Origin of the sequence: Streptomyces monashensis, from assembly GCF_001866665.1 — a bacterium.
In the GTDB taxonomy this organism is placed as follows: domain Bacteria; phylum Actinomycetota; class Actinomycetes; order Streptomycetales; family Streptomycetaceae; genus Streptomyces; species Streptomyces monashensis.
This window is the reverse complement of sequence record NZ_MLYO01000024.1, coordinates 1-56879: the sequence shown is the minus strand read 5'-3', so window position 1 is coordinate 56879 and position 56879 is coordinate 1. Positions and strand designations below refer to the sequence as shown.

General features: G+C 72.5%; 52 protein-coding genes and 1 pseudogene (1 of these 53 running past the window's edge). 13 read left to right on the top strand and 40 right to left on the bottom strand.

Going from position 1 to position 56879, the window contains the following annotated elements; translation table 11 throughout:
• From BIV23_RS13960 to BIV23_RS13920, 9 genes and pseudogenes are all read right to left on the bottom strand, one after another.
• Positions 1–126, bottom strand: partial view of a GMC family oxidoreductase N-terminal domain-containing protein gene (locus BIV23_RS13960; protein WP_071381134.1) — the start only. Its footprint begins 1653 nt before the window's first position; 126 of the gene's 1779 nt are visible here — the first part of the coding sequence; its start codon is at positions 124–126; the stop codon falls past the left edge of the window.
• 37 nt (positions 127–163) lie between these two features.
• On the bottom strand, positions 164–1777 hold the full coding sequence (locus tag BIV23_RS13955) for a succinic semialdehyde dehydrogenase (RefSeq protein ID WP_071381133.1): 1614 nt from the start codon (positions 1775–1777) through the stop codon (positions 164–166).
• A 136-nt stretch (positions 1778–1913) separates the two neighbouring features.
• Positions 1914–2936: a serine/threonine-protein kinase gene (locus BIV23_RS13950; protein ID WP_071381132.1), complete on the bottom strand. Its 1023-nt coding sequence runs from the start codon at positions 2934–2936 to the stop codon at positions 1914–1916.
• Between the two features lie 71 nt (positions 2937–3007).
• Positions 3008–3412 (bottom strand): annotated as a pseudogene (locus BIV23_RS13945) (MBL fold metallo-hydrolase); the annotation flags it as partial.
• Between the two features lie 52 nt (positions 3413–3464).
• On the bottom strand, positions 3465–5204 hold the full coding sequence (locus BIV23_RS13940; protein ID WP_071381131.1) for a serine/threonine-protein kinase: 1740 nt from the start codon (positions 5202–5204) through the stop codon (positions 3465–3467).
• A gap of 102 nt (positions 5205–5306) precedes the next feature.
• Positions 5307–7001: a serine/threonine-protein kinase gene (locus tag BIV23_RS13935; protein WP_071381130.1), complete on the bottom strand. Its 1695-nt coding sequence runs from the start codon at positions 6999–7001 to the stop codon at positions 5307–5309.
• A gap of 162 nt (positions 7002–7163) precedes the next feature.
• Positions 7164–9863 (bottom strand): protein kinase, encoded by a 2700-nt coding sequence (locus BIV23_RS13930; protein ID WP_071381354.1) that lies wholly within the window; start codon positions 9861–9863, stop codon positions 7164–7166.
• A 162-nt stretch (positions 9864–10025) separates the two neighbouring features.
• Positions 10026–12113 (bottom strand): serine/threonine-protein kinase, encoded by a 2088-nt coding sequence (locus BIV23_RS13925; protein WP_177239887.1) that lies wholly within the window; start codon positions 12111–12113, stop codon positions 10026–10028.
• Positions 12114–12278: 165 nt separating this feature from the next.
• Complete coding sequence (locus BIV23_RS13920; protein WP_079173141.1) at positions 12279–13985, bottom strand: glycerol-3-phosphate dehydrogenase/oxidase; 1707 nt, start codon at positions 13983–13985, stop codon at positions 12279–12281.
• A gap of 280 nt (positions 13986–14265) precedes the next feature.
• Here BIV23_RS13920 and BIV23_RS13915 point away from each other — a divergent pair, with 280 nt between their 5' ends.
• The 3 genes from BIV23_RS13915 to BIV23_RS13905 all read left to right on the top strand — a co-directional run bounded on the left by BIV23_RS13915 (position 14266) and on the right by BIV23_RS13905 (position 17165).
• Positions 14266–15474, top strand: a complete 1209-nt coding sequence (locus BIV23_RS13915) for a nucleotide sugar dehydrogenase (RefSeq protein WP_071381127.1) — start codon at positions 14266–14268, stop codon at positions 15472–15474.
• A 129-nt stretch (positions 15475–15603) separates the two neighbouring features.
• Entirely contained in the window at positions 15604–16011 is a 408-nt protein-coding gene (locus BIV23_RS13910; protein ID WP_071381126.1) for a YciI family protein, read from the top strand.
• Between the two features lie 8 nt (positions 16012–16019).
• Positions 16020–17165 (top strand): RNA polymerase sigma factor, encoded by a 1146-nt coding sequence (locus tag BIV23_RS13905; RefSeq protein ID WP_071381125.1) that lies wholly within the window; start codon positions 16020–16022, stop codon positions 17163–17165.
• Positions 17166–17223: 58 nt separating this feature from the next.
• Here BIV23_RS13905 and BIV23_RS13900 read toward each other — a convergent pair whose 3' ends face one another.
• From BIV23_RS13900 to BIV23_RS13885, 4 genes are all read right to left on the bottom strand, one after another.
• Positions 17224–18348, bottom strand: coding sequence for a GuaB3 family IMP dehydrogenase-related protein (locus tag BIV23_RS13900; protein ID WP_071381124.1), 1125 nt, complete (start codon positions 18346–18348; stop codon positions 17224–17226).
• 116 nt (positions 18349–18464) lie between these two features.
• The gene (gene guaB, locus BIV23_RS13895; protein ID WP_071381123.1) at positions 18465–19970 is read right to left on the bottom strand and encodes an IMP dehydrogenase; all 1506 of its coding nucleotides are present in this window, start codon (positions 19968–19970) and stop codon (positions 18465–18467) included.
• Positions 19971–20133: 163 nt separating this feature from the next.
• Entirely contained in the window at positions 20134–20721 is a 588-nt protein-coding gene (locus BIV23_RS13890) for a sigma-70 family RNA polymerase sigma factor (protein WP_071370107.1), read from the bottom strand.
• A 664-nt stretch (positions 20722–21385) separates the two neighbouring features.
• Entirely contained in the window at positions 21386–21997 is a 612-nt protein-coding gene (locus tag BIV23_RS13885) for a response regulator transcription factor (RefSeq protein ID WP_003948568.1), read from the bottom strand.
• A gap of 381 nt (positions 21998–22378) precedes the next feature.
• On the opposite strand from BIV23_RS13885, the gene BIV23_RS13880 reads away from it, so the two are divergent.
• A complete protein-coding gene (locus BIV23_RS13880; RefSeq protein ID WP_071381122.1) occupies positions 22379–22708 on the top strand; it encodes a WhiB family transcriptional regulator in 330 nt (109 codons plus the stop codon).
• Between the two features lie 65 nt (positions 22709–22773).
• On the opposite strand, the gene BIV23_RS13875 is transcribed toward BIV23_RS13880, so the two are convergent.
• Positions 22774–23715: a LysR family transcriptional regulator gene (locus BIV23_RS13875; protein ID WP_071381121.1), complete on the bottom strand. Its 942-nt coding sequence runs from the start codon at positions 23713–23715 to the stop codon at positions 22774–22776.
• Between the two features lie 80 nt (positions 23716–23795).
• Between BIV23_RS13875 and BIV23_RS13870 the strand changes: the two genes are divergently transcribed.
• The 3 genes from BIV23_RS13870 to BIV23_RS13860 all read left to right on the top strand — a co-directional run bounded on the left by BIV23_RS13870 (position 23796) and on the right by BIV23_RS13860 (position 26140).
• A complete protein-coding gene (locus BIV23_RS13870; protein WP_071381120.1) occupies positions 23796–24464 on the top strand; it encodes an MOSC domain-containing protein in 669 nt (222 codons plus the stop codon).
• 74 nt (positions 24465–24538) lie between these two features.
• Positions 24539–25312, top strand: coding sequence for an SDR family NAD(P)-dependent oxidoreductase (locus BIV23_RS13865; RefSeq protein ID WP_071381119.1), 774 nt, complete (start codon positions 24539–24541; stop codon positions 25310–25312).
• Between the two features lie 120 nt (positions 25313–25432).
• Positions 25433–26140, top strand: a complete 708-nt coding sequence (locus BIV23_RS13860) for an ester cyclase (protein WP_071381118.1) — start codon at positions 25433–25435, stop codon at positions 26138–26140.
• Between the two features lie 76 nt (positions 26141–26216).
• Here the strand turns inward: BIV23_RS13860 and groL are convergent, their stop codons facing one another.
• From groL to BIV23_RS13840, 4 genes are all read right to left on the bottom strand, one after another.
• Positions 26217–27845, bottom strand: a complete 1629-nt coding sequence (gene groL, locus BIV23_RS13855) for a chaperonin GroEL (RefSeq protein WP_071381117.1) — start codon at positions 27843–27845, stop codon at positions 26217–26219.
• Between the two features lie 118 nt (positions 27846–27963).
• On the bottom strand, positions 27964–28272 hold the full coding sequence (gene groES, locus BIV23_RS13850; RefSeq protein ID WP_057584642.1) for a co-chaperone GroES: 309 nt from the start codon (positions 28270–28272) through the stop codon (positions 27964–27966).
• A gap of 260 nt (positions 28273–28532) precedes the next feature.
• Positions 28533–29426: a polysaccharide deacetylase family protein gene (locus BIV23_RS13845; RefSeq protein WP_425443486.1), complete on the bottom strand. Its 894-nt coding sequence runs from the start codon at positions 29424–29426 to the stop codon at positions 28533–28535.
• A gap of 44 nt (positions 29427–29470) precedes the next feature.
• Positions 29471–30415 (bottom strand): polysaccharide deacetylase family protein, encoded by a 945-nt coding sequence (locus BIV23_RS13840; RefSeq protein WP_071381116.1) that lies wholly within the window; start codon positions 30413–30415, stop codon positions 29471–29473.
• A 91-nt stretch (positions 30416–30506) separates the two neighbouring features.
• Between BIV23_RS13840 and BIV23_RS13835 the strand changes: the two genes are divergently transcribed.
• Positions 30507–31670 carry a THUMP-like domain-containing protein gene (locus tag BIV23_RS13835; RefSeq protein ID WP_071381352.1) on the top strand — a complete coding sequence of 388 codons (1164 nt, stop codon included), beginning with the start codon at positions 30507–30509 and terminating at the stop codon, positions 31668–31670.
• 147 nt (positions 31671–31817) lie between these two features.
• Here BIV23_RS13835 and BIV23_RS13830 read toward each other — a convergent pair whose 3' ends face one another.
• The 4 genes from BIV23_RS13830 to BIV23_RS13815 form a co-directional block, all read right to left on the bottom strand.
• Positions 31818–33116, bottom strand: a complete 1299-nt coding sequence (locus BIV23_RS13830; RefSeq protein ID WP_071381115.1) for an RNA polymerase sigma factor — start codon at positions 33114–33116, stop codon at positions 31818–31820.
• 45 nt (positions 33117–33161) lie between these two features.
• A complete protein-coding gene (locus BIV23_RS13825) occupies positions 33162–33515 on the bottom strand; it encodes a YciI family protein (protein WP_071381114.1) in 354 nt (117 codons plus the stop codon).
• Positions 33516–33614: 99 nt separating this feature from the next.
• Positions 33615–34673, bottom strand: a complete 1059-nt coding sequence (locus BIV23_RS13820) for an LCP family protein (protein ID WP_177239886.1) — start codon at positions 34671–34673, stop codon at positions 33615–33617.
• 126 nt (positions 34674–34799) lie between these two features.
• A complete protein-coding gene (locus BIV23_RS13815) occupies positions 34800–35831 on the bottom strand; it encodes a LacI family DNA-binding transcriptional regulator (RefSeq protein WP_071381113.1) in 1032 nt (343 codons plus the stop codon).
• 387 nt (positions 35832–36218) lie between these two features.
• Here BIV23_RS13815 and BIV23_RS13810 point away from each other — a divergent pair, with 387 nt between their 5' ends.
• Positions 36219–37094, top strand: coding sequence for a COG4705 family protein (locus tag BIV23_RS13810; RefSeq protein WP_071381112.1), 876 nt, complete (start codon positions 36219–36221; stop codon positions 37092–37094).
• Positions 37095–37292: 198 nt separating this feature from the next.
• Here BIV23_RS13810 and BIV23_RS13800 read toward each other — a convergent pair whose 3' ends face one another.
• Genes BIV23_RS13800 through tsaB form a run of 4 tightly spaced genes read right to left on the bottom strand, consistent with a single transcriptional unit; the run spans position 37293 to position 39793 of the window.
• Positions 37293–37550 carry a hypothetical protein gene (locus BIV23_RS13800; RefSeq protein ID WP_071381111.1) on the bottom strand — a complete coding sequence of 86 codons (258 nt, stop codon included), beginning with the start codon at positions 37548–37550 and terminating at the stop codon, positions 37293–37295.
• Entirely contained in the window at positions 37547–38650 is a 1104-nt protein-coding gene (gene tsaD / locus BIV23_RS13795; protein ID WP_071381110.1) for a tRNA (adenosine(37)-N6)-threonylcarbamoyltransferase complex transferase subunit TsaD, read from the bottom strand. Before tsaD ends, BIV23_RS13800 begins: the two co-directional genes overlap by 4 nt.
• Positions 38643–39110, bottom strand: a complete 468-nt coding sequence (gene rimI, locus BIV23_RS13790) for a ribosomal protein S18-alanine N-acetyltransferase (RefSeq protein ID WP_071381350.1) — start codon at positions 39108–39110, stop codon at positions 38643–38645. Before rimI ends, tsaD begins: the two co-directional genes overlap by 8 nt.
• A 26-nt stretch (positions 39111–39136) precedes the next feature.
• Positions 39137–39793, bottom strand: a complete 657-nt coding sequence (gene tsaB, locus BIV23_RS13785; RefSeq protein ID WP_071381109.1) for a tRNA (adenosine(37)-N6)-threonylcarbamoyltransferase complex dimerization subunit type 1 TsaB — start codon at positions 39791–39793, stop codon at positions 39137–39139.
• A gap of 123 nt (positions 39794–39916) precedes the next feature.
• On the opposite strand from tsaB, the gene BIV23_RS13780 reads away from it, so the two are divergent.
• Positions 39917–40471, top strand: a complete 555-nt coding sequence (locus tag BIV23_RS13780) for a hypothetical protein (RefSeq protein WP_071381349.1) — start codon at positions 39917–39919, stop codon at positions 40469–40471.
• Here BIV23_RS13780 and BIV23_RS48535 read toward each other — a convergent pair.
• From BIV23_RS48535 to BIV23_RS13750, 7 genes are all read right to left on the bottom strand, one after another.
• Positions 40468–40674 carry a hypothetical protein gene (locus BIV23_RS48535; RefSeq protein WP_107471156.1) on the bottom strand — a complete coding sequence of 69 codons (207 nt, stop codon included), beginning with the start codon at positions 40672–40674 and terminating at the stop codon, positions 40468–40470. The genes BIV23_RS13780 and BIV23_RS48535 overlap by 4 nt on opposite strands.
• Positions 40675–40809: 135 nt before the next feature.
• Entirely contained in the window at positions 40810–41331 is a 522-nt protein-coding gene (gene tsaE / locus BIV23_RS13775) for a tRNA (adenosine(37)-N6)-threonylcarbamoyltransferase complex ATPase subunit type 1 TsaE (protein WP_079173140.1), read from the bottom strand.
• Positions 41288–42553: an alpha/beta fold hydrolase gene (locus tag BIV23_RS13770; RefSeq protein ID WP_071381107.1), complete on the bottom strand. Its 1266-nt coding sequence runs from the start codon at positions 42551–42553 to the stop codon at positions 41288–41290. Before BIV23_RS13770 ends, tsaE begins: the two co-directional genes overlap by 44 nt.
• Positions 42554–42688: 135 nt before the next feature.
• Complete coding sequence (alr, locus tag BIV23_RS13765; protein ID WP_071381106.1) at positions 42689–43852, bottom strand: alanine racemase; 1164 nt, start codon at positions 43850–43852, stop codon at positions 42689–42691.
• Between the two features lie 36 nt (positions 43853–43888).
• Entirely contained in the window at positions 43889–44803 is a 915-nt protein-coding gene (locus tag BIV23_RS13760; protein WP_071381105.1) for a L,D-transpeptidase family protein, read from the bottom strand.
• A 256-nt stretch (positions 44804–45059) separates the two neighbouring features.
• A complete protein-coding gene (locus tag BIV23_RS13755) occupies positions 45060–46496 on the bottom strand; it encodes an NAD(P)H-hydrate dehydratase (protein ID WP_079173139.1) in 1437 nt (478 codons plus the stop codon).
• Positions 46497–46567: 71 nt separating this feature from the next.
• A complete protein-coding gene (locus BIV23_RS13750) occupies positions 46568–46939 on the bottom strand; it encodes a holo-ACP synthase (RefSeq protein WP_071381104.1) in 372 nt (123 codons plus the stop codon).
• 44 nt (positions 46940–46983) lie between these two features.
• On the opposite strand from BIV23_RS13750, the gene BIV23_RS13745 reads away from it, so the two are divergent.
• Positions 46984–47763, top strand: a complete 780-nt coding sequence (locus BIV23_RS13745) for an SDR family NAD(P)-dependent oxidoreductase (RefSeq protein WP_071381103.1) — start codon at positions 46984–46986, stop codon at positions 47761–47763.
• 4 nt (positions 47764–47767) lie between these two features.
• Here BIV23_RS13745 and glmS read toward each other — a convergent pair whose 3' ends face one another.
• A complete protein-coding gene (gene glmS / locus BIV23_RS13740; protein ID WP_079173138.1) occupies positions 47768–49615 on the bottom strand; it encodes a glutamine--fructose-6-phosphate transaminase (isomerizing) in 1848 nt (615 codons plus the stop codon).
• 167 nt (positions 49616–49782) lie between these two features.
• Here glmS and coaA point away from each other — a divergent pair, with 167 nt between their 5' ends.
• On the top strand, positions 49783–50769 hold the full coding sequence (coaA, locus tag BIV23_RS13735) for a type I pantothenate kinase (protein ID WP_071373336.1): 987 nt from the start codon (positions 49783–49785) through the stop codon (positions 50767–50769).
• Between the two features lie 60 nt (positions 50770–50829).
• On the opposite strand, the gene glmM is transcribed toward coaA, so the two are convergent.
• From glmM to rplM, 3 genes are all read right to left on the bottom strand, one after another.
• Positions 50830–52188: a phosphoglucosamine mutase gene (gene glmM / locus BIV23_RS13730; protein WP_071381101.1), complete on the bottom strand. Its 1359-nt coding sequence runs from the start codon at positions 52186–52188 to the stop codon at positions 50830–50832.
• Between the two features lie 143 nt (positions 52189–52331).
• A complete protein-coding gene (rpsI, locus tag BIV23_RS13725; protein WP_071373338.1) occupies positions 52332–52853 on the bottom strand; it encodes a 30S ribosomal protein S9 in 522 nt (173 codons plus the stop codon).
• 42 nt (positions 52854–52895) lie between these two features.
• On the bottom strand, positions 52896–53339 hold the full coding sequence (rplM, locus tag BIV23_RS13720; RefSeq protein ID WP_010036634.1) for a 50S ribosomal protein L13: 444 nt from the start codon (positions 53337–53339) through the stop codon (positions 52896–52898).
• Between the two features lie 298 nt (positions 53340–53637).
• On the opposite strand from rplM, the gene BIV23_RS13715 reads away from it, so the two are divergent.
• Positions 53638–54510 (top strand): hypothetical protein, encoded by an 873-nt coding sequence (locus BIV23_RS13715; RefSeq protein WP_071381100.1) that lies wholly within the window; start codon positions 53638–53640, stop codon positions 54508–54510.
• 1 nt (position 54511) lies between these two features.
• Here the strand turns inward: BIV23_RS13715 and truA are convergent, their stop codons facing one another.
• From truA to BIV23_RS13700, 3 genes are all read right to left on the bottom strand, one after another.
• The gene (gene truA, locus BIV23_RS13710) at positions 54512–55366 is read right to left on the bottom strand and encodes a tRNA pseudouridine(38-40) synthase TruA (RefSeq protein WP_071381099.1); all 855 of its coding nucleotides are present in this window, start codon (positions 55364–55366) and stop codon (positions 54512–54514) included.
• 76 nt (positions 55367–55442) lie between these two features.
• Entirely contained in the window at positions 55443–55937 is a 495-nt protein-coding gene (gene rplQ / locus BIV23_RS13705) for a 50S ribosomal protein L17 (protein ID WP_071373458.1), read from the bottom strand.
• An 85-nt stretch (positions 55938–56022) separates the two neighbouring features.
• A partial coding sequence (locus BIV23_RS13700; protein ID WP_071381098.1) for a DNA-directed RNA polymerase subunit alpha occupies positions 56023–56879 on the bottom strand: 857 nt, incomplete at its 5' end.

Below are 56879 nucleotides of genomic sequence, written 5' to 3'. Positions count from 1 at the left end.
GTAGCGGCGGCCGGCCTCCAACACGCCTACCCTGTACCCCTTTTCGGTCAGGCGGAGGGCGGACACCGAACCGCCGAATCCGGAGCCGACGATCAGGACGTCGTAGTCGTAGGCGTCGTGCGGCACGTGTGCTCCTTGTTGGGTCGTCAAGGGAAGAGGGGAATTACCTGAACCGGAATGCCTTCATCACCCGAAGACTCGTGCTCATGAAGCGGGCGTAACGCGCGTCGTCCATCCCCAGTGACGGCGCCATCGGCAGCAGCCGCTGCTGGGCCACCGTCTGGGCCTCGGTGTACTTGAGGATGCCCTCCGAGCCGTGCCGGCGGCCGAGGCCGGAGTCCTTCATGCCGCCCATCGGGGACTGGACGCTGCCGTAGGCGGGCGCGTAGCCCTCGTTGACGTTGACCGTGCCGGTGCGCAGGCGGGCGGCGACCTCGCGGCCGCGCCGCGCGCTGGTCGTCCAGACCGACGAGTTCAGGCCGTACGGCGTGGCGTTGGCGCGCTCGACCGCCTCGTCGTCGGAGGAGAAGCGGTAGATCGAGACGACCGGGCCGAAGGTCTCCTCCGCGCAGACGGTCATGGAGTCCTCGACGCCGTCCAGGACGGTGGGCTCGAAGAAGTAGGGGCCTATGTCGGGTCGGGCCCTGCCGCCCGCGAGCACCTTGGCGCCCTTGGCGACGGCCTCCTCGACGTGCCGTTCCACGGTCTTCAGCTGGCGCTCGCCGACCAGCGAGCCCATGTCCGCGCCGTAGGCGAGGGAGTTGCCGAGGCGCATGGCCCGGGTGCGGGCGGCGAAGCGCTCCAGGAAGGCGTCGGCGACCGACTCGTGGACGTACAGCCGCTCGATGGAGATGCAGAGCTGTCCGGCCGAGGAGAAGCAGGCGCGTACGGCGCCGGCGGCGGCCTTCTCGATGTCGGCGTCGTCCAGCACCAGCATGGCGTTCTTGCCGCCGAGTTCGAGGGAGACGCCGACCAGGCGGGCCGCCGCGCCTTGCGCGACCTCGCGCCCTGTGCGGGTGGAGCCGGTGAAGGAGACGTAGTCGGCGTGCCGGACGACCTCGGGGCCGACGACCGGGCCCTCGCCAAGGACGACCTGGAAGACGCCTTCGGGCAGACCCGCCTCGATGAGCAGGTCGCGCGCCCACAGCGCCGTCAGACAGGTCTCCGTGTCCGGCTTCATCACCACCGCGTTGCCGGCCACGAAGGCGGGCAGGGCGTCGCCGACGGACAGCTCCAGGGGGTAGTTCCAGGGGGCGATCTGGCCCACGACCCCGCGCGGGTGGCGCAGTTCGGTGACCTTCGTCAGGGTCGGGATGGCGCCGGTGTGCCGCTTGGGCCGCAGATAGGCGGGGGCCTTGCGGCCGTAGTGGCGGGCCGCGACGGCGACGGCCTGGACCTCCTCGTGCGCGTGCAGCCGGGCCTTGCCGGTCTCCAGCTGGATGAGGTCGAGGACCTCGGCCTGCCGCTGGAGCACCAGGTCGTGGAAGCGCAGCAGCACGGCGGCCCGCTGCCCGACCGGGGTCTTCTCCCACACGGACTGCGCGGCGCGGGCGGCCTCGAAGGCCTTCTCCACGTCCTCGGGGGTGGACTCGGGCAGATCGGCCAGCTTCTCGCCGGTGAACGGGGTGTGGTTGGCCGTCCGGCCGGAGCCGACCACCCCCTTCGTGAGCCGGGCCACCAGTTCCGGGGTGACCACGTCGGCGGCGGTGCGGGCGCCCTCGGGGGCGGGCGCGAGGGGGTTGGTACCGGCGATGTCCGAGGCCTGCGTGTCCGTCATGAGGCGCAGGGTATGCCGGAGGGCAGCCTTTGTGTACCCGGCGGTAACGGGGATTCACGACGTGCTCACATGCTGCCAGTGATCACTGGCAGTGAATGTGCTGATCAGGGCGTTGACGCCCGGCCGAACAGAACGATCATTCGAGTCCGGCTTTTTTCGCCAGGAGCAGGCCGAGGGTGGTCCGCGGGGTGCGGCGACGCGGCCCGACCGGGGCTGCCTGGCCTTGCCGCACGGCCTCCGGTTCCCGTGCGGCCGCCGGCGGCACGGGCTCCGGTACGGGGGTGAGCCCGAGGTAGTCGTGGAGTGCGGCCGCGACCTCGGCCGCATCGGGACGGGCCGCCGGCTCGTCGGCGCGCAGCCGCTCCAGCAGCGGTCCGAGCGCGCCCGGCCACACCGGGCCGGTGCCCTCGGTGACTTCGCGCGCCTCGGTGACGTCGGTGGCCTCGCCCGCCCCAGTCACCTCGGAGGATCCAAAAGCCCCGTGGGCTCCAAAAGCCCTATGGGCCCCGAAGGCCTCGTGGGCCTCAACCTCCTCCCCCACCGCGGCCCGCAGCAGCGCGCCCAGGGACCACAGGTCGGAGGCCGGTCCGGCGCCGGGGCCGGCGGCGCGCTCGGGAGCGACGAACCCGGCGGGCGCCTCGCCGGGGTGGCCGCCGCCGGTTCCGAAGTCGGTGACGACGACCCGCCCGGTGCCGGACTCCAGCAGCACGTTGGCCGGCTTGACGTCCCGGTGCACGATGCCGACGGCGTGCGCGGCGCGCAGGGCGCCGAGGACGGCGAGCCCTATCCGGACGGCCTCGACGGGCGGCAGGGGCCCGCGGCGCAGCACCTCGCGCAGCGACTCGCCCTCCACCAACTCCATGACGATCCACGGGACATGGCCCTCGGTGACGACGTCCAGCACCGTGACGGCACAGGGGTGGCGCACCCGGGCGGCGGCGCGGGCCTCCGTGGAGAGCCGGTGGGCGATACGCCGGCTCTCCTCGTCGTCGGCCGGATCGCCGGGCAGCAGCGGCTCCTTGAGGGCGACCTGCCCCTGCCCGGCCTCGTCCAGTGCGCGCCAGACCGTTCCGGTGGGCCCGGAGCCGAGGCGGCCGGCGAGCCGGTAGCGGCCACCGATCAGACGTGCGCCGGGCGGGTGTTCGCCGTCTTCAGTCATGCCCCATGAGTACCGTGCGCACCAGGCCGTTGTCGAAGCGAGCGGTCAGCGCCCCGTGCCAGGGCGGCAGTTCAGGCGGTCCACCGGTGCAGGGCGAAGCCCCGGGGTGCCGTGCGCACCTCCACGGCCCCGCCGCCGCCCGCGAAGTGCGCCGGTATCACCAACTCCCGCTCGGCGGCAGCCCGTTCCAGCACCCGGCGCCGGGTCGCGGCCGCCTGCCGCGGGTCGAGGCAGAAGCAGCTGTTGCACTCGGGGCGCAGGATCTGCACCGGGCTGTGCAGGAGGTCACCGACGAACACCGCACGCTCGCCACGGGACTCCACCCGCAGGACCGAGGAACCCGGCGTGTGGCCGGGGGCGGACTCCAGCACGAGGTGTTCGTCGAGGCGGTACGTGTCCTGCCACAGCTCGGTCAGGCCGGCCCGGTGCACGGGCGCCACGCTGTCCTCGTAGAGCAGCCGGTCGTCGACGCGGATGGTTCATCCCTGCCGCGCCATGTGCGCCGGATCCGCGGGGATCCGGATCCGGTCACGAAGCCGTGACCGAGAAGGTGTCCAGCGCCACGTCGAAGTACTCCCGCGCCTCGCGCACCTTGCCGACCGGCGCCGACACCCACACGTCGTATACCCGCCCGGACTCCTCCCAGCACAGGTCGTAGGTGTGCCGCGGGCCCTCCGCCGCGCTGAAGCCGTCCCAGCTGAACTCCCAGAGCGCGGCCGGGTGTCCCGCGTGCGCGGCGCGGGTGACCCGGCCGTCGTGGTAACCGGGGTTCGTGCGCGGGCCGTCGGCCGCCGACCGCTCCATCGCCGCGCGCGGGCCGCCCGGCGGGGCCGCGCCGGCCCGGATGCCGAGGCGGAAGGTCCCGCCCGGCGAGAGGTAGAAGACGCGCTCGCCCTGGGGGCTGCGGGTGAAGTCCTGCGGCACGGCGAGGGAGAAACCGGCCGGGTCCCGGGCCGTGCGGTAACCGGAGGGCGCGGTACGGGAGTCGGTGCGCGTCGGCCCCGGCGAGGCGGTCGGCGAGGGCGAGGGCGAGGGCGGACGGGTGCCGGTACCGCCGCCACCGGTGCCGGTCGCCGGGGACGTCGTCGTGCCGCCGGGACTGCCGCCCCCGCCCGCGTCGTCCCCGTGCAGCAGCAGGGCGGCCGACACCCCGGCCCCGGCCAGCGCGGCGACGAGCACCGCCGCGATCAGCACCCCGCGGGTGGCGGTCCGGGGCGGCGGTCCGGCCGAGGGCGCGGGCGCGGCGGGCGAACGCGGCACGTCCGGCCGGGTCGGCGAGTAGGGCGCGGCCATCCCGGCCGTACGACTCGCCGGACGGCTGCCCGTGCGCTGTCCCGTACGGCTGCCCGCCCCCGGCCGCGCCGTACGGCCCCCGCCGGTCCGGTGACCGCGGGCCCCGCCCGACGTGGCGGCCGCGCCCGGTGCGTCCGGCGTCCGTCCCGTCTCCAGGTACGTCCGCAGCATCTCCTCGGCGTCGGCCGCGCCGAGCCGCCGGTCGGGGTCGCGCTCCAGCAGGCCCCGTACGACGGGCAGCAGTGGCTCGGCCTCGGCGGGCGGCCGGATCTCGGCGGCGACGACGGCGTGCAGGATGCCGCCGATCGAGTCGCGCCGGAACGGCGACTCGCCGCTGAGCGCCGTGCACAGCAGCGCGCCCAGCGACCACAGGTCGGACTCCGGCCCGGTGCGCACCCCCGACATCCGCTCCGGCGCGGTGTACTCGGGCGAGCCGACGAAGGAGCCCGTCTCGGTGAGCGTCGTGGCGCCCGCGACCTGCGCGATACCGAAGTCGGTGAGCACGACCCGGCCGGTGCCGGACTCGATCAGCACGTTCGCGGGCTTGATGTCCCGGTGCAGCACCCCCGCCTCGTGCGCGGTGCGCACCGCGCTGAGCAGGGCGACGCCGATGCGCGCGGCCTCGGCGGCGTCGACCGGGCCGTACCGGGCGATCCGGTCGGCGAGCGAGCCGCCCTCGACCAACTCCATGACCAGATAGGGCCGTTCGTCCTGCTCCACGACGTCATGCACGACGATGATGTGCGGATGCCGCAACTGGGCGACCGCCCGCGCCTCGCGGAACGTACGGTCCTGGCGGCGCCGCGTGTCGTCGTCCGGGAGCGCGTCGTCCGCGAGGATCTCCTTGACCGCGACCCGGCGCCCCAGCAACTCGTCGCTCGCCCGCCACACGACGCCCATGCCGCCGCGCCCGATGCGTGCCTCCAGTCGGTAACGGCCCGCGATCACCCGGAAGTCGGCGCCCTCGGTCCCCATGCGCCCCATCATGCCGCACCAGACCCGCGCGCTCCGGGACGCCGATCAGCCAAGCAGTACCGATCGACCAGCGGTTTTCGGCCGTATCGGCCGACGCCGCCGCTACGGCTGCTGCCAGCCCTGGAGAACCGCCCTGAACTGCTTGCCCGTCGTCGCCCAGTCCGCCGCCGGGGAGGAGATGTAGATCGCGTACTCGATGCCGTCCCGGGAGTAGTACGTCTCCTCGACGGCGCGCCGCGGTCCCGGGAAGGGCGTGTCCTTCGACTGCGCGGTCCAGGTGTACTCCCAGACGGAGCCGTTCAGGTCGCGGTAGATGTTCTTCTCCAGCCGCACGCGCTTGTAGCCGATGAGCCGCTTGCTGAGCTGCTGGTCCAGATCGCGCTGGTGCGCGTTGGCGTCCTTGAAGTCCGGGGAGCCGTCGATGGCGATGCGCACGAAGTGCTTGCCGTCGTCCGGGCTGTAGTCGACCTGCTTGAGAGCGCCCTGGATCTCGTAGACCTTCCGCTTCCAGCCCTTGGGCAGGGAGAGGCTGAAACCGAGCGGGTCGGTGTACGTCCGCCAGCTGGCGGGGACCGCGCCGTCGGAGCCCGGCGTGCTCGTGTCGCTCGCGGAGGGGTCGGTGACCGGGCCCGCGCCGCCGCTCGACCCGGTGGCGCTGCTCGCCGTCGCACCCCACTCCTGGACGGCGACCGCCGCGCCGCCGCCGAGCACGGCGGCCGTCGCGACGACGAGGGCGAGGGTGCGCAGCCGGCGCCGGGGACGGCCCCGTCCCGCGCCGCCGCGGCCCGCGGCCGCGGTCTGTCCCGCCGGTCCGGGCGGGGTGGGGGCGACGGCCGTCGGCCCGGTCATCGAGCGCCCGGCGCCCGGCGCGGTCGGTGCGTCGTAGCCGGGGATCGTCGCGCCGGTGCCGTAGCCCGCGGAGCCGGTGCTGGTGTGCAGGCCGGAGTTCTGGGTCGGGACGAAGGCCTGAGCCGCGTCGGGCCGACGGCCCTCCGCCGCCTCGGCGAGCAGCTGCTCCGCCTCCTCGGCACCCGGCCGCCGGTCGGGTTCCTTGCGCAGCAGGGCGGATATGACGGGGCCGAGCGCACCGGCGTGGCGTGTCTCGGCGGCCTCCTCCTCGACCACGGCCTGCATGGTGCTCAGCGGTGAGGTGCGGCGGAAGGGCGAGCGGCCCTCGACGGCCGTGTAGAGCGTGGCGCCGAGCGCCCACAGGTCCGAGGACGGGCCCGGGTCGTGGCCGCGCACCCGCTCGGGCGCGAGATAGTCGACCGAGCCGACGACCTCTCCGGTGCGGGTGATGGTGGAGTCGCCCTCGATCTGGGCGATGCCGAAGTCGGTGAGCAGGACCCGGCCGTCCTTGCCGAGCAGCACGTTGCCGGGCTTGACGTCCCGGTGCAGCACGCCGGCGGAGTGCGCGGCGCGCAGCGCCCGCAGCACCCACAGGCCGATCCGCGCGGCCTCCCGCGGCTCGACCCGGCCGCGCTCCTTGACCTCGTCGGCCAGCGAGTTGCCCTCGACCAGCTCCATGACGATCCACGGGCGGCCGTCGTGTTCGAGGACGTCGTGCACGGTGACGACGGCGGAGTGGTTGATGCGCGCGGCGGCCCGGGCCTCGGCCCGGGTACGGGCGAGCAGCACGGCCCGGTCACTGTCGGAGACGTAGAGGGCCGCGGTCAACTCCTTGACTGCGACCGTCCGGTGCAGCACCTCGTCGTGGGCGCGCCACACCCGGCCCATGCCTCCGCTGCCGATGGAATCGGCAAGCCGGTAGCGGCCCGCTATGAGCAGGCCCTGCATCTGATTCACGTTGCCCCGCAATGCTCTTGACAGGGCCAGACTAAGGACCGGTCTGCCCGCAGGGAACCAGCGGGGTACCAAGGTGACAGCACTGTGACGCTTGTCGCCCGCCCAGCCGCTTCCCGCCGGTTACCCGGCGCGCTCAGCCGGTGCACGCGGCGCTCAACCGGTGTAGGTGTACGTCGCGGTGGCCTGCTCGTACAACCGGGTCACCTGGTCCCGCTCGGACTCCGGACCGCGGACCTGGATGACGTGGTAACGGCCGTTCAGCAGGATCGCCATGTTGCGCACGAACAGGTCGCGCCCCTGCCCGTCGGTCCAGGTGAACTGCCCCTCGGCCATGGTCCGTCCGCCCACCTCGATGGTCCGCAGCCCGGTGGCCGTGGCCCAGCTGGAGTCCCGGTACGGCTGCAGCTCGCTCTCCTTGTCCCGCTGGTACGCCATCGGGTCACCGCCGTATCCGGCGGCGCTGTCCCGTCCCGGGACGACGATCAGCTCGAAGTTCCCCTGCGCGTACACGACCTCCCCGCTGCCGTTCTTCGGGGTGCGGCCCCAGCCCTTGGCCACGGCGATCCTGAAACCGCCGGGGTCGGTGCGCAGGGTGAAGCCGGCGGCGACGCTCGGATCGCCCCCGGTCTGGGTCTCGGTGCCGGACGCGGACGCGGAGGGACCGCCGTCCGCGGACTGCCCGGAGGAGGGCTGCGGGGCGCGCGAGGACGCCGGGCCGGCCTCCCCCGCGCTGCCGGTCCGGTCGCCGCCCGCCGCTCCGTCGTGCCCCTGCTTGGGCAGGAACAGCATCGCGAACGCGATCGCACCGGCCAACAGGAGCAGGATCAGCAGAAGCAGGGTCCGGCCGAGGCTGCGCGGCGAACGCGCCTCGCCCCTGCTCCGCTCCGGGGACCGCTTGTGCCGGCCGTGCGGTGAGGTCTCCGCCGCCCGGGCGCGTCGGCGCCGCAGCCGCACCAGTTCGCCCCGGCGCCGGACGATCGGCAGCCGGCTCGGGTCGCTGGGCGGCACGGTCACCACGTGCGTACCGGCGTCGGGCTCGGGCGCGGACCGCACCAACGACCGCAGCCAGCCGCCCAGTTCCTCGACGCCGAGCCGCTCGGTCGGATCCTGCCGGAGCAACGACTCCACGACCGGCCGCAGCGGGCCGCACTCCTCGGCGAAGGCGGGCGGCTCGGCGCACACGAGTTGCACCAGCTCGGCCGTCGACTCCTCCGGGTACGGCGCATGCCCCTGCACCGCGCGGAACAGCAACGCACCGAGCGCCCACAGATCGGTCGCGGGCCCGACCGGCGCCGCCAGCTGCCAGTTCTCGTGCACGGGCCCGGCCTGCTCCGGCGCCCACCGCTCGGTCACCGGCCCGACCACCGTCATCCGCACCTGCCGCGCCCTCTCGGCCGCCAGGGCGCTCACAGTCCCCCGCGGAGGCCCGACGAGAACAGCGGACAGGTCTCGGACCTGCCCGCCGGACTCGTCCCCGTCGGCGGACACACTCCGCGCCCGACCACCGGAATCGGCACCGTAGACGGACGCATCCGGAGCCTGCCAAGTGGAATCGACACCATGGGCCGACAGGTCTCGCACCTGACGGCCGGAATCGGCACCGGAGCCGGACGCGCCTCGGACCTGCCCGCCGGACACAGCGCCGTAGGCGGACACACCCCGCCCGCCACCGCCGGAATCGGCACCGTGGGTGGACGAGCCTCCGGCCCGGCCGGCGGAGTCGGCGCCGTACGCGGTGGCGCCGTCGGCGGGCGGGCGGGCGCCGGGCAGGGCGGGGCGGCCGCCCTGTCGGGACTCCTGCACCCGGGCGGCGGCACGCGCGCCCGCGCGATACGCGGCGATGGCCCCGGCGCGCGCGGCGCGGATGTCGGCCCCGCTCGCCCCGCTCACCCCGCCCGTACCGCTCGCTCCGCTCTCCAGAGCCCGTGGTCCGGCCGGACCACCGGCCGTATCGGCGCCGCCCGGCGTCCCGTCGGCGCCCGGCAGGCCACCGGCCGCCCTCGCCTGGATCGCCGCCCGGCGCGCGGCCTCGGGGTCGACATCGACATCGACATCGACATCGACGGACGGAACACCTTCGGCCGGGCCACCGGACGACGCGGTGACTCCACGCCGCCCGCCGAACGCCCCGCCCAGGCCGCCCCCGTCGGCAGACGCCGCACCGGCCCCCGGCCCGACCCGCTCCAGACCCGCCCGGCCCGCCGGTCCCGGTGCCCCGCCGGGGCCGTCGTCCTGGCCCGGTACCGGGTCGTACCCGCTCAGCGCCTCCTCCGCCGCGCCGACCGCGAGGCCGGTCAGCATCACGCGGCCGTCGTCGCAGACGAGCACCGTGCGGGCCGTGATGTTGCGATGCACCCAGCCGTGGGCGTGCAGCACCCGCAGCGCCATGAGCACGTCGGAGGCGACCTCGGCCGCCCGGTACGGGGACAGCGGCTGCTCGGCGAGGAACGCTGACAGCGGGCGCGCCGCGACCCACTCGCTGACGATCCACAGGGACCCGCCCTCGGCGAACACGTCGAAGACCTGGTCCAGCCGGGGATGATCGGGAATGCGGGCGGCCGCCTGCGCGGCCTCGACGGCGCGTCGTACGGCCGGATCGGCGGGCCGGCGGGTGGCCGTACGGTCGTCCGCCGCCCGCCGGGCCCCGCGCTCGCGCGCCGTGAATCCCTCGGGCAGTCCCTCCGCGTCGAGCACCTCGGCCTCGACGACCTCCGGCAACGGCACCTGCCGGACGAGGACTTCCTGTCCGCTGTAGGTGTCGAAGGCGCGGGTCTCGGTGAGTTCGTACTCGTCGGAGGGCGGCAGCGGCAGGCGGTAGCGGTCGGCGAGCACCCGACCCGCGTAGTCGTCCACGTTGCCTCCCCCGGCCGCCCGGTTGGTCACATCCGTTCGCCTCGCGCCCCGTTTCGCACACTCATACGGCTGCGTACGGTCCGCAACCATTCACGATACGTGCCGGAGGCAACCCGCATTGAGCGGATGCCGGATTGTGACGCCCAAACCGCCGTACGGTGATTACGACTTGGGTGTGAAGGTGGCCGTCAGGGTCTTCCAGGTGTCCTTGCGCAGCGCGCTGTCCCAGTCCGCGTCCTTCGCGGTGTACATCAGCCCGTAGCCGAGGCCGCCGTTGACGACGAAACCCCGGTCGATGGTGTGGTACTTGGCGCCGTCGACGTACGTGAACTCCCAGTCGGCCGTGTTCCAGCTGCGGTAGTCCACCTTCTCTATGCGGACCTTGTGGTACTGGGAACGCACCATGTAGCGCTCCTGGTTCTTCCAGTCCGCCACCGGGTCGCCCTTGGGCGTGGTCGTCCACGCGACGAGCAGCTTCTGTCCGTCGGGGCCGGTGTAGCGGTCACCGGCGCTGTCGCTCGACCCGTACGACCAGCCCTTGGGCAGCCCGATCGAGTAGCCCTGGCCGCCCTTGCGGGTCGACACCGCGGGCGCGCTGCCGCCGCCCTTCGCGGCGGACGAGCCGGAGCTGCCGGCGGACGCGCTCGCGCCGCCGTCGGTCCGGTTGCCCGACGGCGTGCCGCCGGCGGACGACGGGCTCGACCCCTCCGCCCGCGCGGCGCCGCCCGTGCCGCGGTCCTCCTTGGTGGACGCGCTCGCGCTCGCCCCCGTCTTGGCCCCGCTGCCGTTGTCGGTCTTGCCGCCGCCGCTGAGGGCGACGGCGAGCACCGTACCGAGCACGGCGAGGGCGACCACCACGGCGATGATCAGCAGCGTGCGTCGGGGCACAACGTCGGTCAGCGGCGCCCTCGGCACCGGCCGCGGCGGCAGGTCCAGGTCCGGCGGCGGCATCACGGGCCAGCCCGAACTCGGCTTGCTCGCACCGGAGTTCGGCCCGGCCGCCGCGCTCGAGGCCGCACCGGTCTGCCGTGCGCCCCCCTCCGCGGGACCGCCGGTCCGTCCGGGGTCGGCGGCACCGGGTCGGGCACCGCCGGTGACAGGACCGCCCGCGCCCGCGGAACCGCTCGTACGCGCGCCGCCCCCCGGCCCGCTCGCACCACGCGTACCGCTCGAAGCTGCCGTACCGCTCGCGGGGGGCGTGCCGGTGTCGCCGCCGCCCCTCGCCCGCGTCGCGGCCGCGGCCGAGGCGGCGCCCGCCGCCTTGCGGACCGAACGCAGCGCACCGCGCAGCTTGTCCGCGGCCTCCTCGCTCCGTCTGCCCTCGGCCGGGCCGGGCTGCGGCGGCAGCGGAACCACCCGCGTGGCGTCCATCGGCTCCGGCTCGGGTTCGCGGATCACCTTGTTGAACTCGGAGCGGGCGCCGGCGTCGTCCAGCCGCTTGGCCGGGTCCTTGGTGAGCAGGCCGTAGATGACGTCCCGCAGCGGGCCCGCGTTCTTGGGCTCCTCCAGCGGCTCGGTCATCACCGCGGTGAGCGTGGCGATCGCCGAACCCTTGTCGTACGGCGGAGTGCCCTCCACCGCCGCGTACAGCAGGCCGCCGAGCGACCACAGGTCGGCCGCCGGACCGGGCTTGTGGCCGCGGGCGCGCTCCGGGGAGATGTAGGAGGGGGCGCCGACGAGCATGCCGGTGGAGGTGATGGACGGGTCGCCCTCGACCTGGGCGATGCCGAAGTCGGTGAGCACGACCCGGCCGTCCTCGGCGATGAGCACGTTGGACGGCTTCACGTCCCGGTGCAGGATGCCCTCGCGGTGCGCCGAGCGCAGCACGTCGAGGACGGCGAGCCCGACCTCGGCGGCGCGCTTCGGCTCCAGCAGGCCGTCCTCGCGGATGACCTCGGCGAGGGACTTGCCCTCCACCAACTCCATGACGATCCAGGGCCGGTCGTCCTCGTCGACGACGTCGAAGACCGTCACCGCGCTGTTGTTGCGGATCCGGGCGATCGCCTTGGCCTCGCGCAGGGTGCGCGTGATCAGGCGCCGCTTCTCCTCCTCGTCGATGTTCGACGGGAACCGCAGTTCCTTGACGGCCACCGTCCGGCCCAGCGTCTCGTCATCGGCCCGCCACACGGTGCCCATGCCGCCGCGGCCCAGCACATCTCCCAGCCGGTACCGCCCGGCGAGGAGACGACGCTCGCCCTTGTCCTGACGAGTCTCCTGACGAGAAGTGCCCGCCCGCTCCGCCTCCGACATGCGTCCCCTCATGCAACCCGCCCTGACAGAGCCTCCATTGTCTCTCACCCGACAAGTGCCCGACGCCCAGGGGGCCTACCTGAAGCAGCCCTTCCGCTTATCGGGATGAGGGGTCGTAAGAAGGGAGAAACCGGGACCCTGACGCGGCTTCAGTGCCTGGCGTGGCTACAGCGGCACGATGTCCGGTGCCCCGAGCCGGGCCGCGTCCGCCGTCAGGTCGTCGGGCTGGAGCTGGGACTCGCGCTCGGCCTCCACCCGCTTCTCGTAGTGCTCGACCTCTCTCTCGACCTGGCCCTTGTCCCAGCCGAGGACCGGCGCCATCAGCTCCGCCGCCTCGCGGGCGCAGCGCGTGCCCCGGTCGAAGGTCTCGATGGAGATGCGGGTGCGCCGGGTGAGGACGTCGTCCAGGTGCCGGGCGCCCTCGTGGGAGGCGGCGTAGACCACCTCGGCGCGCAGGTAGTCGTCGGCACCGGTCAGCGGCGCGCCCAGCGCGGGATCGGCGGCGACGAGGTCCAGGACCTCCTCGGCCAGCGAGCCGTACCGGTTCAGCAGGTGCTCGACGCGGGCCACGTGCACTCCGGTGCGCGCGGCGATGCGCGCGCGTGCGTTCCACAGCGCCTGGTAGCCCTCCGCGCCCAGCAGCGGGGTCTCCTCGGTCACGCAGTCGGCGACGCGCATGTCGAGGCCGTGCACCGCCTCGTCGACGGCGTCCTTGGCCATCACGCGGTAGGTGGTGTACTTGCCGCCCGCGACGACCACGAGCCCCGGCGCCGGATGGGCGACCGTGTGCTCCCGGGACAGCTTGCTCGTGGCGTCCGACTCCCCGGCGAGCAGCGGGCGCAGACCCGCGTACACACCCTGGACGTCGTCCCGGCCGAGCGGCACCGCCAGCACCGAATTGACGTGCTCCAGCAGGTAGTCGATGTCGGCGCTGGAGGCGGCCGGGTGGGCCTTGTCGAGGTCCCAGTCGGTGTCGGTGGTACCGATGATCCAGTGCCGGCCCCACGGGATGACGAACAGGACGGACTTCTCGGTGCGCAGGATCAGCCCGCTGGTGGAGTGGATGCGGTCCTTGGGCACGACCAGGTGGATGCCCTTGGAGGCGCGGACGTGGAACTGGCCGCGCTCGCCCACCATGGCCTGGGTGTCGTCGGTCCACACGCCCGTCGCGTTGACGATCTGCCGGGCGTGGATCTCGTACTCCCCGCCGCCCTCGACGTCCTGCACGCGCGCGCCGACGACCCGGTCGCCCTCGCGCAGGAACCCGGTCACGCGGGCACGGTTGGCCGCCCTCGCGCCGAAGGACGCGGCGGTGCGCACCAGGGTGGCCACGAAGCGGGCGTCGTCCACCTGGGCGTCGTAGTACTGCAGGGCGCCGACCAGCGCGTCCTTCTTCAGGCAGGGGGCGACGCGCAGGGCGTGACGGCGGGTCAGGTGCCGGTGCAGGGGCAGGCCCCGGCCGTGTCCGCGCGCCATGGACATCGCGTCGTACAGGGCCACGCCCGAGCCGGCGTAGAGCCGCTCCCAGCCCCTGTGCTGCAACGGGTAGAGGAACGGCACCGGCTTGACCAGGTGCGGGGCGAGCCGCTCCAGCAGCAGTCCGCGCTCCTTCAACGCCTCCCGTACGAGGGTGAAGTCGAGCATCTCCAGGTAGCGCAGGCCGCCGTGGATCAGCTTGCTGGACCGGCTGGAGGTGCCGGACGCCCAGTCGCGGGCCTCGACGAGACCGGTGGACAGACCGCGCGTGACCGCGTCCAGCGCCGTACCGGCACCGACGACCCCGGCACCGACCACCAGCACGTCCAGCTCCCGCTCCGCCATCGCCGCCAGCGCTTCGGCGCGCTGCGCAGGCCCCAGAGTCGCTGTCCTCACCGCTGCCTCCCGCTGTCGCACTCGCTCGCGTCGGCCGCACCCGGCGGGCGAAGCCCGGTTCATCCCCTCCTCATGCCCAAATTCTGACCGGCTTGCCCGGCTTCAGCCACCACGGACTTCCAACCTGTGGACAACTCGCGCACAACCCTCGGAAGACACACGAACACAATCACACATAACGGTCATATCTCTACCTAGGCTGACATCGTGCCCGCTCAGGCTGTCCACAGCGGTTGCGCACCTGTCCCGCTTCGGCTACTGGGAAGGACGGCTCACACCAATGCCCGCAGACCTCGCCGTCATCGGACTCGGTCCCTACGGCTTGCCGCTCGCCCAGGCCGCCGTCGCCGCCGGAATCTCCACCATCGGCTACGCCACCGGCCCCGAGGTGGGCTCGCTCAGCCCGGCCGAGCTGCGCCGGATGCACGCCGCGGGCTTCCGGCCCGGCACCGACGCCGCGCAGCTCGGCCGGGTGCGCACCGCCGTGATCTGCGCGCCGACCCCGCGCGACGCCGACGGCGGGCTCGACCTCGGCCAGGTGGAGGCGGCCGCCCGCACCCTGGCCGAACGGCTGCGCCCGCACACCACCGTCATCCTGGAGTCCCCCGTGCTGCCCGGCACGACGGAGAAGTTCCTGCGGCCGCTGCTGGAGAAGGGCTCGGGGCTGCGCGCCGGGCGCGACTTCCACCTCGCCTACGCGCCCAGCCGCGTCGACCCCGGCAACCGCGACCACACGCCCGCCGGCACCCCCAAGGTCATCGGCGGCCTCACCCCCGCCTGCACCGAGTCGGCCGCCGCCTTCTACGGCCGGATCACCGACAAGGTCGTCCGCGCGCGCGGGCTGCGCGAGGCGGAGACCGTGCAACTGCTGGAGACCAACTTCCGGCACGTCAACATCGCGCTCGTCAACGAGATGGCCGTCCTCTGCTACGAGCTGGGCGTCGACCTCTGGGACGTCATCCGCTGCGCGGAGACCAAGCCCTACGGCTTCCAGGCCTTCCGCCCCGGCCCCGGCGTCGGCGGGCACGGCGTCCCGCAGGACCTCACCGGCCACGCCACCCGCACACTGCGCATCGTGGAACTGGCCCAGCAGGTCAACCACCGCATGCCGCGCTACGTCGTCCAGCGCGCCGCCACCCTCCTCAACGAGTACGGCAAGTCCGCCCGGGGCGCGCGCGTGCTGCTGCTCGGGGTCACCTACAAGGCCGACCTCGCCGACCTCCAGGCCACACCGGCCCAGGAGGTCGCGATCCGGCTGATGGAGATGGGCGCCTCGGTGAGCTACCACGACCCGTACGTGGCCGCGTGGAACGTCCTGGACCGCCCGGTCCCGCGCGCGGACTCGCTCTACGAGGCGGCCGCCGAGGCCGACCTGACGATCCTGCTCCAGCAGCACCGCACGTACGACCTGCAGGGCCTGTCGGTGAAGGCCCAGCTCCTCCTGGACACCCGCGGCGCCACGCCGACCGGGGCGGCGCACCGGCTCTGAGCGGGCGATCGGCGGCCGGGGCCACGGGGGCCGAAAAAACATCCGCCGGCGATGTCGAGAACCCGCTCCCGGCTCCGTCCCCCGGGTGAACGCGACCACAATGGGTCGCACCCGGCGAGGAGAGACACGATGGCCAAGTACCTGCTGCTGAAGCACTACCGTGGCGCCCCGGCCGCGGTCAACGACGTGCCCATGGACCGGTGGACGCCGCAGGAGATCTCGGCGCACATGCAGTACATGAACGGCTTCGCGGCCCGGCTCGAGAAGACCGGCGAGTTCGTCGACGGCCAGGCACTCGCCCCCGAAGGGGCATGGGTCCGCTACGACGGCGAGGGACGCCCGCCGGTCACCGACGGCCCGTTCGCCGAGACCAAGGACCTGATCGCCGGCTGGATGGTGATCGACGTCGACAGCTACGAGCGCGCCGTGGAGCTGGCCGGGGAGCTGTCGGCCGCCCCCGGTGCGGGCGGGAGGCCGATCCACGAGTGGCTGGAGGTGCGTCCGTTCCTGACCGCGTCGCACACCATCACGGAGTGAGCCCACCCATGGACGAGGCCCTGCTGCGGAGCCTCACACCGGGCGTGCTCGCCGTCCTCGTCCGCCGCGGAGCAGACTTCGCGGCGGCCGAGGACGCCGTCCAGGACGCGCTGGTCGAGGCGGTCCGCGTGTGGCCGGCCGAGCCGCCGCGCGATCCCAAGGGCTGGCTGGTCACCGTGGCCTGGCGCCGGTTCCTCGACACGACCCGCGCGGACACCGCGCGCCGCCGCCGTGAGGACCGCGTCGACGCGGAGCCGGCCGCCGGTCCCGCGCCCGCGGCCGACGACACGCTCCAGCTCTACTTCCTCTGCGCCCACCCCTCGCTGACGCCGTCGTCCGCGGTCGCGCTCACGCTGCGCGCCGTCGGCGGGCTGACCACGCGCCAGATCGCCCGGGCCTATCTGGTGCCCGAGGCGACCATGGCGCAGCGGATCAGCCGGGCCAAGCGCACCGTCTCCGGCGTGCGCCTCGACCAGCCGGGTGACGTGGCCACCGTGCTGCGCGTCCTCTACCTGGTCTTCAACGAGGGCTACTCCGGCGACGTCGACCTCGCCGCCGAGGCCATCCGGCTCACCCGGCAGCTCGCGGCCCGGGTCGACCACCCCGAGGCGGCGGGGCTGCTCGCCCTGATGCTGCTCCACCACGCCCGGCGCGCCGCGCGGACCGCGCCCGACGGCAGCCTCGTACCGCTCGCGGAGCAGGACCGCGGCCGGTGGGACACCGGACTGATCGCCGAGGGTGTCGGCATCCTGCAGGCGGCCCTCGCCCGCGACCGGCTGGGCGAGTTCCAGGCCCAGGCCGCCGTCGCGGCGCTGCACGCGGACGCGCCCACCGCGCAGGAGACCGACTGGGTGCAGATCGTCGAGTGGTACGACGAACTCGCGCGCCTCACCGACAGCCCGGTCGTCCGGCTCAACCGCGCGGTCGCCGTCGGCGAGGCCGACGGACCGCGGGCCGGCCTCGCGGCGCTCGCGGAGCTGGACGACTCGCTGCCCCGCCACACCGCGGTGGCGGCGTACCTCCACGAGCGCGACGGCGATCTGGCGGCGGCGGCACGGCTGTACGCCGAGGCGGCCCACCGGGCCACCGATCTCGCCGAACGCGACCACCTGACGCGCCAGGCCGCCCGGCTCAACGCCCGCCGGGGTCGCTGACAGGCCGCGAGGTGCCCGCGCACCGCACCGGTGGACGGGGTCCCGCGGCGTCGTACGGTCAGCGGCGGTGCTGGCTGTCCGCGACGGTGACCTCGACCCGCTGGAACTCCTTCAGCTCGCTGTAGCCGGTCGTGGCCATGGCGCGGCGCAGGGCACCGAAGAAGTTCATCGAGCCGTCGGGGGTGTGGGACGGGCCGGTGAGGATCTCCTCGACCGTGCCGACCGTGCCGAGGTCGACCTTCTGGCCGCGGGGCAGTTCCTCGTTGACCGCCTCCATGCCCCAGTGGTGGCCCTTGCCGGGCGCGTCCGTGCCGCGGGCCAGCGGGGAGCCCATCATGACCGCGTCGGCGCCGCAGGCGATCGCCTTGGGCAGGTCGCCGGACCAGCCGACGCCGCCGTCCGCGATCACGTGCACGTACCGGCCGCCGGACTCGTCCATGTAGTCCCGGCGGGCCGCGGCCACGTCGGCGACGGCCGTGGCCATCGGGACCTGGATGCCCAGCACGTTGCGCGTGGTGTGCGCGGCGCCGCCGCCGAAGCCGACCAGGACACCGGCCGCGCCCGTGCGCATCAGGTGCAGGGCCGCGGTGTACGTGGCGCAGCCGCCGACGATCACCGGGACGTCCAGCTCGTAGATGAACTGCTTCAGGTTCAGCGGCTCGTGCGAGGACGAGACGTGCTCCGCGGAGACCGTCGTACCCCGGATGACGAAGATGTCCACGCCCGCGTCCACGACCGCCTTGGAGAACTGGGCCGTGCGCTGCGGGGAGAGCGCGGCCGCCGTGACCACACCGGAGTCGCGCACCTCCTTGATGCGCGCGCCGATCAGCTCCTCCTTGATCGGCGCGGCGTAGATCTCCTGGAGGCGGCGGGTCGCGCGCTCGGCGGGCAGCTCGGCGATCTCGTCCAGCAGCGGCTGCGGGTCCTCGTGCCGCGTCCACAGACCTTCGAGGTTGAGGACACCCAGGCCGCCCAGCTCACCGATGCGGATCGCGGTGGCCGGGGAGACGACCGAGTCCATGGGGGCGGCCAGGAAGGGCAGCTCGAAGCGGTAGGCGTCGATCTGCCAGGCGATCGAGACCTCCTTCGGGTCCCGCGTACGGCGGCTGGGGACGACGGCGATGTCGTCGAAGGCGTACGCCCTGCGGCCGCGCTTGCCGCGCCCGATCTCGATCTCAGTCACGTCTTGGCCTTTCCCTGATGCGTTTCAGCGTCTCCCAGTATCGCCGACGGTGACGACAAGGGCGGCCCCGGATGCTCCGGGGCCGCCCTTTTCCTGCCGTCACGCGTACGCGTGCGTCACTTCCTGCTGTAGTTCGGCGCCTCGACCGTCATCTGGATGTCGTGCGGGTGGCTCTCCTTCAGACCCGCCGAGGTGATCCGCACGAACCGGCCGCCCGCCTGGAGCTCCGGCACGGTCCGGCCGCCGACGTAGAACATCGACTGGCGCAGGCCGCCGACCAGCTGGTGGACGACGGAGGCCAGCGGGCCGCGGTAGGGCACCTGGCCCTCGATGCCCTCGGGGATCAGCTGCTCGTCGGAGGCGACACCCTCCTGGAAGTAGCGGTCCTTGGAGAACGACTTGCGGTCGCCGCGGGTCTGCATGGCGCCGAGGGAGCCCATGCCGCGGTACGACTTGAACTGCTTGCCGTTGATGAACAGCAGCTCGCCCGGGGACTCCTCGCAGCCCGCGAGCAGCGAGCCGAGCATCACCGTGTCGGCGCCGGCGACCAGGGCCTTGGCGATGTCGCCGGAGTACTGCAGACCGCCGTCGCCGATGACCGGGACACCGGCCTCCCTGGCGGCGAGCGCGGCCTCGTAGATCGCGGTGACCTGCGGGACGCCGACACCGGCGACCACGCGCGTGGTGCAGATGGAACCCGGTCCGACACCGACCTTGATGCCGTCGGCGCCCGCGTCGACCAGTGCCTGGGCGCCGTCGCGGGTGGCGACGTTGCCGCCGATGACGTCGACGCCCGAGGAGTTCGACTTGATCTTGGCGATCATGTCGCCGACCAGGCGGGAGTGGCCGTGCGCGGTGTCCACCACGATGAAGTCGGCACCGGCCTCGACCAGGGCCTGGGCGCGCTCGTAGGAGTCACCGGCCACGCCGACCGCGGCGCCGACCAGCAGCCGGCCCTCGGAGTCCTTCGCGGCGTTCGGGTACTGCTCCGCCTTGACGAAGTCCTTGACGGTGATCAGGCCCTTGAGGACGCCCTCGTCGTCGACCAGCGGCAGCTTCTCGATCTTGTGCTTGCGCAGCAGTTCCATCGCCTCGGCGCCGGAGATGCCGACCTTGCCGGTGACCAGCGGCATCGGGGTCATGACCTCGTGCACGCGGCGACTGCGGTCGCTCTCGAAGGCCATGTCGCGGTTGGTGACGATGCCGAGGAGCTTCTTGTCGCCGTCCGTCACCGGGACACCGCTGATGCGGAACCTGGCGCACAGCGCGTCCGCCTCGGCGAGCGTGGCCTCCGGGTGGATGGTGATGGGGTCGGTGACCATGCCGGACTCGGAGCGCTTCACCAGGTCGACCTGGTTGGCCTGGTCCTCGATGGAGAGGTTGCGGTGCAGCACGCCCACGCCGCCCTGGCGGGCCATCGCGATCGCCATGCGGGACTCGGTCACCTTGTCCATGGCGGCGGACAGCAGCGGGATGTTGACCCGCACGTTCTTGGAGACGTACGAGGCGGTGTCGATCTCGTCGGGCGCCATGTCCGACGGGCCCGGCAGCAGCAGCACGTCGTCGTAGGTCAGCCCGAGTGTCGCGAATTTACCGGGCACTCCGTCGACGTTGGCAGTCATGACACCTTCCCCAAATGGCCTTGATCGGTGCGGATGTCCATGCTAACGGGAAGCGCCGCCAGCAAATTCCACGGTACGGGGTGGCTTCAGGCTTCGTATGTTCGTACGGAAGCGGAAGCGTGACTGTTCAACAAGGGGAGCTGCGGGGGCTCCACTCAAGGTGTCACTGCTCGGCGAGCGCCCTCAGGCGGCTCAGCGCACGGTGCTGGGCGACCCGGACCGCGCCTGGTGACATTCCCAACATCTGTCCCGTCTCCTCCGCGGTCAAGCCCACGGCGATACGCAGCAGGAGCAGTTCGCGCTGGTTCTCGGGGAGGTTGGCCAGCAGCTTCTTGGCCCACGCGGCGTCGCTGTTGAGCAGGGCGCGCTCCTCGGGACCGAGGGAGTCGTCGGGGCGCTCCGGCATCTCGTCCGAGGGGACGACCGTGGAGCCCGGGTGGCGCATCGCCGCGCGCTGGAGGTCGGCCACCTTGTGCGAGGCGATGGCGAAGACGAACGCCTCGAAGGGGCGGCCGGTGTCGCGGTAGCGCGGCAGGGCCAGCAGGACCGCGACGCAGACCTCCTGGGCGAGGTCCTCGACGAAGTGACGCGCGTCGCCCGGCAACCGGGACAGCCGGGTGCGGCAATAGCGCAGCGCGAGGGGGTGGACATGGGCGAGCAGATCATGCGTGGCCTGCTCGTCCCCGTCGACGGCACGATGCACGAGCGCACCGATCGCCCCCTGGGCCGTGCCCGCATCCTCGTCGCGCATCGGTCCATGGTGCCTTGCGGCCGTCCGGTCCGTCGCATTGTGCTCGTGGTTGTGCACCGAAGCGTTATGAGCAGGTGCGCCGGCACTCATCTCCTGCGCCCTCCCCTTCCGCTCGACCGACTCGTCCCCGAGAGACTCCACATCTCAAGGATGCGGCATCCGCGCCGAAACGAGCGTCGCGCGTACGGCAGGCCGCCTTGCGCGCCACTCGCAGAGATGTCCGATGAGGTCGTACGCCCGGGGCACGCCACCCACGCGCCCACACTCCGAACGGCCCCGCGCGGCACCGCCCCTGGACGCTCCGCTCCGGACCGGCGGACCCCGCCGACCTGGGCGTTGCCGAGCGGCGTCGCTCCTCCGGACCGGTGCGTGACGGCGCACGGCGCACGGCGCGCGATCAAGGTCCCGCACGCGGGGGACCACCCCGCCGACGAGTCGGCGCAGACGCCCCCAAATGTGACCGGGTCCACCCCGTGACGACGCCTCACAGCGACTCCCCCGGGTGGCCGGGACACGCGTCCGGGGTGCTCGCGAGCGCTCCCGGGGGCGCGTCAAGTCCCGGTGCGCGCGCGGCGGCTGCCCGGGGCGGCGGGGCCGTCGCCGGCCTCGGGCGATGCGCCCGGGGCCGACCGGTCCCGCCCGGCCCCGCGCGGCCGGGCACCGGCTACCGGACCAGTCCCCAGCGGAAGCCGAGCGCCACGGCGTGGGCCCGGTCCGAGGCGCCGAGCTTCTTGAACAGGCGGCGCGCGTGCGTCTTGACCGTGTCCTCGGAGAGGAACAGCTCGCGCCCGATCTCCGCGTTGGAGCGGCCGTGGCTCATGCCTTCCAGCACCTGGATCTCGCGCGCGGTGAGCGTGGGCGCGGCGCCCATCTCGGCCGAGCGGAGCCGGCGCGGGGCCAGCCGCCAGGTCGGGTCGGCCAGCGCCTGCGTCACCGTGGCGCGCAGCTCCGCGCGCGAGGCGTCCTTGTGCAGGTACCCGCGGGCGCCGGCGGCGACCGCGAGGGCCACGCCGTCGAGATCCTCGGCGACGGTGAGCATGATGATGCGCGCGCCCGGATCGGCGGACAGCAGCCGGCGGACGGTTTCCACGCCGCCCAGGCCGGGCATGCGCACGTCCATCAGGATGAGATCGGAACGGTCGGCGCCCCAGCGGCGGAGGACTTCCTCGCCGTTGGCCGCCGTCGTCACGCGCTCGACACCGGGCACGGTCGCGACCGCGCGGCGCAGCGCTTCTCGGGCAAGCGGGGAGTCGTCGCAGACGAGGACGGAAGTCATGACCGCCCTCCGCAGCTGATGCGCGTCACCTTGAGCCTCCAGGCTGGTACGGAATCGTCACCTGTGCGGTCGACCGCCCCGGACGCCTGCCCGAGTGCCGGTGTTCTCAACCGCCTCCACACTCTCAACGACGGTCACTCGAAAGAGTTACGGGGCTGCATACGGTCATCGGCACTCTACGTGAGGGTCTCGACACGGTGCAGACACGACCAACAGACCCTCAACTTTTCATCACAACCCGTGCCCCATTCGGCCGCTTTTCTTCCCGTTTCGGGATGTCCGAGGCTAGATTCGCAATGAGTCATATTTTCATCTCCTTAGACCGGAGATGTACGGTCGTTGGCACCGTATCCGCCCAGAACGGCTACAAGGGGTCACGTAATGGCAGATTTCTCCCGCCTTCCCGGACCGAACGCTGACCTGTGGGACTGGCAGCTGCTGGCTGCCTGCCGCGGGGTGGACAGCTCGCTCTTCTTCCACCCGGAGGGTGAGCGCGGGGCGGCTCGGAGCGCTCGTGAGAACTCGGCCAAGGAGGTCTGCATGAGGTGCCCTGTCCGTGCGGAGTGCGCGGCGCACGCGCTGGCGGTGCGCGAGCCGTACGGCGTGTGGGGCGGCCTGACCGAGGACGAGCGCGAAGAGTTGATGGGGCGGGCTCGCAACCGCCTGGTGTCGGCGTCGAGCACCAGCGGGAACACCGCCCCAAGTCATTGAAGGAACGTTTCTTCAACTATTTCGGGTGCGCGCACATGCGCCCGTGACCGGTGCCGCCGCGCCGCTTACGCGCGCGTGGGCGCGCCCTCGTGCCCCTGCGTGTGCCCCTGTGCGCGAAGGGACACGCGGGCCAGCTGCTCCAGGGTCGCCGCCACGGCCGGCACCTGGGCCAGGTCGGGCAGCGTGAGGGCGACGATCTCGCGCCGTACCGCCGGCTCCAGCCGGACCGTGCGCACCCCCCTCGGCCGCACCGACTCCACCGCGAGCTGCGGCAGTACGGCCACGCCGAGGCCCGCGCCGACCAGGCCGACCACCGCCGGGTAGTCGTCGGTGGCGAAGTCGATGCGCGGGGTGAAGCCGGCCCCCTCGCACACCTCGACCAGCTGGCCCCGGCAGCGCGGGCAGCCCGCGATCCAGGGTTCGTGGGCCAGCTCGCCGATGGCGACGCTCTCCGCGCGCGCGAGGCGGTGCCGCTCGGGCACGAGCGCGACCAGCCGGTCCGTCAGCAGGGGCCGCACGACGAGGTCGTCCCAGTCCTCGGCGGCGGCCGCCCCGGCGTAGCGGAAGGCCAGGGCCAGGTCGCAGTCGCCCTCGCGGAGCAGCTCGACCGACTTCGGGGGCTCGGCCTCCTCCAGGGAGACACGGGTGCCGGGGTGGGCGGCGCGCAGGGCGGCCAGGGCGGTGGGGACCAGGGTGGAGCTGCCGCTCGGGAAGGAGACCAGCCGGACCCGGCCGGCGCGCAGGCCGGCGATGGCGGCGACCTCCTCCTCGGCGGCGGTGAGCCCGGCGAGGATGCCGGAGGCATGTCGGACGAGCGCCTCGCCGGCCTGGGTCAGGCGCATCTCGCGGCCGGTGCGGACCAGGAGCGGGGTGCCGACCGAGGTCTCCAGGGCCTTCATCTGCTGACTGACGGCGGGCTGGGTGCAGCCCAGTTCGCGCCCCGCCGCCGAGAAGGAACCGGTGGCGGCGACGGCGCGCAGGACGCGGAGATGGCGGGCCTCGATCACCTTCCGAGTATAAGCCCCGCTTGGAGATCGCGCCCAATATTCACTCGACGCTTTGAGATGACCTCCCGTACCGTACGTCCATGAAGGTTCTCTCGGTCAATCTGGGCCGCCCGCAGCCGGTGCCGTACACGGACCAGGCACAGGGGGTGACAGGCATCGACAAGAAGCCGGCCGACGGACCGGTGCGGGTGACGGCGCCGGGCCCCAAGGGCACCGGCGCGAGCGGGCTCGCCGGGGACGCGGTGTGCGACCTGCGCCATCACGGCGGGGACGAGCAGGCGGTGTACGCGTTCGCGCGCGAGGATCTCGACGACTGGGAGCGCGAACTCGGCAGATCTTTGGCCAACGGTTGCTTCGGGGAGAACCTGACGACGTGCGGGCTGGACGTCTCCGGGGCGCTGATCGGCGAGCGCTGGCGGGTCGGCGCCGATCTGGTCCTGGAGGTGACCTCGGGCCGGATTCCGTGCCGTACGTTCCAGGGCCATTTGGGCGAGCGCGGCTGGGTCAGGAGATTCACCCGGAAGGCCGCGACGGGGGCCTACCTCCGGGTGATCGAACCGGGTGAGATCCGCTCGGGTGATCCGGTCGAGATCGTGCACCGCCCGGACCACGGGGTGACGGCGGCGATGGAGTTCCGCGCGGCCACCACCGAGCGGGAGCTGCTGCCGCGGCTGCTCGCGGCGGGCGAGGCGCTGCACTCGGAGGCCCTGGCGCGGGCGCGCAAGTACGTGGCGCAGCAGCGGGGCTGAGCGGCTGTCATCCGGGGTCGCGCGCGGGGCCCGCGGCAGCGGAGGCTGTCGGTCCGGGTCACTACCCTTGGGCCATGACAACGGCTCTGATTACGGGATCGACCGCGGGGATCGGTGCCGCGTTCGCGCGGCGGCTGGCGGCTGACGGGCATGACCTCGTCCTGGTGGCACGGGACGCCAAGCGGCTGCGCGAGCAGGCCACCGAGTTGCACGACCGGCACGGCATCGAGGTCGAGGTGCTGAGTGCCGACCTGTCCGAGGACAAGGGCATCGAGTCGGTGGCGGACCGGCTGCGCGACCGGAAGAACCCGGTCGACCTGCTGGTCAACAACGCCGGCTTCGGCAACAAGGGGCGCTACCTCGACGTGTCCATGGCCGACGAGCTGAGGATGCTCAAGGTGCACTGCGAGGCGGTGCTCCGGCTGACGTCGGCGGCGGCCGAGGCGATGCGCGAGCGGCACCGGGGCGGCATCGTCAACGTCGCCTCCGTGGCCGCCTTCGTGCCGCGCGGCACCTACGGCGCCTCCAAGGCCTGGGTCGTGCAGTTCACCCAGGGCGCGGCCCGGGACCTGGCCGGCAGCGGGGTGCGGCTGATGGCCCTGTGCCCCGGCTTCGTGCGCACCGAGTTCCACGAGCGGGCCGGGATGGGCACGGACAACATCCCGGGCTGGCTGTGGCTGGACGCGGACAAGCTGGTCGCCGCGGCCCTGGCCGATCTGGCGCGCGGCAAGTCGCTGTCGATCCCCGACCCGAGGTACAAGGCGCTGATGGGCCTGGTGAAGGTCACGCCCCGGGGCCTGCTGGGCGGGGTCACCTCGAGGACGGGGCGCAAGTACGGGCCGCAGTAGCCACCGGGCGGGCACGGGGTGATCCCCGGGCGAGCACGGACGACGCCGTCGCCCCGGTGCGCGAACGGGGCGAAAATGGGCGTGACGGAAACCGGGCCAGGGGGGCCGGGAGGCGGCGTCATGACCTTCGTACAACTCATCGAGTGCAGGACGAGCCGGCTGGACGAGATGAACCGGCTCCTGGACGACTGGGTCGCGCAGACCAAGGGGAGGCGGACGGCGACGCACGCGCTGGTCGGCAAGGACCGCTCGGACGCGGCGCACATCGTGGAGTTCGTGGAGTTCCCGTCGTACGAGGAGGCGATGCGGAACTCGAACCTCCCGGAGACCGACCGGGTCTTCCAGGGGCTCCTCGCCCTGTGCGACGGGATGCCGGCGTTCACGGACCTGGACGTCGTGCGCGACGAGCGGCCGGCCGAGGAGACCGTGCGGCGGTTCTTCGCGGCGCTGACGGTTCCGGGTGAACTGCCGCCGCTCAACGACCTGTTGGACGAGGACATCCACAGCCACGATCCGTTCAACCCGCAGGACACCCTGGGGCTGGACAACGCCCGTGCCGAGTACCGGATGTGGCGCGCGGGCTTCGACCTCGCGTTCACGATCGAGGACCTGCTCGTGCAGGGCGAGCGGGCCTGCGCGCGCTGGACCGGCAGCGCCACGCACAAGGGCGAGTTCCTGGGGATCGCGCCGACCGGCCGGCAGGTCGCCATGAGCGGGACCACGATGTTCCGGTTCGGCGCCGACGGCAAGATCGCCGAGACCTGGTGGCAGCACGACACCCTGGGTCTGCTGCAGCAGCTGGGCGCGCTGGACGAGTTGGAGCAGTAGCCGCGCGCCGCGGCGGACAGGGCGAAGGCCCGGCTCCCCTTCCGGGGCGCCGGGCCTTCGCTGACGAGTGCTTGCCTCAGTGGGCGTGGCCGTGGCTGTGGCCGTGGCCCGCGGCCTCCGGCTCCTCTTCCTTCTTCTCGACGACCAGGGTCTCGGTCGTGAGCAGCAGGGAGGCGATGGAGGCGGCGTTCTCCAGGGCGGAGCGGGTGACCTTCACCGGGTCGATGACGCCGGCCTTGACCAGGTCGCCGTACTCGCCGGTGGCGGCGTTGTAGCCCTGCCCCTTCTCCAGGTCCTTGACCTTGGAGACGATGACGTAGCCCTCCTGGCCCGCGTTCTCGCCGATCCAGCGCAGCGGCTCGACCACGGCGTTGCGGACGACCGCGACACCGGTGGCCTCGTCGCCGGTCTTGTCGAGGTTGCCCTCGAGGACCTTGGAGGCGTGGACCAGGGCGGAGCCACCACCGGAGACGATGCCCTCCTCGACCGCGGCGCGGGTCGCGGAGATGGCGTCCTCCAGACGGTGCTTCTTCTCCTTCAGCTCCACCTCGGTGGCGGCGCCGACCTTGATCACGCACACGCCGCCGGCCAGCTTCGCGAGGCGCTCCTGGAGCTTCTCGCGGTCCCAGTCGGAGTCGGTGTTCTCGATCTCGGCCTTGATCTGGGCGACACGGCCGTGGACGTCCTCGGTCTTGCCCGAGCCGTCGACGATGGTGGTGTCGTCCTTGGTGACCGTCACGCGGCGGGCGGAGCCCAGCACGTCCAGGCCGGCCTGGTCGAGCTTGAGGCCGACCTCCTCGGAGATGACGGTGGCGCCCGTGAGGACGGCCATGTCCTGGAGCATCGCCTTGCGGCGGTCGCCGAAGCCGGGGGCCTTGACCGCGACCGCGTTGAAGGTGCCGCGGATCTTGTTGACGACCAGGGTCGACAGGGCCTCGCCCTCGACGTCCTCGGCGATGATCAGCAGCGGCTTGGAGGCGCCGGCCTGGATGACCTTCTCCAGCAGCGGCAGCAGGTCCTGGATGGAGGAGATCTTGCCCTGGTTGATGAGGATGTAGGGGTCCTCCAGGACGGCCTCCATGCGCTCCTGGTCCGTCACGAAGTACGGCGACAGGTAGCCCTTGTCGAAGGCCATGCCCTCGGTGAAGTCCAGCTCCAGACCGAAGGTGTTGGACTCCTCGACGGTGATGACACCGTCCTTGCCGACCTTGTCCATCGCCTCGGCGATGAGCTCGCCGACCTGCTGGTCCTGGGCGGACAGCGCGGCGACGGCGGCGATGTCGGACTTCTCGTCGATCGGGCGGGCCGACGCGAGCAGTTCCGCGGAGACGGCGGCGACGGCCGCGTCGATGCCCTTCTTCAGGGAGGCCGGGGAGGCGCCGGCGGCGACGTTCTTCAGGCCCTCGCGCACCAGCGCCTGGGCGAGCACGGTGGCGGTGGTGGTGCCGTCACCCGCGATGTCGTTGGTCTTGGTCGCCACCTCCTTCACCAGCTGCGCGCCGAGGTTCTCGTACGGGTCCTCGATCTCGACCTCGCGGGCGATCGTGACACCGTCGTTGGTGATGGTGGGGGCGCCGAACTTCTTGTCGATGACGACGTTGCGGCCCTTGGGGCCGATCGTCACCTTCACCGTGTCGGCCAGCTTGTTGACGCCGCGCTCAAGGGCGCGACGGGCGTCCTCGTCGAACTTCAGAATCTTCGCCATGACAGCGGAAGCCCTCTCGGAAATCTGTGGGTGAAAAAAGCTGCGCCCCGGGCGCCCGGCTTCTTATCGGTCGCGGGGGCCAGGGGCGCAGCTCAGAGCAAAGGAATGCTCGAGGTGATTACTTCTCGATGATCGCGAGCACGTCGCGAGCCGAGAGGACGAGGAACTCCTCGCCGTTGTACTTCACCTCGGTGCCGCCGTACTTGCTGTACAGGACGACGTCGCCGACCTTGACGTCGAGCGGAAGACGCTCGCCGTTCTCGAAGCGGCCCGGACCCACGGCGAGGACGGCGCCCTCCTGGGGCTTCTCCTTCGCGGTGTCCGGGATGACCAGGCCAGAGGCGGTGGTCTGCTCGGCGTCGAGCGGCTGGACCACGATGCGGTCCTCAAGCGGCTTGATGGCAACCTTGGAGCTGGTGGTCGTCACGATCCGACCTCCCCCTTCGGAGATCTCACGGGGTTAACTGTCTGAGGTGGCGACCAGGTGGATCCGTCGTCGCGGGTGCCGGACCTGCCCGTCGCGTGTTTGGCACTCTCACGCGTCGAGTGCCAGAGCCGAGACTATGACCGCGATTAGCACTCGGTCAAGCGGACTGCTAATCCGTGCGGCGCGTCGGCCGAAGAACGATCCGCAACCGCCTTCCAGGACGCCTCCCGGGCGGCCTCCAGGGCGGCCTCCGCGGTCGCCTACAGATAGTCCTCCAGCCGCCCCACCGTCAGCCCCCGCTGCTGGGCCCTGCGCAGCACCCTGATCGTGCGGTCCCGCAGGGTCCGGCCCGTCGTCTCGTCCGGCCCCACCAGGACGATGTCGCCGGGGCGAAGGCGGTGCTCGCCCCGGCTGTAGGCCAGGTCGGCCGGGGTCATGACGGCGCGCCACAGGACGAACGCGGAGATGCCGCAGTCGGTGGCGGCGCGCAGGGTGGTCGTGTCGTACGAGCCGTAGGGCGGGCGGAAGAGGCGGGCGCGCAGGCCGAGCCGGGACTTGAGGCGGTCCTGCTGGCCGCAGATCTCGGCACGCTGGCTCGCGTACGGCAGTCCGGCCAGGACGCGGTGGTCGAGGGTGTGGTTCTGGATGCCGGCGCCCAGCTCGCGCAGGCGGGCGAAGTGGTCGTACCGGGGCCCGGCCACGCTGTCGGTGAGGAACATGCTGACCGGCAGCCGCAGTTCGCGGACCATGTCGACGAAGCGGGGGTCCTTGTCGGCGCCGTCGTCGTAGGTGAGGAAGACGACCGGGTCACGGGTGGGGACGTGGTCCATGACCCGGGGCAGGGAGCGGCCGGCGCTGTGCGGGCTCAGGGCGAGGGTGCGGGCGTCCGGCCGGGGCGGGCGGGCCAGGGGCTCGGAAAGGCCCCAGCGGCGGTAGCCCCGGTCCGTGTCGGGGCCGTGCGGGGCGTGCGGCCGGACCTCTTCGGCGGCCTTGCGGCCGAGGCGTTCGATGGGGTCGACGGACTGCGCGCAGCCGGTGAGGAGGAGGGCGCACCCCGTGAGGAGGAGGGCGGGGAGGAGGGCGGCGGCCGGCGCCCGGCGCGTGCGGCGGGTGGGAGCGCCGCCGGGCACGGGGCCGGGTACGGGGCCGGGCACGGGAGTTCGCCGGTGGGGCAGGCCCCATGGGCTCCTCCCGCGCGTCACAGGTAGTCCTCCAGGCGGGCCACGGCGTAGCCCTCGCGGGTGACCTTGTTCAGGAAGCGGCGCATGTCGTCGACCATCGTGCCGTCCCAGTCGGAGCGGCCGCGGAAGTGGGTGAGGACGATGTCGCCGCGGCGCATCTTCTGGTCGTCCTCGCGGTACTCCCAGTGGTCGACGTACACCTCCTCGTTCCAGATCGGCGCGTACCTGATGCCGCAGGCCTTGGCGGCGCGCAGGCCGTCCTGGTTGTAGTTGCCGTACGGGAAGCGCATGACGGTGGGCGCCCTGCCGAACTGCTTCTTCATGATCTCCTGCATACCGCAGATCTCGGCCTTCTGGTCCTCGTAGGACAGGCCCGGCATGTAGGGGTGGTGCAGGGTGTGGTTGTTGAGGGTGTGGCCCTCGGCCTGCATGGTGCGGAAGTAGCCGTAGTCGTCCTTCACCAGGTAATTGCTGAGGAACGCGGTGTACGGGATCTTCAGGTCCTGCATCATGCGCAGGAAGCGGGGGTCCTTCTCCGAGCCGTCGTCGATCGTGAGGAAGACGATCTTCTGGTCGGTGGGGATCGTGGTGAAGACCGGGGGCAGGTCCCAGTCCACCTGGTGTTTCACCTCGAAGCCGGCCCGCGCCCTGATCTCCGGCTTCACCCTGGGCGGCGGCGGGGGCGTCAGCGGGACCTCGTTCAGGCCCCAGCGCCTGGCGGCGGCGACGAGGCGGGCGTGCTCGGCGGCCTGCCGGGCCCGCAGGATCAGGGCCTGCTCGGAGGCGCCCCGGCTGCCGGGTGCGGGGCGGGTCCCGGCGGAGCGAGTCTCGACGGGACGGACCTCGGCGGGGCCGGCGCAGCCGGACAGGAGCGCGGCGGAGGCCAGGGCGGCGGCTCCGCAGCCGAGGGCGAGGCGTCCGCAGTGCGACCAATTTTTATCTTTTTGTACGACTGCTCGCATGATGCCGGATCCTCCCAGGAGCGCACCCGGATCCCCGGCCGACACCGCGGCCCGCGGGCGCACCGTCCACCGACTGGCCCACAATGACCCGGTGAACGACCTCGCCCTCCTGCTCACCCCCGAAGGCCGCGCCCTCCTCGACGAGGTGCGCGACACCGCACCGGCGGACGAACTCGCCGTCGCCACCCGGCTGCGCCGCGACCACCCGGCCGAGCTGGTCTCGGCCGCGCTCGGCCAGGCCCGGCTGCGGCAGCGGGCGGCGGCGAAGTTCGGGGCGGCGGACGCGGGGCGGATGTTCTTCACGCCGAACGGGGTCGAGCAGTCGACGCGGGCCGCCGTGGCGGCGTACCGCGCCGAGCGGTTCACGGCGCTCGGCGTGACCTGCGTCGCCGACCTGTGCTGCGGGATCGGCGGGGACGCGATCGCGCTGGCCCGGGCCGGGATCCGGGTGCTCGCCGTGGACCGGGACCCGGTGACGGCGGCCACGGCCCGGGCGAACACCGAGGCGCTGGGCCTCGGCGAGCTGATCGAGGTCCGCGAGGCGGACGTCACGGAGGTGGACACCAGCGGCTACGACGCCGTCTTCGTCGATCCGGCGAGGCGGGGCGGCCGCGGCCGGATCTTCGATCCCGAGGCCTACTCGCCGCCCCTGTCCTGGGCGGTCGGCGCGGCCCGTACGGCTCCCCGCGCCGCCCTGAAGATCGCTCCGGGCATCCCGCACGAGGCGGTCCCCGCCGAGGCCGAGGCCGAGTGGATCTCCGACGGCGGGGACGTGAAGGAGGCGGTGCTGTGGTTCGGCACCGGCGCGCCGGGCGCCGTGCGGGCCACCCTGCTGCCCGGTCCGCGCACCCTGCCCGGCCGGGGGCTGCCCGACCCGGACGTCCGGCCGGTGGGGCGGTACCTGTACGAGCCCGACGGCGCCGTGATCCGGGCGCACCTGGTCGCCGAGGTGGCGCAGGACCTGGCCGGCGGCCTGATCGACCCCACCATCGCGTACGTCACCGCCGACGAGCTGCGCCCGACCCCGTACGCCACCGCCTACGAGATCACCGACCAACTCCCCTTCAACGTCAAGAAGTTGAAGGCCCTGCTGCGCGAGCGGGAGGTCGGCACGCTGACCGTGAAGAAGCGCGGGTCGGCGGTCGAGCCGGAGGAACTGCGCAAGAAGGTGAAGCCACAGGGGCCGAACGCGGCGACTGTGTTCCTGACCCGGGTGGCAGGAGCACCGACGATGCTCGTGGGGCACCCCGCCTGAGCGCTCCGCTGGAAGTGCCGCGATGTGCCGTCGGTCATCCGCGGGTCCGTCGTGGCTGGTGGCCCCCACGCGGCGGAGCCGCGTGTCGAGGGAGCCCCGCGCCCCTTCGGGGCGCCGCCGGACCGCACCGGACTTCACCGGACCCGCTCAGCCCGCTCCGTCACGGCGGTTCGGCAGTTCGGCGGCCCGGTGCAGCAGCAGGTCCCGTTCCTTCTCGTTGCGGGCCAGAGCCGCCGCCCGGGTGAACTCCGCGTGCGCCTCCGTCGTGCGGCCGAGGCGGGCCAGGAGGTCGGCGCGGACGCTGGGGAGCAGGTGGTAGTCGCGCAGGGCGGGGTCGTCGGCCAGCGCCTCCACCAGCCGCAGCCCTTCGGCCGGGCCGTCGGCCATCGACACGGCGACCGCGCGGTTGAGTTCGACCACGGGGGACGGGGCACGGGCCGCCAGCAGGGCGTACAGGGTGGCGATGGCGCGCCAGTCGGTGTCCTCGTAGCGGTACGCGTGCGCGTGGCACGCGGCGATGGCCGCCTGGAGGGCGTACGGGCCCGGGGCGCCCGACGCGGTGGCGCGGTCCAGGGCGTGGATGCCGCGGGCGATGAGGCGCCGGTTCCAGCGGCGGCGGTTCTGCCTCGCCAGCAGGACCGGTTCGCCCTGCGGGCCGGTGCGGGCGGGCGTGCGGGACGCCTGGAACTCCAGCAGCGCGGTCAGGCCGTGCACCTCCGGTTCCTTCGGCATCAGGGCGGACAGGACGCGGGCCAGGCGCAGCGCGTCCTCGCACAGGCCCGGGCGCAGCCAGTCGTCGCCGACGGTCGCCGCGTACCCCTCGTTGAAGATCAGGTAGACGACGTCCAGGACCGAGCCGAGACGGGCCTCGCGGTCGGGGCCGTACGGCAGCTCGAAGGCGACGTTCCTCGTGGCGAGGGTCCGCTTGGCGCGGACGACGCGCTGGGCGATCGTCGGCTCCGGGACCAGGTAGGCGCGGGCGATCTCGGCCGTGGTCAGGCCGCCGACGAGGCGCAGGGTGAGCGCGGTGCGGGCCTGCGGGGAGAGCACCGGGTGGCAGGTGGTGAAGACCAGCCGGAGCAGGTCGTCGTCGATGTCGTCCGGGTCGGCCGGCTCCTCGGCCGGCACGGTCGCCGGCAGGTCCCGGCCGATCTCGGCGAGCTTGCGGGCGTAGGTCTCGCGGCGGCGGATCAGGTCGACGGCGCGGTGCCGGGCGGTGGCCATGAGCCAGGCGCCCGGGTTGTCGGGCACGCCGTCGCGGGACCACCGCTCCAGGGCGGCGACCAGGGCGTCCTGGGTCAGCTCCTCGGCGATGCCGACGTCCCGGACGATCCGGGCCACGCCCGCGACGACGCGCGGGGACTCCAGCCGGAAGACGGTCTCGATGGCGTGCGCCGCGGCGGGGTCCGGGGTGCCGGGCCGGGCCGGGGTGGGCTGTGGTTCCACAGCCCACCATGCAACACCCCTCGCCGCCGGGGGGCCAGCGAACACTCACATCTCGGCGATCTCCCGCACCTCGCACGACACTGTCCAGTAGTCCTCGTGCACCTTCAGGAACCGCTTGGCCCACTCGACGGCCTCGGCCTTGTCCTTGCACTGCATGATCGCGTAGCCCCCGACGACCTCCTTGGACTCGGTGAACGGTCCGTCGGTGACGGACAGCTTGCCGCCCTGCCAGCGCACCGTGGTGCCCTGGACGGCGGGGGTCAGCCCGGCGGTCTCCAGCATCACGCCGGCCTTGGTGACCTCCTCGATCAACTGGCCCATCCGCTGCATCAGCTCCTCGCTGGGGCCGGCGGGGGCGGTGGACTCGTCGATGTGCACGATCGACAGATAGCGGGGCATGGTGACTCCTTCGGTTCGGGTGGTGGGGTCCGTCCCCGCCACTCACCCATGCGTCGAACAGGGGGACCCGGGATCGACACACCTCCGGAAATATTTTTCTCAGCGCAGGGACGCCCACAGCGCACTCGCCGCCGGCTCCTTCGCGATCACCCGGCTGGGGTCGGAGGGGGCGGTGACGACCGGCATCATCACCGTGGTCACGTGCCCGGCGGTCAGGCCCTTCAGGCTCTCGCCGAGGCTCATCAGGGCGTTCAGGGAGCCGAGGCCGGTGTCCGTGGTGAGGCTGGCGGTGGCCGCGTCGGCGACCCGGTAGAGCCGGGCCGGGTCGGTGAGCAGGCTGGTGCTCGCCATCCGCGCCAGCAGGGCCTTGACCAGCTTCTGCTGGAGTCCTATCCGGCCGAGATCGCTGCCGTCGCCTATGCCGTGCCGGGTGCGGGCGAGGGCCAGGGCCTGCGTGCCGTCGAGGTGGTGGGCGCCGGCGGCGAGGTCGAGGTGGCTGTCGGCGTCGTGGATGTCCTGGTCGGTGGTGACGTCGACCCCGCCGAGGGCGTCCACCAGCTCGGCGAAGCCGGAGAAGTCGATCTCCATGAAGTGGTCCATGCGGACGCCGGTGATCGACTCGACGGTCTTCACGGCGCACACCGGACCGCCCACCTCGTAGGCGGTGTTGAACATCGCTCCGTACGCGACCGCCGTGGACCGGCCCGTGGACAGCGGGCAGGACGGGCGGGTGACGAGGGTGTCGCGCGGGATGCTGACCACGGTGGCCCGGGTCCGGCCCGCCTCGATGTGCACGACCATCGCCGTGTCCGAGCGGGCGCCCGAGCTGTCGCCGCCACCCAGCCTCCGGTTGGCGCTGCCGCTGCGCGAGTCCGAGCCGAGGACCAGGATGTTCAGCGCGCCGGAGGGCAGCGGGGAGGCGGCGGCCGAGGGGGACGGGGCGGTCATCGGCCGGGCGGGGCGGTCGTCGCCCAGCGCGCCGTCGACGTCGACGCTTCGGATGTTGTGGTCGAGGTGCCAGTACGCCCAGCCGACGGTACCCCCGCCCAGCACCAGCACCCCCGCCAGAGCGAGGCCGGCGATCCTCCGTGCCCTCCGCCGCCGGCCCGCCCGTCTGCCCGTGTCGTCCCGCTCGCCGTGCCCCTCGTGTCGCGTCACGGCACAGGAACGTAAGTCCGAATTGTGAAGGGACTGTTAGCGGAAGCGGTGGGAGTCGGTTTTCTTCGGAAATTCTCATCCCGAAAGCTTCAGTAACCTGACCGACTGGCGTCGGAGCAGGCACCGCTAGACCTCTGCGGGCGCATCCGTGCTCGACCGCACCACCAGGCTCGTCGCCAGCTCCACCCGGGTCGCCGCCCGCTCCCCCTGCTCGCGCCCCAGCTCCAGCACCAGCCGGGCGGCCGCCTCGGCCATCTCGGTCAGCGGCTGCCGTACGGTCGTCAGCGGCGGGCCCACCCAGCGGGCCACCGGCAGATCGTCGAAGCCGACCACGCTGAGGTCCTCCGGGATGCGCAGTCCCAGCTCGCGGGCGGCCTCGTACAGGCCGAGCGCCTGCAGGTCGTTGCCCGCGAAGACGGCGGTGGGCCGGTCGGGGCGGCGCAGCAGCTCCAGGCCGAGCCGGTAGCCGGCGTCGTGGTGGAAGTCGCCGCCCACGATCAGCGAGGGGTCGACGGGCAGCCCGGCCGTCTCCAGCGCGGCCCGGTAGCCGTCGACCCGGGCGCGGCTGCACATCATCCGGGACGGGCCGCTGATCGCGCCGATCCGGGTGTGGCCGAGTTCCACCAGGTGGCGGGTGGCGGCGAGGCCGCCCTGCCAGTTGGTGGCGCCGATGGAGGGCACGTCGGGGCCCGGGTCGCCGGCCGGGTCCATCACCACGAACGGGATGGACCGGCTGGTCAGCAGCGCCCGCTGGGACTCGTCGAGCCCGGACAGCACGAGGACCACGCCGTGCGGGCGGCGCGCGGCGACCTGGTCGGCCCAGGTCCGGCCCGGGGTGAGCCGCCCGGCCGACTCCGACAGCACGACGCTCAGCCCGGCGTCCCGGGCCACGTTCTCCACACCCCGGATGACCTCCATCGCCCAGGCGCTCTCCAGCTCGTGGAAGACCAGGTCGATCAGCGGGGAGCGGGACGCCTCGGCGCGCCGGCGCCGGTAGCCGTGGGCGCGCAGCAGCTCCTCGACGCGGGTGCGGGTCGCCGGGGCGACATCGGCGCGGCCGTTGAGCACCTTCGAAACAGTCGGAGCGGACACCCCGGCCTCACGGGCGATTTCGGCGAGGGTCGCCGTCTGGGTTTCTGTGGGCTTCGAAGGTTTCATGCCCGGGATCGTATCCCCGCCGGACCTCCTGACGAAGGCTCGTGCGCGCCATAGGTTGCCCGGAAGATTCGAGACAGTTCCCGAAACATTCGTACGAGTTGATCGCCCACGGCGTGCGGGTGGCGGAGCCGGGCGCGCTGGAGCTGCGGCCGGCCGCGTCGAGCACGACGTCCGGCACACCGCCCGGCTCGAACTGACCGGGCCGGTCCGGGTCGTGGGGCCGAGCGGCGGCTGCGCCGCGAGGTCCTGTCCGACGAGGCGTGAGCGAACAGCGCGAACCTTGGCAAAAAGCAAGCCCTGTGCCGCGCGTGTTCAGGAAGCGTTCAGGTTGGCCCTGGGAGGGTCGGGCCGCACTCGACTCCCCCCACAGGAGCACCCTTGACGACGATGCCTTCGACGACGTCCTCGACGACGAAATCCGTCATGAAGAAGCTGCCCGAGGTCACGCTCGCGTTCTGGATCATGAAGATCGCGGCGACGACCCTGGGCGAGACCGCGGGCGACCTGTTCGCCCAGACCCTGAAGCTCGGCTACTTCCTCACCACGATCGCCCTGTTCGCGGTCTTCGTGGTGACGCTGGTGATCCAGCTCCGCTCGACGCGCTACAACCCGTTCTTCTACTGGACGGTGATCCTCTCGACGTCCATGGCCGGCACCACCATGTCCGACTTCATGAACCGGGACGACAGCGGCAAGTACCTCTCCGGCGGCGCCACTTCGCTCGGCTGGGGCCCGCAGGGCCTCGGCCTCGGCTACCCGGAGGGCGCCGCGATCCTGATCTCCCTGCTGCTGCTGATCTTCCTCGGCTGGAAGCTGAGCGGGATGACCTTCCAGATCACCGAGATCGTCACGTTCCGCGGCGAGGCCCTGTTCTGGTCGGCGATCCTGGTCTCCAACACGCTGGGCACCTCGATGGGCGACTTCCTGTCCGACAGCTCGGGCCTCGGCTACCTGGGCGGCGCCTCGCTGGTGACCGGCCTCCTGCTGCTCCTCGTCGCCCTGATGAAGGTCCCGGCGGTGCCGAACGTCCTGCTCTTCTGGATCGCCTTCGTCCTGACCCGCCCGCTCGGCGCCACGGCCGGCGACCTGCTCACCAAGCCGGTCGCCAAGGGCGGGCTCGACCTGGGCACGGCGGGTTCCTCGGCGGTGCTGCTGGCCGTGCTGTTCGGCCTGATGGCGTACGCGCAGCGGAAGGAACGGCGCGCGGCGGCGGCGACCCCTCAGGCCGAGACGCCGCAGCCGCAGCGGGCCGGGCACCGGTAACGCGAAACCCCGCCCCGGAAGATCCGGGGCGGGGTTTTTCTGGAGCGCCGGGCAGGCCTTGCACCTGCATCTCCCCGCAGGAAGCGGGACGTCTTTCCTTGGACCACCAACGCACTGCGTCCGAGTCGGCTTCCGTTTCCGGTTTCCGGCCGTTCGCTGTGTGATGATCATAGCGCACTCCGGCCGGACCTCTCAACCTCAGCCCCCGGCCACCGCTTCGAACCGCCAGCGGTGCACGCCCCGGGTCACCAACTCAGCGTCCGGCTCGGGCAGTTCGGGCAGCTCCGCGTCGTACGACGCGTCCCACCACGTGATGACCAGCACCCGGTCCTGCGGCGCCCGGAGGGTCTCGCGGCGCAACGGCTCGGCGGCGAGCGGCTGTTCGCGCACCCAGGCCAGCAGCTCCTCGCCCCGGCCGGCGACGGCCCGGGCCTCCCACATCAGCGCGACCGTCACGAGTACAGGTTCTCCTTGCTGACCTCGTGCACATGATCGTGGTCATGACCGTGGTCGTGACCGGGCACGTGCGGGTCGGTCACCGGCAGGGACGAGTCGGCCGACAGGTCCCAGCCGGAGGCGGCCCGGCCCCGGGCGACCATCTCGGCGCCGAGGGCCGCCACCATCGCGCCGTTGTCCGTGCACAGCTTGGGACGCGGGACACGCAGCCGGATCCCGGCGGCCTCGCACCGTTCCTGGGCGAGGGCGCGCAGCCGGGAGTTGGCCGCGACACCGCCGCCGATCATCAGGTGGTCGACGCCCTCGTCCTTGCAGGCGCGGACCGCCTTGCGGGTGAGGACGTCCACGACGGCCTCCTGGAAGGAGGCGGCCACGTCGCGGACCGGGACCTCCTCGCCGGCCGCGCGCCTGGCCTCGATCCAGCGGGCCACGGCCGTCTTCAGGCCGGAGAAGGAGAAGTCGTAGGCGGGGTCGCGCGAACCGGTCAGGCCGCGCGGGAAGGCGATCGCCGTCGGGTCGCCCTCGCGCGCGTACCGGTCGATGACCGGGCCGCCGGGGAAGCCCAGGTTCAGCACGCGGGCGATCTTGTCGAAGGCCTCGCCGGCCGCGTCGTCGATGGTCGCGCCCATGGGCCGTACGTCGGAGGTGATGTCCGACGACAGCAGCAGCGAGGAGTGGCCGCCGGAGACCAGCAGGGCCATGGTCGGCTCGGGCAGCGGGCCGTGCTCCAGCTGGTCGACGCAGATGTGCGAGGCGAGGTGGTTGACGCCGTACAGGGGCTTGCCGAGGGCGTAGGCGTACGCCTTGGCCGCCGAGACGCCGACGAGCAGCGCGCCCGCGAGGCCGGGGCCCGCGGTCACGGAGATGCCGTCGAGGTCCTTCGCCGAGACGCCCGCCTCCTTCAGCGCGCGGTCGATGGTGGGGACCATCGCCTCCAGGTGGGCGCGGGAGGCGACCTCGGGGACGACACCGCCGAAGCGGGCGTGCTCGTCGACGCTGGAGGCCACGGCGTCCGCCAGCAGGGTGGTGCCCCGGACGATGCCGACGCCGGTCTCGTCGCAGGAGGTCTCGATGCCGAGGACGAGAGGTTCGTCAGCCATGGTTCTTCTCTTCGGTCGCTTGGTCGGTGATCAGGCGCATGACGAGCGCGTCCACGTTGCCCGGCTGGTAGTAGCCGCGCCGGAAGCCGATGGGCTCGAAGCCGTAGCGCTCGTAGAGCTTCTGGGCGCGGACGTTGTCGACCCGGCACTCCAGCATCACCTCGTGGCACTCGAACGCGGTCGCCGCACGCAGCAGTTCGGCCAGCAGCCGCCCACCGAGGCCGGTGCCCTGCAGGTCGCGGGCGACGGCGATGGTCTGCACGTCGGCCTGTTCGCCGGACGAGGCGAGGCCCGCGTACCCGACGATCCCGCCCTCCCCCTCGGCGACCAGGTAGCGGCGGGTCGCCTCGGGGCCCCGGGAGTGGGCCAGCTCGGACCAGAACATGCCCCGGGACCAGGCGTCCTCGGGGAACAGGTCCTTCTCCAGCTCCAGGACCCGGTCGATGTCCCACCAGCGCATCTCGCGCAGTCGCACGGTCACGTCGGTCACTTCGGGGTGACCACCTTGTAGTTCTTGGGTACCTGCGCGTCCGGTCGGCGCAGGTACAGCGGCCGGGGGGCGGGCAGTTCCCCGCCCGCGGCGAGCCGCTCGGCGGCCAGCGCGGCGAGCGCGGCCGCGGAGACGTGCTCGGGTTCGAGGACGTGCGGGAACGTGTCCGGGTAGAGCAGCGCGCCCGCGCCGACCGCGGGCAGCCCCGCGACCCGCTCGGCGATGTCGACCGGCCGGTCCACGGCCGGGTCGGTGAGCCGGGTGCGCGAGTCGGCGTACGTGGCCCAGTAGACCTCCTTGCGCCGGGCGTCGGTCGCCACGACGAAGGGGCCCTTCTCGATGTCGGCGGCGTAGGCGAGGCCGTCCAGCGTGCACACGCCGTACACGGGGACGCCGAGCGCGAGGCCGAAGGTGTCGGCGGTCATCAGACCGACACGCAGACCGGTGTAGGGGCCGGGCCCGACGCCGACGACGATGCCGGTGACCGCCTCCAGCGCGAGTCCGGCCTCGGCGAGTACGCGGTCGACGGCCGGCAGCAGCAGCTCTCCGTGCCGGCGCGCGTCCACCTGGCTCGACGAGGCGACGACGTCCGTGCCGTCGTGCAGCGCGACGGTGACAGCGGGTGTTGCGGTATCCAGAGCGAGCAAGAGCACGCGAACAGCCTACGGCGCCGACGGCTCGGGCATCGCCGTCCCGGTCGAACGGTCACTGACTGCTACGGTCTGTACGAAGTACGACATATCGCATGAGGGCGGACCGAGGCAGAGGTGGCGCACGTGGCAGGGACCAGCTCGGGGATCGTGGCCGGCCTCACCGCGCTGGCCGTCGGTGCCGTCGGCTTCCTCGCCTACCAGGCCCACGCGGCCGGGCCCGTGGGCCCGCCGGGCCGGCCCGGGCCGACGGCCTCACCCTCGGTCACCGCCGGCAAGGCACCCCGGGACCGCCGGCACCCGACGGCCCTGCCGAGCGGCTCCGGCAGGGGTGAACGGGTCGTGTACTCGCTGGACGACGACCGGGTCTGGCTGGTCGACCGCACGGACCGGGTGGAGCGCACCTTCACGGTGACCCCCGGCACCGTCGACCCGCCGCCCGGCTCGTACTGGATCACCTCCCGCTCCAGCGCGGTCATCGGCACCGACGGCGCGCCGATCGAGCACGTCGTGCGGTTCACCAGCGTCGACGGGCTGGCGATCGGATTCAGCGCGGCGGTGGGCACACCGCCTCCGGCCGGTCCCGGGGTACGGACCGGAGGCGTCCGGGAGAACCGGGTGGACGGCGAGGAGATGTGGAAGTTCGCGACGATCGGGGTGCCGGTCGTCGTGATCCGTTAGGCGGCCTTGCGCTCCGCGGGGGGCGGGGTGAGGTCGTCGGGCGGGTGCGGCGGCGTCGTGGTTTCTCGCGCAGTTCCCCGCGCCCCTTTCGTCGCCCCTTCGGGGCATTCGAAATCCTTCGGCGGTCTGGAGACCGCGTCCGCCGCCGCGCACGACGCCAGCAGTTCGTGCATCGAGACCCGGGTGGGGCTGGTCGCGGTCATGGACGCCTCCTGAGGTGCGGGGGCGGGCGAAGTTAGGCACACCTAACTACGGGCTGGGTACCATAGGAACACGCCCGGGACGTCCTGCGCAATATCTTGCCGACGGCCTGTCGGAATCCTGATGCGGGCGGATGCTCAGGCGGCCAGCGTCTCCAGGTCGGCCTCCGCCCAGCGCTCCCCCAGTCCGGTCACGGTCAGGTGCCGTACCTCGTCGGTGCTGTCGCCGACGGCGCGGTGGATGAGGACCTGGAGCCGGTCCTCGGTCAGCTCCTCGACCTTGCCCTCGCCCCACTCCACGACGATCACCGAGTCGGACAGCGAGACGTCGAGGTCCAGGTCCTCCATCTCGTCCAGGCCGCCGCCGAGCCGGTAGGCGTCGACGTGGACCAGGGGCGGGCCGTCGCCGAGAGAGGGGTGGACGCGGGCGATCACGAAGGTCGGCGAGGTGACCGCCCCGCGCACGCCCAGGCCCTCGCCGAGCCCGCGGGTCAGCGTGGTCTTGCCGGCGCCCAGCTCCCCGCTGAGCATCACCAGGTCGCCGGCGCGCAGCAGCTTGGCCAGCCGGCGGCCCAGCTCCCGCATCTGCTCGGGCGAGGTGATCGTCAGCCGCGTCTCAACGGGGCCCTGCGGTGCTGCTGGTGCTGCCGGTCGTTCCATAGCCACTAACCGTAGCCCCTGCCGGCACGGCGCCGGCACGGGTGAGCAGATCGGCGAGACGGTCGGTGACCGCTTCCGGGTGCTCCAGCATCACCAGGTGCCCGGCGTCCGGCACGAGCACCAGCTCGCACTCGGGCAGCAGGTCGGCGATGACCTCACTGTGCTCGCTGGGCGTGACCAGGTCCTGCACCCCGGCCAGCACCAGCACGGGCATGTCCTGGAAGGAGGCGAGGGCCTCGGTCTTGTCGTGGTCGGTGAAGGCGGGGTAGAACTCGGCGACCACGTCGATCGGCGTCGACTCGATCATCCGCTCGGCGAACCGCTCGACGGCCGGATCGATCTCCCGCCCGGCGAACGAGTACCGCTTGATGATCCCGGCGAACAGCTCGGCGGTGGCCCGGCGGCCCTTCTCCACCAGCTCCGCCTGCTGTCCGAGCGCCTTCAGCACGCCCGGCAGGATGCGGCGCACCGCGTTGACACCGGCGATCGGCAGCCCGAAGTTCACCTCGCCGAGCCGTCCGGACGACGTGCCGACGAAGGCGGTGGCGACGACCCGGTCCCGGATCAGCTCCGGGTACTGGGCGGCGAGGGCCATCGTCGTCATCCCGCCCATCGAGTGCCCGACCAGCACGACCGGCCCCTCCGGTACGGCGGCGTCGAGCACGGCCTTCAGATCGCGGCCGAGCTGGTCGATGGTGACCGGCACCCGGTCCCGGGTCTGGGCCACCCCCCGGCCGGAGCGGCCGTGGCTGCGCTGGTCCCAGTGCACGGTCCGTACGACCCCGCGCAGGGCCGCCCGCTGGAAGTGCCAGGAGTCCTGGTTGAGGCAGTAGCCGTGGCTGAAGACGACGGTGACGGGAGCGGGCGCCTTGCGGCCGAACAGCCTTCGCCGGCGCGGTGAGACGTGCGGGCCGGTGTCCGGCTCGACCTCATCGACCTCGTAGTACAGCTCGGTGCCGTCGTCGGCGATCGCCTTGCCGGGGGTGCCGCGCAGGGTGCCGTAGGGGCCCGCGGAGTCCAGGGCCAGCCGGGCTTTGCGGCGCATGCCGCGGCCGACCGTCATCCGCTCGACCGCCACGCCGGCCGCCGCGCCCGCCGCGAGCACGCCTATCGCGGCACCGGCGATGCCGGTCGCCCGGCGCCAGCCGCCGGCCGCTCCCGCGGAGGCGGCGGCCGCCGAGGCGATGACGCCCGCCACGGCCTCCGCACTGCTCTCGCTCACTACCGCTCCTCTTCGCCGGGTGCGATCGATGGTGCCGTTGTCGCCGCCGTAACAGGTATGACCGGTGTTACACGTGATACGGGTCGCGTTCCGCCCAACGGGCTAACGGAGTCTTCCCCGTTCCCGGGGACTCGTTCACATGTCCGCGTTCACATAGACGCGGGGAACGCGGGTTCCGATGCGCGTGACGATCTCGTACGCGATCGTGCCGCAGGCCTGCGCCCAGTCCTCGGCGGTGGGTTCGCCGCGGTCACCGGGCCCGAACAGCACGGCCTCGCTGCCCACCGCGGGCTCGTCGCCGCCGAGGTCCACCACGAACTGGTCCATGGCGACCCGTCCGGCGACCGTGCGCCACTTGCCGTCGACCAGCACCGGACCGGTGCCGGAGGCGTGCCGCGGGATGCCGTCCGCGTAGCCGACCGGGACCAGGCCGAGGGTCGTCTCGCCGGGTGTGACGTAGTGGTGGCCGTAGCTGACGCCGTGTCCGCCGGGGACGTGCTTGACCAGGGCCAGCGAGGCGCTGAGCGTCATCACCGGGCGCAGTCCGAAGTCGGCCGGCGTGCCCAGTTCGGGGCTCGGCGAGATGCCGTACATGGCGATGCCCGTGCGGACCAGGTCGAAGTGGGTCTCGGGAAGGGTCAGCGCGGCGGGCGAGTTGGCGATGTGCCGCACCTCGGGGCGCACGCCCTGTTCCTCGGCGTACGCCACCATCTCCCGGAAGCGGTCGAGCTGGGCGGCGATGGACGGATGCCCGGGCTCGTCCGCGCAGGCGAAGTGCGACCACAGTCCGGTGACCCGCACCAGTCCCTCGGCCTCGGCGGCGAGGGCCGCGCCGACCAGCTCGGCCCAGTCGGCCCCGGGCGCGCAGCCGTTGCGGCCGAGCCCGGTGTCCGCCTTGAGCTGCACCCGCGCGGGCCGGCCCGCCTCGCGGGCCGCCAGGACGGCCTCGCGCAGCGCCCACATCCCGCTCAGGGACACGTCGATGTCGGCCTCGATCGCCTGCCGCCAGGGTCCGCCGGGCACCCACAGCCAGCACAGCATCCGCCCGGGCAGCCCGGCCGCGCGCAGCGCGAGGGCCTCCTCGGCCGTGGCCGTACCGAGCCAGGTCGCGCCCGCCGCGAGGGCCGCGCGGGCGCACGGCAGCGCCCCGTGGCCGTACCCGTCGGACTTGACGACGGCCATCACGGCGGCGCCCTTCGCCCGGGCGCGCAGGGTGCGCACGTTGGCGCGCAGGGCACCCAGATCGATCTCGGCGCGGGCGCGCAGGGGGGCGGTCGGCTCAGCTGCTGTCTCACTCATGGCGCCCCCAGTGTCTCAGAGGACCTCGCCGGCTCCTCAGGTACCGGGCCTGCGCCCCCACACATAGACGTGGTCGCCCTTCTTCAGCACACCCCACAGTGTCTTCGCGTCGCCGAGCCTCAGATTGACGCAGCCCCAGGAGCCGACGGTGGTGTAGAGGGTGCCGTAGACGGCGTGGAAGGCCTCGCCGCCGTCGAAGAACTGGGCGTAGGGCATGGGCTGGTGGTAGAGGGTCGACACGTGGTTCTTGTGCCGCCAGTAGACCGTGTGCCAGCCCTTGCGGGTGACGTGTCCCGGGCGTCCGCTGCGCATCGGCACCGGCCCGAACACCACCCTGGAGCCCCTCTGCACCCAGGTGAGCTGTCGGTCCAGATCGACACAGGCGACGGTGTACGACCGGACGGGGCACTTCCTGTCCGCGTTCGGGTCCTTCCGGGCCGAGACGAGCATCATGGTCGCCCAGGTGACGGGCCCGGCGAAGCCGATCGCGGGTTTGATCCCGTACGTCAGCTGGAAGGCGCGGACGGCCCTGCAGTCGGCGGCGGACTGCCTGCCGTCCACCCGCAGCTTCAGCCACCGCTCCACCTGGCGCTGGTACGGCCCGGTCCGCTTGCTGCACGACACCTTGGCGACGGCGTCGGAGAGCGGCACGTACTCGATGAGGTCGTACGCCCCGTCCGCCGGCTGCCTGGGCTCGATGCGGTCCTCGCGAGGCGTCGGCGTGTACACGTCCGGCGCCAGCACCTGGTCGGGCGTGTCGATCTGCCCGGGCTGGCCGACCGGGGCCACACCGGGGACGAGTTCGGGTTCGGGTTCGGTGCGGGGGGCGGGGGGTGCCGGCCTGGCCGGCCGGGCGGGCGGGGCGGCCGCGGCGAGGGTGCCGGCCGGCAGCGCCGTCACGGTGGCGAGCAGCACCGCGACACCCCGGGACGCGATTCGTCTGCTGATCATGCGATCAGCCAAACGTGCGACCCCACCGGATCGGCGTCGCCGCGCGGACGGGGTCACCCGAGCGGTTGAGGGCCCCGCCGGGCCCTGCCGCCCGCACCCGGATCACCCGGCTCACCGGTCCGCCCAGTACCGCACATCCCGCCACGCCTCCGGAATCCGCTCGGAGACGCCATACACCGAGCCTCCGGCCACAACCGGCCCGCCACCGACAGTGCCGCCATGCCCGAGGAGCCCCGCCCCACCCTCGCCCCACCACTCAACACCGCACATCCCGCCACGCCTCCGGAATCCGCTCGGAGACGTCGTGCGCGCCCGCCGGCGCGCCCTGGGCCGCGAACCTCCCGGCGAGCCCGTGCAGATACGCGGCCGTGCTTCCCGCGTCCAGCGCGCGGAGCCCGGCCGCCAGCAGTGACCCGGCGAGCCCCGAGAGCACGTCTCCGCTGCCCGCCGTGGCCAGCCAGGACGTGCCCGTGGCGTTCACCCGCGCCGCACCGCCCCCGGCATCGGCGACCAGCGTCGTGGACCCCTTCAGCAGCACGGTCGCCCGGTACACCGCCGCCAGTTCCCGCGCGGCCGCCAGCCGGCGCCCCTCGACCTCCTCGCGCCGCACCCCCAGCAGCGCGGCCGCCTCCCCGGCATGAGGGGTCATCAGCGTCGGCGCCGTTCGCCCCCGCACCGCGTCCCGCTCGGCCAGCCGCAGCCCGTCCGCGTCGACCAGCACCGGCACGTCGGTGCCGAGCACCTCGGCCACGGTCGCCGCGTCCTCCCCGGCGCCGGGCCCGGTCACCCATGCCTGCACGCGCCCCGCCTTCGCCGGCCCCCGGTCCGACACCAGCGTCTCCGGGAAGCGCGCGATGACCGCGTCCCCGGCCGGACCGACGTACCGTACGGCCCCGGCCCCGCCCCGCAGCGCCCCGGACACGGCGAGCACGGCCGCCCCCGGATAGCGCGCGGACCCGGCCGCGATCCCGACGACGCCCCGCCGGTACTTGTCGCTCTCCGCCCCCGGCACCGGCAGCAGCCGCGCCACGTCGGCGTGCTGCAAGGCCTCCAGCTCGCCCTCGCCCGGCGGTTCGAGCCCGATGTCGACGAGCCGTACGACCCCGGCGTACTCCCGCGCCGGATCGACCAGCAGCCCGGGCTTGTACGCGCCGAAGGTGACGGTCAGATCGGCCCGTACGGCGGCCCCGCGCACCTCCCCGGTGTCGGCCTCGACCCCGCTGGGCAGATCCACGGCCACCACGGCGGCCCGGGACGGCCCGGCCGCCTCGGCGAGGGCCGCCGCCTCGGGGCGCAGCCCGCCCCTCCCGCCGATCCCGACGATCCCGTCCACGACCAGGTCGGCCCGCTCGATCAACTCCTCGGCCGCGGCGGCCGCGTCGGCCGCGACCGCGCCGCCCGCCCGCCGCAGCGCGGCCAGTCCCCCGGCGTGCGCCCGCTCGGGCGAGAGCAGCACGGCCGTGACGCCGGCTCCGCGCCGGGCCAGCCGGGCCCCCGCGTACAGCGCGTCCCCGCCGTTGTCCCCGCTGCCCACGAGCAGCACCACCCGGCTGCCGTACACCCGCCCGAGCAGTTCCGCGCAGGCCGCGGCCAGTCCCGCGGCGGCCCGCTGCATCAGCGCGCCCTCCGGCAGCCGTGCCATGAGGGCCCGTTCGGCCGCCCTTACCGTCTCCACGCTGTACGCAGTACGCATGGCACCGAGTCTGCCCCGCACCCCCCGCCCGTCACACCCACCCCGGCCCGCGTCGCCGGGCCCCCGGCCGCTCAGCCCTCGGCGATCACCACCGCCGAGGCGACGCCGGCGTCGTGGCTGAGCGAGACGTGCCAGGACGTGACGCCCAGCTCCGCCGCCCGCGCCGCCACCGTCCCGCGCACCCGCAGCCGGGGCTGACCGGTGTCCTCGACGTACACCTCGGCATCCGTCCACTGCAGCCCGGGCGGCGCGCCCAGGGCCTTGGCCAGCGCCTCCTTGGCCGCGAACCGGGCCGCGAGCGAGGCGATCCCGCGCCGCTCCCCGCTGGGCAGCAGCAACTCCGTCGCCACGAACAGCCGGTCGGCCATCTGGGGCGTGCGCTCCAGCGACGCCCGGAACCGGTCGATCTCGGCGACGTCGATCCCCACTCCGATGATGCTCATGCCGGGCAGCCTACGATCGCCCGGCGCCGTCTACGCTGCGCACCATGACGTACCGGGCCTATCTCTCCGACCTGTTCGCGCTGGACGACCGCACCGCCCTGGTGACCGGGGGCAGTTCCGGCATCGGCCGGGCCATCGCCGGGGCGCTGGCGCGGGCCGGCGCCCGGGTGGTGGTCGCGGCCCGGGGAAAGGACCAACTCATCGACACCGTCGACGAGTTGAGGTCGGCAGGGGCCCGGGCCGCCTGGGTCGCGGGCGACGTGGCCACGCGCGCCGGGGTGCGGGCCGTGGCCGAGGAGGCGGCGGAGGTCTTCGGGGAGCCGGACATCCTCGTCAACTCCGCCGGGATCAACCTGAGGCCGCCCATGGACGAGCTGGGCGAGGACGTGTGGGACACCACCATGGCCGTGAACCTGGAGGCGCCCTTCCTGCTGGGGCAGCGCTTCGGCCCCGGCATGGCGGAGCGCGGCTTCGGCCGGATCGTCCACGTCACCTCGCAGCAGGCCCACCGCGCCTTCGTGCAGAGCGGTGCCTACGGCGTCTCCAAGGGCGGGCTGGAGTCACTGGCCCGCTCGCAGGCCGAGGCCTGGTCGCCGTACGGCGTCACGGTGAACACGCTGGTGCCGGGCTTCGTGATGACGCCGCTGAACGAGCGGATCGCCGCCGACCCGGAGAAGTCGGCCGCCCTGGCCGCGCGCACGATGATCGGCCGCAACGGCCTGGCCGAGGACTTCGAAGGCGCGGCCGTCTTCCTCGCGAGCCGCGCCTCCGCCTACGTCACCGGCCAGTCCCTCTTCGTCGACGGCGGCCTCTCGGTGCACTGACCCCCTACTCGACCGTGACCGACTTCGCCAGGTTCCGCGGCTGGTCCACCTCGTTGCCCCGCGCGGTGGCCAGCTCGCAGGCGAAGACCTGCAGCGGCACGGTCGCGACCAGCGGCTGGAGCAGGGTCGGCGTGGCCGGGATGCGGATCAGGTGGTCGGCGTACGGCACGACGGCCTCGTCGCCCTCCTCCGCGATCACGATCGTGCGCGCTCCGCGGGCCCGGATCTCCTGGATGTTGGAGACGATCTTGTCGTGCAGGACCGAGCGGCCGCGCGGGGACGGGACGACCACGACCACCGGCACGTCCTCCTCGATCAGCGCGATCGGCCCGTGCTTGAGCTCTCCCGCCGCGAAGCCCTCGGCGTGCATGTAGGCCAGCTCCTTGAGCTTCAGCGCGCCTTCGAGGGCCACCGGGTAGCCCACGTGCCGGCCCAGGAACAGCACCGTGTCCTTCTCCGCCAGCGTCCGGGCCAGCGCCCGTACCGGCTCCATGGTCTCCAGGACCCGCTCGACCTCCTCGGAGATCCGGGAGAGGTCCTTGATCACGGCCTGGATCTCGTCGCCCCACTTGGTGCCGCGCACCTGGCCCAGGTACAGCGCGACCAGGTAGCAGGCCACCAGCTGGGTCAGGAACGCCTTGGTGGAGGCGACCGCGACCTCGGGGCCGGCGTGCGTGTAGAGCACCGCGTCCGACTCGCGCGGGATCGTCGAGCCGTTGGTGTTGCAGATGGCCAGCACCTTGGAGCCCTGCTCCCGGGCGTGCCGCAGCGCCATGAGGGTGTCCATGGTCTCGCCGGACTGGGAGATGGCGATGACGAGGGAACGGCTGTCCAGGATCGGGTCCCGGTAGCGGAACTCGCTGGCCAGCTCCACCTCGCACGGGATGCGCGTCCAGTGCTCGATGGCGTACTTGGCGATCAGGCCCGCGTGGAAGGCCGTGCCGCAGGCGACGATGACGACCTTGTCGATCTCGCGCAGCTCGGACGGGGAGATCCGCACCTCGTCCAGGGTGAGGGAGCCGGCCGGGTCGATCCGGCCCAGCAGCGTGTCGGCGACCGCCTTCGGCTGCTCGGCGATCTCCTTGAGCATGAAGTAGTCGTAGCCGCCCTTCTCGGCGGCGGAGGCGTCCCAGTCCACGTGGTAGCTGCGGACCTCGGCCGGACGGCCGTCGAAGCCGGTGACCGTGACGCCGTCGCGGCGCAGCTCCACCACCTGGTCCTGGCCCAGTTCCACCGCGGAGCGCGTGTGGGCGATGAACGCGGCGACGTCGGAGGCCAGGAACGCCTCGCCCTCGCCGACGCCGACCACCAGCGGCGAGTTCCGGCGCGCGCCCACCACCACGTCCGGCTCGTCGGCGTGCACCGCGACCAGCGTGAACGCGCCCTCCAGCCGCCGGCACACCAGCCGCATGGCCTCCGCCAGGTCGGCGGTCGCCGAGAACTCCTCGGCGAGCAGATGCGCGACCACCTCGGTGTCCGTCTCCGAGGTCAGCTCATGGCCGCGCTCGGCCAGTTCGGTGCGCAGGACGGCGAAGTTCTCGATGATGCCGTTGTGCACGACGGCGACGCGTCCGGCGTTGTCGAGGTGCGGATGGGCGTTGCCGTCGGTCGGCCCGCCGTGCGTGGCCCAGCGGGTGTGGCCGATGCCCGTGGCGCCCGCCGGCAGCGGCCACTCGACCAGTTCCTTCTCCAGGTTGACCAGCTTCCCGGCCTTCTTCGCCGCGGCCAGCCCGCCGTCCGCGAGCACGGCGACGCCCGCCGAGTCGTACCCCCGGTACTCCAGCCGCTTGAGTCCGGCCATCACGACATCGAGCGCCGACTGCGCCCCTACGTATCCCACGATTCCGCACATGCGCCGCAGCCTACGGCCGCGGAGCGACCCGAACAGGCCTCCTCCTGCCCGAATTCGGAAATTCCCACCGTCGTACGAAGGCCTCGGGAGGGCCTTTTGCGATGCGGTGACCGTGCGCGTGACGGAGCCCACCCACCGCCGTGTTCAAACTCCGTTAACAATGGAATGTGATCTCACCGGTCTCCTCGAACCGGAGCGCCCACCGGCACAAGCCGGAGGCGACTCCCTACGTCGACCTCACCCGCGCCGAGTGGAGCGCCCTGCGCGAGAAGACGCCGCTGCCGCTCACCGCCGAGGAGGTGGAGAAGCTGCGCGGCCTGGGCGACGTCATCGACCTCGACGAGGTGCGCGACGTCTACCTCCCGCTCTCCCGGCTCCTCAACCTCTACGTCGGCGCCACGGACGGACTCAGAGGGGCGCTGAACACGTTCCTCGGCGAGCAGGGCTCACAGTCCGGCACCCCGTTCGTCATAGGCGTCGCCGGCTCCGTGGCCTGCGGCAAGTCCACCGTCTCCCGGCTCCTGCAGGCCCTGCTCTCCCGCTGGCCCGAACACCCGCGGGTCGAGCTGGTCACCACGGACGGGTTCCTCCTGCCCACCCGGGAACTGGAGGCCCGCGGCCTGATGTCGCGGAAAGGTTTCCCCGAGTCCTACGACCGCCGGGCCCTGACCCGCTTCGTCGCCGACATCAAGGCCGGCAAGGACGAGGTGACGGCCCCCGTCTACTCCCACCTGATCTACGACATCGTCCCCGACCAGCGGCTCACGGTCCGCCGCCCCGACATCCTGATCGTCGAGGGCCTGAACGTCCTCCAGCCCGCCCTGCCCGGCAGCGACGGCCGCACCCGCGTCGGCCTCGCGGACTACTTCGACTTCAGCGTGTACGTCGACGCGAGCGCCGAGGACATCGAGCGCTGGTACCTGAACCGCTTCAGGAAGCTGCGCCAGACGGCGTTCCAGAACCCCAACTCGTACTTCCGCAAGTACACCCAGGTCTCCGAGGAGGAGGCCCTCGACTACGCCCGCACCCTGTGGCGCACGATCAACAAGCCCAACCTGGTCGAGAACATCGCCCCCACCCGGGGCCGGGCCACGCTGGTGGTCCGCAAGGGCCCGGACCACAAGGTGCAGCGGCTGAGGCTGCGAAAGCTGTAGGCACACCAAAGGGGGCGGAGCCGCGCACCGAGCACAGCCCCGCCCCCTCGAAACCGGCGACTACCCCAGCGCCGACTTGACGGCATCGGCCAGCCGCCCGGCCACCGACCGCGCCTGCTCGATGTCCGCGGCCTCGACCATCACGCGCACGAGCGGCTCGGTACCCGACGGACGGAGCAACACCCGCCCGGTCTCGCCGAGTTCGCGCTCCGCCTCGGCGACGGCGGCAGCCAGGTCACCGGACGTCCTCACCCGGGACTTGTCCACGTCGGGCACGTTGATGAGGACCTGCGGCAGCCGCTCCATCACCGAGGCCAGCTCCCGCAGCGACCGCCCGGTCTCCGCGACCCGCGCGGCGAGCAGCAGCCCGGTCAGCGTGCCGTCACCGGTGGTCGCGTGGTCCAGGATGATCACGTGCCCGGACTGCTCGCCGCCGAGAGCGTACCCGTGCTCCTTCATCTCCTCCAGCACGTACCGGTCGCCGACGGCGGTCTGCACGAGCCGGATCCCGGCCCGCTCCATCGCCAGCTTGAAGCCGAGGTTCGACATCACGGTCGCCACCACGGTGTCGGCCCGCAGCGCGGAGCGCTCCCGCAGGGCCAGCGCCAGCACGGACAGGATCTGGTCGCCGTCGATCTCCTCGCCGGTGTGGTCCACGGCCAAGCAGCGGTCGGCGTCGCCGTCGTGCGCGATGCCGAAGTCCGCGCCGTGCGCCACGACGGCGGCCTTCAGCTGGTCGAGGTGGGTCGAGCCGCAGCCGTCGTTGATGTTGAGCCCGTCCGGCTGCGCGCCGATCGTGACGATCTCCGCGCCCGCCCGGGAGAACGCCTCCGGCGAGACCCCCGAGGCCGCGCCGTGCGCTTCGTCCAGGACGATCTTCAGGCCGTCGAGCCGGTTCGGCAGCACGGCGAGGAGATGGCCGACGTACTGCTCGAAGCCCTGCTCGTACGCGCGCACGCGGCCCACGCCCGCACCCGTCGGCCGCTCCCAGGGCTCGCCGTGCCGGTGGGACTCGTAGACCGCCTCGATCCTGTCCTCCAGCTCGTCGGCGAGCTTGTGGCCGCCGCGCGCGAAGAACTTGACGCCGTTGTCCGGCATGGCGTTGTGGCTGGCGGAGAGCATCACACCCAGGTCGGCGCCGAGCGCGCCGGTCAGGTGGGCGACGGCGGGCGTGGGCAGCACACCGACGGTCAGCACGTCCACACCGGCGCTCGCGAGACCGGCGACCACGGCCGCCTCCAGGAACTCCCCGGACGCGCGCGGGTCCCGCCCGACCACCGCCTTCGGCCGGTGGCCCGCGAAGGTGCCCGCCTCGGCCAGCACGTGTGCCGCGGCGACGGAGAGGCCGAGCGCCATCTCGGCGGTCAGATCCGCGTTGGCGACACCGCGCACGCCGTCCGTACCGAAGAGTCGTCCCACTTGTCCTCCCGAGGAAACTTCCGATCACACAAGCCTTCGAGCGTCTTGTGTCGTTATACGCCCTTGACTGGGATAAACGAACGCCCCGACAGCACAGGTGGCGTGCCGCCGGGGCGTTCGGAGTACGAGCAGGCAGCTGCTGTTTAGCGCTTGCTGTACTGCGGGGCCTTGCGGGCCTTCTTCAGACCGGCCTTCTTGCGCTCGACCGCACGGTCGTCGCGCTTCAGGAAGCCGGCCTTCTTCAGCGGGCCGCGGTTGTTGTCGACGTCGGCCTCGTTCAGCGCACGGGCGACACCGAGACGGAGCGCACCGGCCTGACCGGAGACACCGCCACCCGCGATGCGGGCGACAACGTCGTAACGGCCTTCGAGCTCCAGCACCTTGAAGGGCTCGTTGACTTCCTGCTGGTGCACCTTGTTCGGGAAGTAGTCCTCGAGGGTGCGACCGTTGATCTTCCACTTGCCGGTGCCCGGGACGATCCGGACGCGGGCGATGGCGTTCTTGCGGCGACCCAGGCCGGCGGCCGGCTGGGGCTCACCGAAGCGCGAGGCGAGGGACTCGGAGGTGTACTCACCCTCCAGCGGAACCTCGGACTCGGTGGTGTAGCTGTCGATGTCGACGAGCTCAGTCTCTTCGACCGGCTGCTCAACGGTGGTCTCGGCCACGATTCTCCTCAGATTCTCTTCAGTCTTAGGGGGTGGCCGGACTTACTGCGCGACCTGGGTGATCTCGTACGGCTGCGGCTGCTGCGCGCCGTGCGGGTGCTGGTCACCCTTGTAGACCTTCAGCTTCGAGAGCATCTGACGGCCCAGCGTGTTCTTGGGGAGCATGCCCTTGACGGCCTTCTCGATGGCCTTCTCGGGGTTCTTGTCGAGGAGCTCGTCGTAACGGACGGAGCGCAGACCACCCGGGTAGCCGGAGTGACGGTACGCCATCTTCTGGGTCCGCTTGTTGCCCGACAGGTGCACCTTGTCGGCGTTGATGATGATGACGAAGTCACCAGCGTCGACGTGGGGGGCGTAGATCGGCTTGTGCTTGCCCCGGAGGAGGGTCGCTGCGGTGGTGGCGAGACGGCCCAGGACGACGTCCTGAGCGTCGATGACGTGCCACTGGCGCGTCACATCGCCGGGCTTGGGGCTGTACGTACGCACGGTTCGTAGCCTTCGCTTCGAGTGAATGGTCCTGAACAGGTCACCGAAACGATCACGACAGCCTTGACCGCACTGCGGTGACGCAAACCGCGTGCTGGTCGCTGGTCATCGGCCCGGTGGACCGGTGTAAGGGCCCGTCCCGTGAGAATGAGCAAGCCAATACACAACGAAGAAGCAGATTACCTTCCGGGCCGGGTACGGGTCAAAACGACGCCCTTCCCGCGCTCACCGGCGGACAAACGTGGCATGCCGCCGCACGCGCTCCACCGCCCCGGAGCGCCCGTCTAAGATGCGCCCCATGAGTTACGGGCAGGGGGGACCCCAGTCTCAGTGGGATCCCTGGAAACCGAATTCCCAGCAGCCCTGGGCAAGCGGCGGTGACGACGGGACCCCGGACTGGGCGGCACTCGCCGAGGCGTCCGAGACCCGCACCAAGCGCCGCAAGCTGCTGTTCATCGGCGGCGGCGCGCTGGCGACGATCGCCGTCGGCACCGCCGTGGCGATGGCCGTGGTGTCCGCGAACGGCAAGAACAGCGCCTCGGGCAACCCGACGAATCTGCCCGCCAGCGCCTCGGCGAGCGGGTCGGTCACACCGTCCTTCGCGCCCACCAGCGCCCCGCCGCCGCTGGACCCCAAGGAGTTCATAGCCAGCGCCGCGAAGGACAAGGCCCCGATCAGCGCCGACAGCCTCTTCCCGGGCACCCAGCTGACCACGGGAAACAGCGTCTACGAGAAGGGCGCCACGGCCGACACCACGAGCTGCGCCTCCGCCGCCGGCGGCAAGCTGCCGCAGATCCTCACCGCGAACGGCTGCACCCGGCTGATCCGCGTGACCTACAGCAAGGACGGCATCGCGGCCACCGTCGGCGTCGCCCTGTTCGACACCCAGGCCGAGGCCACGAAGGTCAAGGCCCAGGCCGCCAAGAACGCCATGGTGCGCTCCCTGTCCGGCAAGGGCGTCAAGGACTTCTGCAACGCCGCGGTCTGCCTGACCACCGCGAACTCCGTCGGCCGCTACGCCTACTTCACGACGGTCGGCTTCACCGACGGCAAGAACGTCACCAACAAGGACTCGAAGGTCTTCGACACCGGGAACGACCTCCAGCAGTTCACCTTCAACCAGATCTACCGCCGCGGCCAGGCCCAGGCCTCCGCGGCGACGAACGGCTAGTTCAGCAGCACCCCGCCGACGGGAGTGAGCGCTTGTTCCGGGCTTCCTTGCTACGGGCGGCCAGCAGCTCGTCGGCGGGGTAGCCGACCTCCTCCAGCGTCAGCCCGTGCGGTCGTACGACGTGCACGGCCGAGTCCCGCACCGCCGCGGCCAGCACCTTGCCAGGCCACTCCGGGCCGCGGTGCCCGTCCCCGACGAAGAGCAGCGCGCCGATCAGCGAGCGCACCATGTTGTGGCAGAACGCGTCGGCGCGCACGGTGGCGGTGATGATCCCGTCGGACCCGCGCACCAGGCTCAGCTCCTGCAGGGTCCGGATCGTCGTGGCCCCCTCCCGCTTCTTGCAGTAGGCGGCGAAGTCGTGCTCGCCCAGCAGGTGGCGGGCCGCCTCGTTCATGGCGTCCACGTCGAGCGGCCAGTCGTGCCAGAGCACGTGACCGCGCAGCAGGGGGTCCACTCCCCCGGGGTTGTCGGTCACCCGGTACGCATAGCGCCGCCAGACCGCCGAGAAGCGCGCGTTGAAGCCCGCCGGGGCCGGCCTGAGCGCCCACACGCGCACATCCTTCGGCAGCCGTCCGGCGAGCCGCTTGAGGAGCTTCTCGTGATGCTCACGCCAGACCCCCTCGGGCAGGTCCACGTGCGCCACCTGGCCCCGCGCGTGCACCCCGGCGTCGGTGCGTCCGGCGACGGTCAGCTCGTAGGTCTCCCGGGAGCGCGTGACCGTCCGCAGCGCGTCCTCGATCTCCCCCTGCACGGTCCGCCTGCCGCCGGCCTGCTTGGCCCAGCCGTGGAAGCCGGTCCCGTCGTAGGACAGATCGAGGCGGACACGGACGCAACCGGGCTGTACTTCATCGCTCACAGGGAAATCCTCTCAGGTACGGAAAAGCGGGCCCGCTCCTCGAAAGGAACGGGCCCGCTCAGCGCGAGGTGATACCTCAGGCGTCCTTCGACTCCTCGGCAGCGGCCTCCTCGGCCGGAGCCTCGGTGGTCTCCGCGGCCTTGGCCTCGTCGGCCTCCTTGACCGCACGCTTGGTGGCGGCCTCGGCCTCGCCGGTCGCCTGCTGGGCGACCGTCAGCGCCTCGACCAGCTCGATGACGGCCATGGGCGCGTTGTCGCCACGGCGGTTACCGATCTTGGTGATGCGGGTGTAGCCACCGGGACGGTTCTCGTACCGCGGGCCGATCTCGGTGAAGAGCGTGTGGACGACGCTCTTGTCCGTGATGACCTGGAGCACCTGACGGCGGTTGTGAAGGTCGCCCTTCTTCGCCTTGGTGACCAGACGCTCGGCGTACGGGCGCAGGCGGCGGGCCTTCGCCTCGGTGGTGGTGATACGGCCGTGCTCGAAGAGGCTCTTCGCCAGGTTCGCGAGGAGCAGCTTCTCGTGCGCGGCGCTGCCGCCCAGACGGGCACCCTTGGTGGGCTTCGGCATGTTCATTCTCCTGTGTGTCTGCCCCGGCCGTGTCAGGTACCGGGGTCAGGAACCCGATGAGCGGATGCCCACCGGCAACGACCGATCAGTACTGCTCGGTCTCCACGAAACCCGCGTCCGCGTCGTCGTCGGCGCCGAAGGCGTCGGCAGCGGCCGTGGGGTCGAATCCGGGCGGGCTGTCCTTCAGGGCCAGGCCCATGCCGGCCAGCTTCGCCTTGACCTCGTCGATCGACTTCGCACCGAAGTTACGGATGTCGAGGAGGTCGGCCTCGGAGCGGGCGACGAGCTCACCCACGGAGTGGATGCCCTCACGCTTGAGGCAGTTGTAGGAGCGGACCGTGAGCTCCAGCTCCTCGATCGGCAGCGCGAGGTCGGCGGCCAGGGCGGCGTCCGTGGGGGACGGGCCCATGTCGATGCCCTCGGCGTCGATGTTCAGCTCGCGGGCGAGACCGAACAGCTCGACCAGGGTCTTGCCGGCCGACGCCATGGCGTCACGCGGACGCATGGCCTGCTTCGTCTCGACGTCGACGATCAGCTTGTCGAAGTCGGTCCGCTGCTCGACACGCGTGGCCTCGACCTTGTACGTGACCTTCAGCACCGGCGAGTAGATCGAGTCGACCGGGATACGGCCGATCTCCTGGCCCACCTGCTTGTTCTGCACGGCCGAGACGTAGCCGCGACCGCGCTCGACGGTCAGCTCCATCTCCAGCTTGCCCTTGCCGTTGAGCGTGGCCAGGACGAGGTCGGGGTTGTGCACCTCGACACCGGCCGGGGGCGCGATGTCGGCGGCGGTGACCAGACCCGGGCCCTGCTTGCGCAGGTACATCACGACCGGCTCGTCGTGCTCCGAGGAGACGACCAGCTGCTTGATGTTGAGGATCAGGTCGGTGACGTCCTCCTTGACGCCCGGCACGGTGGTGAACTCGTGCAGGACACCGTCGA

Bases quoted from the DNA above. Each gene is read 5' to 3' on its own strand.
- BIV23_RS13955 (WP_071381133.1), bottom strand. From the start codon at position 1,777: ATGACGGACACGCAGGCCTCGGACATCGCCGGTACCAACCCCCTCGCG.
- BIV23_RS13950 (WP_071381132.1), bottom strand. From the start codon at position 2,936: ATGACTGAAGACGGCGAACACCCGCCCGGCGCACGTCTGATCGGTGGC.
- BIV23_RS13940 (WP_071381131.1), bottom strand. From the start codon at position 5,204: ATGGGGACCGAGGGCGCCGACTTCCGGGTGATCGCGGGCCGTTACCGA.
- BIV23_RS13935 (WP_071381130.1), bottom strand. From the start codon at position 7,001: ATGCAGGGCCTGCTCATAGCGGGCCGCTACCGGCTTGCCGATTCCATC.
- BIV23_RS13925 (WP_177239887.1), bottom strand. From the start codon at position 12,113: ATGTCGGAGGCGGAGCGGGCGGGCACTTCTCGTCAGGAGACTCGTCAG.
- BIV23_RS13915 (WP_071381127.1), top strand. From the start codon at position 14,266: ATGCCCGCAGACCTCGCCGTCATCGGACTCGGTCCCTACGGCTTGCCG.
- BIV23_RS13910 (WP_071381126.1), top strand. From the start codon at position 15,604: ATGGCCAAGTACCTGCTGCTGAAGCACTACCGTGGCGCCCCGGCCGCG.
- BIV23_RS13905 (WP_071381125.1), top strand. From the start codon at position 16,020: ATGGACGAGGCCCTGCTGCGGAGCCTCACACCGGGCGTGCTCGCCGTC.
- guaB (WP_071381123.1), bottom strand. From the start codon at position 19,970: ATGACTGCCAACGTCGACGGAGTGCCCGGTAAATTCGCGACACTCGGG.
- BIV23_RS13890 (WP_071370107.1), bottom strand. From the start codon at position 20,721: ATGCGCGACGAGGATGCGGGCACGGCCCAGGGGGCGATCGGTGCGCTC.
- BIV23_RS13885 (WP_003948568.1), bottom strand. From the start codon at position 21,997: ATGACTTCCGTCCTCGTCTGCGACGACTCCCCGCTTGCCCGAGAAGCG.
- BIV23_RS13880 (WP_071381122.1), top strand. From the start codon at position 22,379: ATGGCAGATTTCTCCCGCCTTCCCGGACCGAACGCTGACCTGTGGGAC.
- BIV23_RS13870 (WP_071381120.1), top strand. From the start codon at position 23,796: ATGAAGGTTCTCTCGGTCAATCTGGGCCGCCCGCAGCCGGTGCCGTAC.
- BIV23_RS13865 (WP_071381119.1), top strand. From the start codon at position 24,539: ATGACAACGGCTCTGATTACGGGATCGACCGCGGGGATCGGTGCCGCG.
- BIV23_RS13860 (WP_071381118.1), top strand. From the start codon at position 25,433: ATGACCTTCGTACAACTCATCGAGTGCAGGACGAGCCGGCTGGACGAG.
- groL (WP_071381117.1), bottom strand. From the start codon at position 27,845: ATGGCGAAGATTCTGAAGTTCGACGAGGACGCCCGTCGCGCCCTTGAG.
- BIV23_RS13840 (WP_071381116.1), bottom strand. From the start codon at position 30,415: ATGCGAGCAGTCGTACAAAAAGATAAAAATTGGTCGCACTGCGGACGC.
- BIV23_RS13825 (WP_071381114.1), bottom strand. From the start codon at position 33,515: ATGCCCCGCTATCTGTCGATCGTGCACATCGACGAGTCCACCGCCCCC.
- BIV23_RS13815 (WP_071381113.1), bottom strand. From the start codon at position 35,831: ATGAAACCTTCGAAGCCCACAGAAACCCAGACGGCGACCCTCGCCGAA.
- BIV23_RS13810 (WP_071381112.1), top strand. From the start codon at position 36,219: ATGCCTTCGACGACGTCCTCGACGACGAAATCCGTCATGAAGAAGCTG.
- tsaD (WP_071381110.1), bottom strand. From the start codon at position 38,650: ATGGCTGACGAACCTCTCGTCCTCGGCATCGAGACCTCCTGCGACGAG.
- rimI (WP_071381350.1), bottom strand. From the start codon at position 39,110: ATGCGCTGGTGGGACATCGACCGGGTCCTGGAGCTGGAGAAGGACCTG.
- BIV23_RS48535 (WP_107471156.1), bottom strand. From the start codon at position 40,674: ATGACCGCGACCAGCCCCACCCGGGTCTCGATGCACGAACTGCTGGCG.
- tsaE (WP_079173140.1), bottom strand. From the start codon at position 41,331: ATGGAACGACCGGCAGCACCAGCAGCACCGCAGGGCCCCGTTGAGACG.
- alr (WP_071381106.1), bottom strand. From the start codon at position 43,852: ATGAGTGAGACAGCAGCTGAGCCGACCGCCCCCCTGCGCGCCCGCGCC.
- BIV23_RS13760 (WP_071381105.1), bottom strand. From the start codon at position 44,803: ATGATCAGCAGACGAATCGCGTCCCGGGGTGTCGCGGTGCTGCTCGCC.
- BIV23_RS13755 (WP_079173139.1), bottom strand. From the start codon at position 46,496: ATGCGTACTGCGTACAGCGTGGAGACGGTAAGGGCGGCCGAACGGGCC.
- BIV23_RS13750 (WP_071381104.1), bottom strand. From the start codon at position 46,939: ATGAGCATCATCGGAGTGGGGATCGACGTCGCCGAGATCGACCGGTTC.
- BIV23_RS13745 (WP_071381103.1), top strand. From the start codon at position 46,984: ATGACGTACCGGGCCTATCTCTCCGACCTGTTCGCGCTGGACGACCGC.
- glmS (WP_079173138.1), bottom strand. From the start codon at position 49,615: ATGTGCGGAATCGTGGGATACGTAGGGGCGCAGTCGGCGCTCGATGTC.
- BIV23_RS13715 (WP_071381100.1), top strand. From the start codon at position 53,638: ATGAGTTACGGGCAGGGGGGACCCCAGTCTCAGTGGGATCCCTGGAAA.
- rplQ (WP_071373458.1), bottom strand. From the start codon at position 55,937: ATGCCGAAGCCCACCAAGGGTGCCCGTCTGGGCGGCAGCGCCGCGCAC.